At 68.6% G+C, this 55,959-nt stretch carries 58 protein-coding genes and 2 tRNA genes (2 of these 60 only partly in view); 20 read left to right on the top strand and 40 right to left on the bottom strand.

Features of this window, described 5'->3' with window-relative positions; translation table 11 throughout:
• The 4 genes from pepN to ACWA14_RS07165 all read left to right on the top strand — a co-directional run.
• A protein-coding gene (gene pepN / locus ACWA14_RS07180) for an aminopeptidase N (protein WP_463797168.1) crosses the window boundary here: on the top strand, positions 1-1,201 show its 3' end. 1,352 nt of this gene lie to the left of the window's left edge; the window shows 1,201 of its 2,553 coding nt (coding positions 1,353-2,553); the start codon falls outside the window, past its left edge; its stop codon occupies positions 1,199-1,201.
• Between the two features lie 97 nt (positions 1,202-1,298).
• The gene (locus ACWA14_RS07175) at positions 1,299-2,375 is read left to right on the top strand and encodes a mechanosensitive ion channel family protein (RefSeq protein ID WP_463797387.1); all 1,077 of its coding nucleotides are present in this window, start codon (positions 1,299-1,301) and stop codon (positions 2,373-2,375) included.
• Positions 2,372-2,821 carry a globin gene (locus ACWA14_RS07170; RefSeq protein WP_463797167.1) on the top strand — a complete coding sequence of 150 codons (450 nt, stop codon included), beginning with the start codon at positions 2,372-2,374 and terminating at the stop codon, positions 2,819-2,821. Before ACWA14_RS07175 ends, ACWA14_RS07170 begins: the two co-directional genes overlap by 4 nt.
• On the top strand, positions 2,818-4,476 hold the full coding sequence (locus ACWA14_RS07165; RefSeq protein ID WP_463797166.1) for an FAD-binding dehydrogenase: 1,659 nt from the start codon (positions 2,818-2,820) through the stop codon (positions 4,474-4,476). Before ACWA14_RS07170 ends, ACWA14_RS07165 begins: the two co-directional genes overlap by 4 nt.
• A 70-nt stretch (positions 4,477-4,546) precedes the next feature.
• Here ACWA14_RS07165 and ACWA14_RS07160 read toward each other — a convergent pair whose 3' ends face one another.
• Positions 4,547-5,212, bottom strand: coding sequence for a DUF8185 domain-containing protein (locus ACWA14_RS07160; RefSeq protein WP_463797164.1), 666 nt, complete (start codon positions 5,210-5,212; stop codon positions 4,547-4,549).
• A 50-nt stretch (positions 5,213-5,262) separates the two neighbouring features.
• Between ACWA14_RS07160 and ACWA14_RS07155 the strand changes: the two genes are divergently transcribed.
• The gene (locus tag ACWA14_RS07155; RefSeq protein ID WP_463797162.1) at positions 5,263-6,150 is read left to right on the top strand and encodes an acyl-CoA thioesterase; all 888 of its coding nucleotides are present in this window, start codon (positions 5,263-5,265) and stop codon (positions 6,148-6,150) included.
• 34 nt (positions 6,151-6,184) lie between these two features.
• On the opposite strand, the gene ACWA14_RS07150 is transcribed toward ACWA14_RS07155, so the two are convergent.
• From ACWA14_RS07150 to ssb, 4 genes are all read right to left on the bottom strand, one after another.
• On the bottom strand, positions 6,185-6,679 hold the full coding sequence (locus ACWA14_RS07150; RefSeq protein ID WP_463797160.1) for an acyl-CoA thioesterase: 495 nt from the start codon (positions 6,677-6,679) through the stop codon (positions 6,185-6,187).
• 28 nt (positions 6,680-6,707) lie between these two features.
• Positions 6,708-8,387 (bottom strand): energy-dependent translational throttle protein EttA, encoded by a 1,680-nt coding sequence (gene ettA, locus ACWA14_RS07145; RefSeq protein WP_463797158.1) that lies wholly within the window; start codon positions 8,385-8,387, stop codon positions 6,708-6,710.
• A 63-nt stretch (positions 8,388-8,450) separates the two neighbouring features.
• Entirely contained in the window at positions 8,451-8,948 is a 498-nt protein-coding gene (locus ACWA14_RS07140; protein ID WP_463797156.1) for a DUF6993 domain-containing protein, read from the bottom strand.
• Between the two features lie 72 nt (positions 8,949-9,020).
• Positions 9,021-9,533: a single-stranded DNA-binding protein gene (gene ssb / locus ACWA14_RS07135; protein ID WP_463797155.1), complete on the bottom strand. Its 513-nt coding sequence runs from the start codon at positions 9,531-9,533 to the stop codon at positions 9,021-9,023.
• 205 nt (positions 9,534-9,738) lie between these two features.
• Here ssb and ACWA14_RS07130 point away from each other — a divergent pair, with 205 nt between their 5' ends.
• Positions 9,739-10,008 carry a hypothetical protein gene (locus ACWA14_RS07130; protein WP_463797154.1) on the top strand — a complete coding sequence of 90 codons (270 nt, stop codon included), beginning with the start codon at positions 9,739-9,741 and terminating at the stop codon, positions 10,006-10,008.
• 15 nt (positions 10,009-10,023) lie between these two features.
• Here the strand turns inward: ACWA14_RS07130 and ACWA14_RS07125 are convergent.
• Positions 10,024-10,095 (bottom strand) — tRNA-Arg (locus ACWA14_RS07125).
• Between the two features lie 60 nt (positions 10,096-10,155).
• On the opposite strand from ACWA14_RS07125, the gene orn reads away from it, so the two are divergent.
• The 6 genes from orn to ACWA14_RS07095 all read left to right on the top strand — a co-directional run bounded on the left by orn (position 10,156) and on the right by ACWA14_RS07095 (position 12,801).
• A complete protein-coding gene (orn, locus tag ACWA14_RS07120) occupies positions 10,156-10,782 on the top strand; it encodes an oligoribonuclease (protein ID WP_463797152.1) in 627 nt (208 codons plus the stop codon).
• Between the two features lie 36 nt (positions 10,783-10,818).
• Positions 10,819-10,894 (top strand) — tRNA-His (locus ACWA14_RS07115).
• Positions 10,895-10,992: 98 nt separating this feature from the next.
• A complete protein-coding gene (locus ACWA14_RS07110) occupies positions 10,993-11,622 on the top strand; it encodes a LysE family transporter (RefSeq protein WP_463797150.1) in 630 nt (209 codons plus the stop codon).
• A 47-nt stretch (positions 11,623-11,669) separates the two neighbouring features.
• Positions 11,670-12,017, top strand: a complete 348-nt coding sequence (locus ACWA14_RS07105; RefSeq protein WP_463797148.1) for a metallopeptidase family protein — start codon at positions 11,670-11,672, stop codon at positions 12,015-12,017.
• Entirely contained in the window at positions 12,014-12,310 is a 297-nt protein-coding gene (gene clpS / locus ACWA14_RS07100; RefSeq protein ID WP_463797145.1) for an ATP-dependent Clp protease adapter ClpS, read from the top strand. Before ACWA14_RS07105 ends, clpS begins: the two co-directional genes overlap by 4 nt.
• Complete coding sequence (locus ACWA14_RS07095; protein WP_463797142.1) at positions 12,307-12,801, top strand: DUF2017 family protein; 495 nt, start codon at positions 12,307-12,309, stop codon at positions 12,799-12,801. Before clpS ends, ACWA14_RS07095 begins: the two co-directional genes overlap by 4 nt.
• A 7-nt stretch (positions 12,802-12,808) precedes the next feature.
• Here the strand turns inward: ACWA14_RS07095 and ACWA14_RS07090 are convergent, their stop codons facing one another.
• The 6 genes from ACWA14_RS07090 to gatC form a co-directional block, all read right to left on the bottom strand.
• Positions 12,809-13,390 (bottom strand): nucleoside/nucleotide kinase family protein, encoded by a 582-nt coding sequence (locus tag ACWA14_RS07090; RefSeq protein WP_463797141.1) that lies wholly within the window; start codon positions 13,388-13,390, stop codon positions 12,809-12,811.
• On the bottom strand, positions 13,374-13,691 hold the full coding sequence (locus tag ACWA14_RS07085; protein ID WP_463797139.1) for a hypothetical protein: 318 nt from the start codon (positions 13,689-13,691) through the stop codon (positions 13,374-13,376). Before ACWA14_RS07085 ends, ACWA14_RS07090 begins: the two co-directional genes overlap by 17 nt.
• 61 nt (positions 13,692-13,752) lie before the next feature.
• Positions 13,753-15,009 (bottom strand): DNA polymerase IV, encoded by a 1,257-nt coding sequence (gene dinB / locus ACWA14_RS07080; RefSeq protein ID WP_463797137.1) that lies wholly within the window; start codon positions 15,007-15,009, stop codon positions 13,753-13,755.
• A gap of 54 nt (positions 15,010-15,063) precedes the next feature.
• A complete protein-coding gene (gene gatB / locus ACWA14_RS07075) occupies positions 15,064-16,578 on the bottom strand; it encodes an Asp-tRNA(Asn)/Glu-tRNA(Gln) amidotransferase subunit GatB (protein ID WP_463797134.1) in 1,515 nt (504 codons plus the stop codon).
• Positions 16,578-18,095, bottom strand: coding sequence for an Asp-tRNA(Asn)/Glu-tRNA(Gln) amidotransferase subunit GatA (gatA, locus tag ACWA14_RS07070; RefSeq protein WP_463797132.1), 1,518 nt, complete (start codon positions 18,093-18,095; stop codon positions 16,578-16,580). The genes gatB and gatA overlap by 1 nt, the downstream gene beginning before the upstream one ends.
• Positions 18,092-18,391, bottom strand: coding sequence for an Asp-tRNA(Asn)/Glu-tRNA(Gln) amidotransferase subunit GatC (gene gatC, locus ACWA14_RS07065; protein WP_463797131.1), 300 nt, complete (start codon positions 18,389-18,391; stop codon positions 18,092-18,094). The genes gatA and gatC overlap by 4 nt, the downstream gene beginning before the upstream one ends.
• Positions 18,392-18,462: 71 nt before the next feature.
• Between gatC and ACWA14_RS07060 the strand changes: the two genes are divergently transcribed.
• Both ACWA14_RS07060 and ACWA14_RS07055 read left to right on the top strand, forming a co-directional pair.
• Positions 18,463-20,163, top strand: coding sequence for a long-chain-fatty-acid--CoA ligase (locus ACWA14_RS07060; RefSeq protein ID WP_463797130.1), 1,701 nt, complete (start codon positions 18,463-18,465; stop codon positions 20,161-20,163).
• Positions 20,164-20,210: 47 nt separating this feature from the next.
• Positions 20,211-22,049, top strand: coding sequence for a DEAD/DEAH box helicase (locus ACWA14_RS07055; RefSeq protein ID WP_463797129.1), 1,839 nt, complete (start codon positions 20,211-20,213; stop codon positions 22,047-22,049).
• A 73-nt stretch (positions 22,050-22,122) separates the two neighbouring features.
• Here ACWA14_RS07055 and ACWA14_RS07050 read toward each other — a convergent pair whose 3' ends face one another.
• The 4 genes from ACWA14_RS07050 to ACWA14_RS07035 all read right to left on the bottom strand — a co-directional run bounded on the left by ACWA14_RS07050 (position 22,123) and on the right by ACWA14_RS07035 (position 27,282).
• Positions 22,123-22,590 carry a hypothetical protein gene (locus ACWA14_RS07050; RefSeq protein ID WP_463797127.1) on the bottom strand — a complete coding sequence of 156 codons (468 nt, stop codon included), beginning with the start codon at positions 22,588-22,590 and terminating at the stop codon, positions 22,123-22,125.
• Positions 22,587-24,926: an NAD-dependent DNA ligase LigA gene (gene ligA / locus ACWA14_RS07045; protein WP_463797126.1), complete on the bottom strand. Its 2,340-nt coding sequence runs from the start codon at positions 24,924-24,926 to the stop codon at positions 22,587-22,589. The genes ACWA14_RS07050 and ligA overlap by 4 nt, the downstream gene beginning before the upstream one ends.
• Positions 24,927-24,999: 73 nt before the next feature.
• Positions 25,000-26,097, bottom strand: coding sequence for a tRNA 2-thiouridine(34) synthase MnmA (gene mnmA / locus ACWA14_RS07040; RefSeq protein ID WP_463797125.1), 1,098 nt, complete (start codon positions 26,095-26,097; stop codon positions 25,000-25,002).
• A 9-nt stretch (positions 26,098-26,106) separates the two neighbouring features.
• Positions 26,107-27,282 (bottom strand): cysteine desulfurase family protein, encoded by a 1,176-nt coding sequence (locus ACWA14_RS07035; RefSeq protein ID WP_463797385.1) that lies wholly within the window; start codon positions 27,280-27,282, stop codon positions 26,107-26,109.
• A gap of 94 nt (positions 27,283-27,376) precedes the next feature.
• Here ACWA14_RS07035 and glgX point away from each other — a divergent pair, with 94 nt between their 5' ends.
• The 3 genes from glgX (at position 27,377) to glgB (ending at position 33,787) form a co-directional block, all read left to right on the top strand.
• Entirely contained in the window at positions 27,377-29,449 is a 2,073-nt protein-coding gene (glgX, locus tag ACWA14_RS07030; protein ID WP_463797123.1) for a glycogen debranching protein GlgX, read from the top strand.
• 67 nt (positions 29,450-29,516) lie between these two features.
• Positions 29,517-31,589: an alpha-1,4-glucan--maltose-1-phosphate maltosyltransferase gene (locus tag ACWA14_RS07025; RefSeq protein WP_463797122.1), complete on the top strand. Its 2,073-nt coding sequence runs from the start codon at positions 29,517-29,519 to the stop codon at positions 31,587-31,589.
• The gene (glgB, locus tag ACWA14_RS07020; RefSeq protein ID WP_463797120.1) at positions 31,586-33,787 is read left to right on the top strand and encodes a 1,4-alpha-glucan branching protein GlgB; all 2,202 of its coding nucleotides are present in this window, start codon (positions 31,586-31,588) and stop codon (positions 33,785-33,787) included. The genes ACWA14_RS07025 and glgB overlap by 4 nt, the downstream gene beginning before the upstream one ends.
• 15 nt (positions 33,788-33,802) lie before the next feature.
• On the opposite strand, the gene ACWA14_RS07015 is transcribed toward glgB, so the two are convergent.
• A complete protein-coding gene (locus tag ACWA14_RS07015) occupies positions 33,803-34,741 on the bottom strand; it encodes a tetratricopeptide repeat protein (RefSeq protein ID WP_463797118.1) in 939 nt (312 codons plus the stop codon).
• The gene (locus tag ACWA14_RS07010; RefSeq protein WP_463797117.1) at positions 34,738-36,672 is read right to left on the bottom strand and encodes a DUF8094 domain-containing protein; all 1,935 of its coding nucleotides are present in this window, start codon (positions 36,670-36,672) and stop codon (positions 34,738-34,740) included. The genes ACWA14_RS07015 and ACWA14_RS07010 overlap by 4 nt, the downstream gene beginning before the upstream one ends.
• Positions 36,673-36,851: 179 nt before the next feature.
• Between ACWA14_RS07010 and ACWA14_RS07005 the strand changes: the two genes are divergently transcribed.
• On the top strand, positions 36,852-37,913 hold the full coding sequence (locus ACWA14_RS07005; protein WP_463797116.1) for an AI-2E family transporter: 1,062 nt from the start codon (positions 36,852-36,854) through the stop codon (positions 37,911-37,913).
• Positions 37,914-37,922: 9 nt separating this feature from the next.
• On the opposite strand, the gene ACWA14_RS07000 is transcribed toward ACWA14_RS07005, so the two are convergent.
• The 9 genes from ACWA14_RS07000 to rpsB all read right to left on the bottom strand — a co-directional run bounded on the left by ACWA14_RS07000 (position 37,923) and on the right by rpsB (position 44,659).
• Entirely contained in the window at positions 37,923-38,645 is a 723-nt protein-coding gene (locus ACWA14_RS07000) for an alpha/beta hydrolase (RefSeq protein WP_463797115.1), read from the bottom strand.
• A complete protein-coding gene (locus tag ACWA14_RS06995) occupies positions 38,642-38,929 on the bottom strand; it encodes a hypothetical protein (RefSeq protein ID WP_463797113.1) in 288 nt (95 codons plus the stop codon). Before ACWA14_RS06995 ends, ACWA14_RS07000 begins: the two co-directional genes overlap by 4 nt.
• Positions 38,930-38,938: 9 nt before the next feature.
• Positions 38,939-39,634: an aggregation-promoting factor C-terminal-like domain-containing protein gene (locus ACWA14_RS06990; RefSeq protein WP_463797111.1), complete on the bottom strand. Its 696-nt coding sequence runs from the start codon at positions 39,632-39,634 to the stop codon at positions 38,939-38,941.
• A 48-nt stretch (positions 39,635-39,682) separates the two neighbouring features.
• On the bottom strand, positions 39,683-40,267 hold the full coding sequence (locus ACWA14_RS06985; protein WP_463797110.1) for a DivIVA domain-containing protein: 585 nt from the start codon (positions 40,265-40,267) through the stop codon (positions 39,683-39,685).
• The gene (locus ACWA14_RS06980; protein WP_463797108.1) at positions 40,264-41,421 is read right to left on the bottom strand and encodes a phosphatidate cytidylyltransferase; all 1,158 of its coding nucleotides are present in this window, start codon (positions 41,419-41,421) and stop codon (positions 40,264-40,266) included. Before ACWA14_RS06980 ends, ACWA14_RS06985 begins: the two co-directional genes overlap by 4 nt.
• Positions 41,422-41,426: 5 nt before the next feature.
• Positions 41,427-41,981 (bottom strand): ribosome recycling factor, encoded by a 555-nt coding sequence (frr, locus tag ACWA14_RS06975; RefSeq protein WP_463797107.1) that lies wholly within the window; start codon positions 41,979-41,981, stop codon positions 41,427-41,429.
• 67 nt (positions 41,982-42,048) lie between these two features.
• Complete coding sequence (gene pyrH / locus ACWA14_RS06970) at positions 42,049-42,765, bottom strand: UMP kinase (protein WP_463797103.1); 717 nt, start codon at positions 42,763-42,765, stop codon at positions 42,049-42,051.
• A 92-nt stretch (positions 42,766-42,857) separates the two neighbouring features.
• Positions 42,858-43,685, bottom strand: a complete 828-nt coding sequence (tsf, locus tag ACWA14_RS06965; protein ID WP_463797101.1) for a translation elongation factor Ts — start codon at positions 43,683-43,685, stop codon at positions 42,858-42,860.
• 44 nt (positions 43,686-43,729) lie between these two features.
• Entirely contained in the window at positions 43,730-44,659 is a 930-nt protein-coding gene (rpsB, locus tag ACWA14_RS06960; RefSeq protein WP_463797099.1) for a 30S ribosomal protein S2, read from the bottom strand.
• Positions 44,660-44,962: 303 nt separating this feature from the next.
• On the opposite strand from rpsB, the gene ACWA14_RS06955 reads away from it, so the two are divergent.
• A complete protein-coding gene (locus tag ACWA14_RS06955) occupies positions 44,963-45,514 on the top strand; it encodes a murein hydrolase activator EnvC family protein (RefSeq protein WP_463797097.1) in 552 nt (183 codons plus the stop codon).
• 90 nt (positions 45,515-45,604) lie between these two features.
• Here the strand turns inward: ACWA14_RS06955 and ACWA14_RS06950 are convergent, their stop codons facing one another.
• The 9 genes from ACWA14_RS06950 to ACWA14_RS06910 form a co-directional block, all read right to left on the bottom strand.
• Positions 45,605-46,507, bottom strand: coding sequence for a tyrosine recombinase XerC (locus ACWA14_RS06950; RefSeq protein WP_463797384.1), 903 nt, complete (start codon positions 46,505-46,507; stop codon positions 45,605-45,607).
• A 76-nt stretch (positions 46,508-46,583) separates the two neighbouring features.
• Positions 46,584-47,795: a DNA-processing protein DprA gene (gene dprA / locus ACWA14_RS06945; RefSeq protein WP_463797095.1), complete on the bottom strand. Its 1,212-nt coding sequence runs from the start codon at positions 47,793-47,795 to the stop codon at positions 46,584-46,586.
• Positions 47,792-49,327 (bottom strand): YifB family Mg chelatase-like AAA ATPase, encoded by a 1,536-nt coding sequence (locus tag ACWA14_RS06940; protein WP_463797093.1) that lies wholly within the window; start codon positions 49,325-49,327, stop codon positions 47,792-47,794. Before ACWA14_RS06940 ends, dprA begins: the two co-directional genes overlap by 4 nt.
• On the bottom strand, positions 49,324-49,686 hold the full coding sequence (locus ACWA14_RS06935; protein ID WP_463797091.1) for a YraN family protein: 363 nt from the start codon (positions 49,684-49,686) through the stop codon (positions 49,324-49,326). The genes ACWA14_RS06940 and ACWA14_RS06935 overlap by 4 nt, the downstream gene beginning before the upstream one ends.
• A gap of 126 nt (positions 49,687-49,812) precedes the next feature.
• Positions 49,813-50,139: a DUF2469 family protein gene (locus ACWA14_RS06930; protein ID WP_017204525.1), complete on the bottom strand. Its 327-nt coding sequence runs from the start codon at positions 50,137-50,139 to the stop codon at positions 49,813-49,815.
• Positions 50,140-50,179: 40 nt separating this feature from the next.
• On the bottom strand, positions 50,180-50,839 hold the full coding sequence (locus ACWA14_RS06925) for a ribonuclease HII (protein ID WP_463797089.1): 660 nt from the start codon (positions 50,837-50,839) through the stop codon (positions 50,180-50,182).
• On the bottom strand, positions 50,836-51,564 hold the full coding sequence (gene lepB / locus ACWA14_RS06920; RefSeq protein WP_463797087.1) for a signal peptidase I: 729 nt from the start codon (positions 51,562-51,564) through the stop codon (positions 50,836-50,838). The genes ACWA14_RS06925 and lepB overlap by 4 nt, the downstream gene beginning before the upstream one ends.
• 118 nt (positions 51,565-51,682) lie before the next feature.
• The gene (gene rplS, locus ACWA14_RS06915) at positions 51,683-52,030 is read right to left on the bottom strand and encodes a 50S ribosomal protein L19 (protein ID WP_463797085.1); all 348 of its coding nucleotides are present in this window, start codon (positions 52,028-52,030) and stop codon (positions 51,683-51,685) included.
• 172 nt (positions 52,031-52,202) lie between these two features.
• A complete protein-coding gene (locus ACWA14_RS06910; protein ID WP_463797083.1) occupies positions 52,203-52,691 on the bottom strand; it encodes an MFS transporter permease in 489 nt (162 codons plus the stop codon).
• Positions 52,692-52,800: 109 nt separating this feature from the next.
• On the opposite strand from ACWA14_RS06910, the gene map reads away from it, so the two are divergent.
• Positions 52,801-53,583, top strand: a complete 783-nt coding sequence (map, locus tag ACWA14_RS06905; RefSeq protein WP_463797082.1) for a type I methionyl aminopeptidase — start codon at positions 52,801-52,803, stop codon at positions 53,581-53,583.
• 43 nt (positions 53,584-53,626) lie between these two features.
• Here map and ACWA14_RS06900 read toward each other — a convergent pair whose 3' ends face one another.
• The 4 genes in view from ACWA14_RS06900 to ACWA14_RS06885 are tightly spaced (at most 58 nt apart) and all read right to left on the bottom strand, a layout consistent with a single transcriptional unit that may run on beyond the window.
• Positions 53,627-54,361, bottom strand: a complete 735-nt coding sequence (locus ACWA14_RS06900; RefSeq protein WP_463797080.1) for a class I SAM-dependent methyltransferase — start codon at positions 54,359-54,361, stop codon at positions 53,627-53,629.
• Between the two features lie 58 nt (positions 54,362-54,419).
• Complete coding sequence (trmD, locus tag ACWA14_RS06895; protein WP_463797078.1) at positions 54,420-55,118, bottom strand: tRNA (guanosine(37)-N1)-methyltransferase TrmD; 699 nt, start codon at positions 55,116-55,118, stop codon at positions 54,420-54,422.
• A gap of 19 nt (positions 55,119-55,137) precedes the next feature.
• Positions 55,138-55,764 carry a ribosome maturation factor RimM gene (rimM, locus tag ACWA14_RS06890; protein ID WP_463797077.1) on the bottom strand — a complete coding sequence of 209 codons (627 nt, stop codon included), beginning with the start codon at positions 55,762-55,764 and terminating at the stop codon, positions 55,138-55,140.
• On the bottom strand, positions 55,748-55,959 hold the 3' portion of the coding sequence (locus tag ACWA14_RS06885; RefSeq protein ID WP_045280385.1) for an RNA-binding protein. Its footprint extends 19 nt past the window's final position; the window shows 212 of its 231 coding nt (coding positions 20-231); its start codon lies off the right edge, out of view; its stop codon occupies positions 55,748-55,750. Before ACWA14_RS06885 ends, rimM begins: the two co-directional genes overlap by 17 nt.

Here is a 55,959-nt window from a genome sequence, read left to right as displayed (position 1 = left end):
CGTCAACACGCTCGAGCCGGTCATCGCAGACGATGCGAACGGGATCATCTCGCGATTCGCCGTGACGCAGACGGCACCGGCGGACTACCCGACGATCCGACCGCACCGTCTGGGCATCGGCTTCTACACCCTCACGGGCGGCGCGCTCACCCGCACGCACTACGTCGAGGTCGACGTCGACGGTGACCGGACCGAGGTCCCCGAGCTCCAGGGTCTCCCGCGTCCCGACCTGATCCTCCTGAACGACAACGACCTCGCCTACGCCAAGATCCGGCTCGACGAGAAGTCGCTCGCCACGGCGATCGCGCACCTCGCCGACATCAGCGATCCCCTGGCCCGTTCCCTCGTGTGGGGCGCCGCCTGGGATCAGACGCGCGACGCCGAGACGCCCGCGACCGACTACATCGATCTCGTGCTCGGGAACATCGGCCGCGAGACCGAGTCCACGACCGTGCGCACCACGCTCGCCCAGCTGCGCACCGCCGCCACGCTGTACGTCGACCCCGCCCAGCGCGCCGAGGCACGTCTCCGCGTGGCCGACGGGCTGTGGGCGCTCGCCGAATCGGCCGAGGCGGGCAGCGACAGCCAGCTCCAGTTCGTCACCGCGTTCGCGACCTCGCTGGTCATGTCCGAGCACGCGGGGATCATCGGCCGACTGCGCGCGGGTGAGGAGACTCTCCCGGGTCTCGAGATCGATGCCGACCTGAGCTGGCAGCTGCTGGTCGGTCTGGCCACGATCGGAGCCACCGACGCGACCACCATCGACGGCGCGCTCGCCTCTGACAACACCGCGAAGGGCGCCGAGTTCGCCGCCCAGGCGCGGGCGGCTCTCCCTGACCAGGCCTCGAAGAAGGCAGCCTGGGCGTCGCTCATCGAGCGCGACGATGCACCGAACACGATCGTGCGTTCGGCGGCTCTCGGGTTCGTGCACCCGGCGGGAGTCGACGTGCTGGCGGACTTCGTGCCCGCCTACTTCGACATGCTGCTGCCCGTCTGGGAGTCCCGCAGCTACCAGATCGCCCAGTACCTGGTCGTCGGACTCTTCCCGACGGCTCTCGCGAACAACGAGCTCCGTGACGCGACGCGTGCCTGGCTGTCGGCGAACCCGGAGGCCGCGCCGGCCCTCCGTCGCCTCGTTCTCGAGAACCTCGCTGACGTCGAGCGGGCGCTCGCCGCGCAGTCCCGCGACTCCGACGACTGAGCGAGACCGCTGCCGCCGGATCCACCGGATCAGGATCGGGCCTCTGTCGCACGGCTTCCAGCCCGCGCAGAGGCCCGATCGCTAGGATCTGGAGGTGATGTTGATCCCCTCCGAAGTCGATCCCGACCCCGCTGTCCCCGCCGTTCCCGTGTGGTGGCAGCAGACGCTCGACGTGCTCGGACAGATCGGCGGTCGGGCTCTGACGGTCGCGATCATCATCGGAAGCTGCGTGCTGATCGCGCTCATCCTGCGCGTCGTGATCCGCCGGGTCGTGCATCGCATCGTCGACACCGCGAAGAACAAGGCGGCGGTCGACGACACCCAGGCGCTCGAGCGATCCCCGCTCGCCGACATGCGCCTCGTGCAGCGCACGCGCACGCTCGGCACGATCCTTCAGAACATCGTGAACGTCATGCTGGTCGTGATCGCACTCGTGCTGATCGTGAACGCGCTCGACAACAGCCTGCTCGGCTCTCTGACCCTGCTCACCGCGGCGGTCGGCGCCGGTCTCGGCTTCGGTGCGCAGAACATCGTGAAGGACGTGCTCAACGGCATCTTCCTGGTCGCGGAAGACCAGATCGGCATCGGCGACGTGGTCGATCTCGGACTCGCGAGCGGCGTCGTGGAGTACGTGAGCGTGCGCATCACCCAGGTCCGCGATGTCAACGGCACCCTCTGGTACGTGCGCAACGGCGAGGTGACGCGGATCGGCAACATGTCGCAGGGGTGGGCGCGGGCGATCATCGACATCGGAGTCACGCCGGACGCCGACCTCGACGAGGTCGAGAGAGTGCTGCTCGAGACGGCTCTCGGGCTGTCCAAGGACTCGAAGTGGCGCACGCGCATCGTCGAGAAGCCGGAGATCTGGGGGCTGGAATCGATCGACGGCGACGCCCTCGTCGTCCGCCTCGTGATCAAGGCCCGCGCCAACGCCAAGGATGACGTCGCTCAGGAGCTGCGCAAGCGACTGCGCGCCGCTCTGCTCGAGAAGGAGATCGCGATTCCGCGCATGTCGACGGTGGTGCCCACCGGTCTCGACGGGGCCCGGCGTGTGCGCGGCGCGAACCCTCCCAAGACGCGTCCGAACGCGGTCACCGGTGTGCGTGTCATCCCCGATCGCGGTATCTGGCGCCGTAAGAAGCCCAACACCGATGACGGGAGCACCACGACGTGACGTTCTACGAAGAGGTCGGCGGACGCGAGACGTTCGCGAAGATCGTGTCGGTGTTCTACCGCGAGGTGGCGCTCGATCCGGTCCTGAAGCCGATGTACCCGGAGGAAGACCTCGGACCGGCCGAGCAGCGCCTACTGCTGTTCCTCGAGCAGTACTGGGGCGGCCCGACCACCTACGGCGAGACGCGCGGCCACCCTCGGCTGCGCATGCGCCACATGCCGTTCGCCGTCAACCCGGACGCGCGCGATCGGTGGTTGAAGCACATGCGCACGGGCGTGGAGGAGGCGCAGCTGTCGCCCCTGCACGAAGCGACGCTCTGGGACTACCTCGAGCGCGCGGCGTATGCCATGGTGAACACATTCGAGCCGTCGGGCATCGGCACCGCTGCAGATGGACGCCCGACCCTCGAAGCCCGCTCACGTCAGGGATCAACGGAGAACACATGACGAACGCGCCCCTGTCCACAGATGTCCTGATCATCGGGTGGGGGCTGTCCGGGCTCGTCGCCGCGGCGGAGGCGCTGGCTGCCGGTCGCCGGGTCGTGTTGATCGATCAGGAACCCCGCACCAATCTCGGCGGACAGGCGTGGTGGTCCTTCGGCGGGTTGTTCTTCGTCGATTCGCCGGAGCAGCGTCGGATGGGGATCCGCGATTCCCTCGACCTCGCCACTCAGGACTGGTTCGGGAACGCGGGCTTCGATCGGCCGGAGGATGAATGGCCTCGCCGGTGGGCGGAGGCGTACCTGCAGTTCGCCTCCGGAGAGAAGCGCGCCTGGCTGCGTGAGCGCGGTGTCGGATTCTTCCCGGTGGTCGGCTGGGCGGAGCGAGGCGGGTACGGCGCGATCGGCCCCGGCAACTCGGTGCCGCGCTTCCACATCACCTGGGGCACCGGTCCGGGAATCGTCGCGCCCTTCGCCGCCGCCGTGGAGCAGGGCGAACGAGAGGGACGGCTCACTGTGCGCGGGCGCCACCGGGTTTCGGAGCTCCTCGTCACGGACGGCGTCGTGATCGGCGCGCGCGGCACGGTGCTGGCCTCGAGCGGCGCGGCACGAGGTGCGGAGTCGTCGCGCGAGGTCATCGGAGACTTCGAGATCCGAGCATCCGCGACGATCGTGGCGTCGGGCGGGATCGGCGGCAACCACGACCTCGTCCGCGCGGCCTGGCCGGAGCGCCTGGGTGCGCCGCCGGAGCACATGCTCGCCGGGGTGCCGGCGTACGTCGACGGATCGATGCACGGCGTCAGCGCCGCGGCCGGCGCTCGCCTGATCAACGGCGACCGGATGTGGCACTACGTCGAGGGCATCACCAACTGGGACCCGGTGTGGCCGCTGCACGGCATCCGCATCCTCCCCGGGCCCTCCTCGCTCTGGCTCGACGCGACCGGGGCGCGACTCCCCGTGCCGCTGTTCCCCGGCTTCGACACCCTGGGCACGCTCGCACACCTGCGCAGCACCGGGCACGATCATTCCTGGTTCGTCACCTCGCGGCGCATCGTCGAGAAGGAGTTCGCCCTGTCGGGTAGCGAGCAGAACCCCGATCTGACCGGCAGAGATGTGGGCCTCCTGCTCCGCTCCCGTCTCGCGAAGGGACCGACCGGACCGGTCCAGGCGTTCCTCGACGAGGGCGCCGACTTCCTGGTCGAGAACGACCTGGAGTCGCTCCTCGAGCAGATGCAGCGGCATCCTGGCGGGGAAGCACTCGACATCGACGCCGTGCGCCGCGAGGTCGTCGCCCGGGACCGTGAGATCGACAACGACTTCACGAAGGATGCGCAGATCGGCATGCTCCGGTCGATGCGCGGCTACCGGGGCGACCGGCTCATCCGCACGGCTCCCCCGCACCGTCTCCAGGATCCTGCGGCGGGACCGCTCATCGCGGTGAAGCTGCACGTCTTGACGAGAAAGTCGCTCGGCGGCATCAACACGGACCTCGACGGACGCGCACTCGATGCCGCCGGCGCCGTGGTCCCGGGTCTCTACGCGGCGGGCGAGGCCAGCGGATTCGGCGGCGGGGGCGTGCACGGATATCGCGCCCTGGAAGGGACCTTCCTCGGAGGTTGTCTGTTCTCGGGGAGGCAGGCCGGACGCGCAGCAGCGGGGTGACCTCGCGTCGTCCCCTCGGGACGTCGGTCTTCGAGGCCTCCCTCGCGCGGGGACTCCGTGTGTGCAGGCCTCAGTCCGAGGCGCCGGTGCCGCGGACTGCGGTCAGACCGGATGCGACGGGTCCGCGCGCGAGCACGTGTCCGCGGCGGAACGCCAGCCGCGTCCAGCGTCCGGACCGGGTGACCGGCACCTGCTCCTCGCCGGAGATGAACCCCAGCGCGTCGGCGGCGAAGGCGATCCCGCGTGGCAAGCCGGCGAGATCCTCATCCGGCTCGCCCCAGATAGCCGCCCTGAGCGCACGGACGGCCTCTTCTCCGGCCCCGGGGGTCGCGCCACGGGCAACGGCCGAGATGCCCCACTGAGCCCGCTGAGCGATCGTCGAGGCGTCGAGCGCCCCCGCGGGCTCCCAGCCGGAGCGCGGTGGTGCGATGCCCGCCCAGGCCGGTGAGAGGCCGGTGTCCGGGAGAGTCAGCGCCCGCTCCTCGTCGCCGCTGCGCAGCTCGGCGACGACGATGTCGCACTGCAGCTCGGGATCGGCGTGGACGATGCGCATCGCGAGGATCGTCGGGGTCTGATCGAACAGTCCGTGCGGTGCGAGAGCGGCGGTCGTCAGGGCGAGCACACCGCCGGCCGCTTGCAGCCGCACGCCCTCATCACTGATGCGTGCAGCTCTTCCGACGAAGGTCAGGACGTCGCGGGAGGTCTCGGCGTCGGCGAGGAGGAGCTGGTGTGTCACGCGTTCTAAACTAGCAACCGTGCCGTGCCCGCGGACGCAGAGAGGATGCCATGAGCGACCGGAACCATGCCGCTCGGACGGTCGAGCGGTTGCTCGACGTCCTCGATCTCGACACCACGCAGGCGCGCACCACGGAGGACATCTTCACCGGTCCGTCCCACCCCATGCCCTCGGGGCGCATCTACGGTGGGCAGGTGCTCGCGCAGAGCCTGATCGCGGCCGAGCGCACCCTCCCGGAGGATCGCGCTGCGCATTCGATGCACGGCTACTTCCTGCGCGCCGGCGACGCGAGCCAGGGCATCACGATCGCCGTCGACCGCATCCACGACGGTCGCTCCTTCTCGACCCGTCGCTCGCAGGCGTATCAGAACGGCGTGCCGATCTTCTCCATGATCGCCTCCTTCCAGGATGACGACCCGGGTGTCGAACACGCCGAGCCCATGCCGACGGGTGTCCCGCGGCCCGAGGACCTCACCCCGGACGAGGATCGCGTCGATGGTCTGCCTGACGGGGCCACGCGCATCCTGAGCGAGCGCGCCGCCGACATCCGTCACATCGATCACCCGCTCTACCTCCCGAGCGACGACGAGAAGGTTCCCCGTCAGGGCGTGTGGATGCGTATGCGTGCGCCGCTCCCCGACGATCCCCGGTTGCACCGCGCAGCGCTGGCATACCTGAGCGACATGACCATTCAGGAGTCCATCCTGCGCGCGCATGGCGTGCACTGGTCGCTTCCGGGCCTGAAGGTGGCCAGTCTCGATCACGCCATGTGGTGGCATCGCCCTGCGCGTGTCGACGAGTGGTTGCTCTACATGCAGGAGTCGCCGAATGCGCGCGGAGGTCGCGGCCTGGCCACCGGCCGCATCTACTCGCATGACGGGGAACTGGTCGCGAGCGTCGCCCAGGAGATCATGATCCGGGTACCCTCGGGCGCCTGAACCGCGCTCTGCGCTGCTGGCGGGAGCGGCCGGCCTAGCGGTGTGCGTACTCGATCGAGGGACCGGTGAACGGCTCCCAGGCGTCGCGCATCTCCTGCGTGAGCCGGGTGGGCCGACCACTCGCGGCATCGACCAGCACGATCACGGCCGTGGACCGCGCGTAGAGCGTGCGCGGCTCCGCATCGGGGTCGTTGTGGACCTCGTAGCAGACCTCGACGCTCGATCCGCCGAGCTTCCCGAACCACATCTGCACCTCGAGAGGCCGGCGCTGATACGGCACCGGGGCCAGATACTCGATCTCCTGACGCGCGATGAGCGTGAGGATGCCCTCCTCGATACCCGAATCGAGCACCGCCGTGGATGGCGCGACCTCGCCGGGGCCCGCGCGCCAGAACGCGCGGACCCGGGCCTCCTCGAGCAGTTTGAGCATCGAGGTGTTGTTGACGTGATTGAACGCGTCCAGATCGCCCCAACGGAGCTGGATCGGGATGTGCAGGCGGGAACCCGGCGTCGCACTCGACTCGGACATCAGTCGGCCTCCTGAGCGTGGCGCGGAGTCAGTCGCGGGTGAGCTTGCGGTGCGTCGAACGGTGCGGCTTCGCGGCATCGGGACCGAGGCGCTCGATCTTGTTCTCCTCGTAGGCCTCGAAGTTGCCCTCGTACCAGTACCAGTTGGCCGGGTTCTCGTCCGTTCCCTCGTAGGAGAGGATGTGGGTCGCGATGCGGTCGAGGAACCACCGGTCGTGGGTGATGACCACGGCGCATCCGGGGAACTCGAGCAACGCGTTCTCGAGTGAACTGAGGGTCTCGACGTCCAGGTCGTTGGTGGGCTCGTCGAGGAGGAGCAGGTTGCCGCCCTCCTTCAGCGTCAGCGCGAGGTTGAGGCGGTTGCGCTCTCCACCGGAGAGCACTCCGGCCTTCTTCTGCTGATCGGGACCCTTGAAGCCGAACTTCGACACGTAGGCGCGCGAAGGGATCTCGGTCTTGCCGACCGTGATGTAGTCGAGCCCGTCGGACACGACCTCCCAGAGCGTCTTGTCCGGGTCGATGTTCGCGCGCGACTGGTCGACGTAGCTGATCTTGACCGTCTCACCGATCTTGAGGTCACCGCCGTCGAGCGGCTCGAGACCGACGATCGTCTTGAACAGCGTGGTCTTACCCACACCGTTGGGGCCGATCACTCCGACGATGCCGTTCGGGGGCAGGTTGAAGCTCAGGCCGTCGATCAGCACGCGACCGTCGAAGCCCTTCTTGAGCTTCTTCGCGTCGATGACGATCCCGCCCAGTCGGGGGCCCGCCGGAATCTGGATCTCTTCGAAGTCGAGCTTCCGGGTCCGCTCGGCCTCCGACGCCATCTCCTCGTAGCGGGCGAGACGGGCCTTGGACTTGGTCTGACGCCCCTTCGCGCTGGAGCGCACCCACTCGAGCTCCTCCTTGAGACGCTTCGCGAGCTTCGCGTCCTTCTTGCCCTGGACCTCGAGGCGCTCGCCCTTCTTCTCCAGATAGGTCGAGTAGTTGCCCTCGTAGCCGATGAGGCGGCCACGATCGACCTCGGCGATCCACTCGGCGACGTGATCGAGGAAGTACCGGTCGTGGGTGATAGCGATGACCGCACCCTTGTACGCCTGCAGGTGCTGCTCGAGCCAGAGCACGCTCTCGGCGTCGAGGTGGTTGGTGGGCTCGTCGAGGAGCAGCAAATCGGGCTTCTGCAGGAGCAGCTTCGCGAGCGCAACGCGGCGCTTCTCACCGCCGGAGAGCGGGGCCACGGGGGCATCCGCCGGCGGGGTGCGGAGTGCGTCCATCGCCTGATCGAGTTGAGAGTCGAGGTCCCAGCCGTCAGCCGCCTCGATCTCTTCCTGCAGGGTGCCCATCTCGGCGAGCAGCGCGTCGAAGTCGGCGTCCGGATCCGCCATCAGGAGGGAGATCTCGTTGTAGCGGTCGACCTTCGCCTTGATGGCGATGCCGTCCTGGATGTTCTCCAGCACGGTCTTGGTCTCGTCGAGCTCGGGCTCCTGCATCAGGATCCCGACGCTGAAACCGGGCGAGAGCTTGGCTTCGCCGTTCGAGGGCTGGTCGAGACCCGCCATGATCTTGAGGATCGTCGACTTACCGGCACCGTTCGGGCCGACCATGCCGATCTTCGCCCCAGGGAGGAAGGCCATGGTGACGTCGTCGAGGATGAGCTTCTCACCCACCGCCTTGCGCGCACGAACCATCGAGTAGATGTACTCAGCCACCGAAAACCGCTCCTTCTGTTGGCGTCGAAGATCGACACTCCAGCCTACCGGCCCTGTCGGAGATCACCAGTCGATCGGGCGTGTGCTCCCGACGAGGCATCGCCCTTCCGCCAATTGGGGCATCACCGCGGTGACGACCTGACCGGTCGACGGACCGACCTGACCGATCAGACATTCTTCGTCGCCCCAGCGCACCGAGAACTGCAGGCTCTCGACAGGATTGCCGACCGTGGTCGCATCCGGAGTCACCTGCATCCCCCCACGATCGAAGCCGGCGGCGATGAGCCCGTCGATGTACGCCCGGCCCATGCCCCGCGACTCCGTCGCCCAGACGCTCTCGGCGACCGCGGTGAACAGCGGAAGGTTCTCCTCCGCGGTGCCGTCGGGCACCAGGACCGGCGACGTCGGCGCCGCAGACTGCGAGGGCGTCGGCGTCGGCGTCGCGTCTGCAGGCGGAGCCGGCGTCATCGGAGCGCACGCCACCAGTGAGATGCCCAGTACCACGGCGGACAGAGTGGCCGAGATCGCCTGCGAAGAACGTGAGGTGGGTCGTCGGATCACGAGCCGAGTCTACGTGGCGGGTCGCGGGCGCCGGCGACCGCGACCCTGCCCTGTCGGATTGTCGCGCTCGGCTCAGTACGGCGTGGAGGCAGGTTCGACGCCCGTGAGCGCCGGCGCCGACCACGCGGCGGGAACCGGCGGGGTCTCACGTCCCTGAGACCCGGCGTCGGATTCCTGATCACCGCGCTCCCCCGACACCGACCGACTTCCCCCGTCGACGCCCGCGGCCCGCGAGGCGCGCAGGAATGCCGTGGTCCCCCACCGCAGATCGTGACCGATCGCGTCGGCCTCGAGGTCGACGCTGGTGCCGCTCTTGCCGTTGCTCTCCCACGCGCGGATCTTGAGCCTGCCGGTGACGATCACGCTGTCCCCGCACCGGAGGGACGCCTTGGCGTGCTCACCGAGATGCCGGTATGCCGCCACTGAGTACCAGTTCGTGGCGCCGTCGACCCAGCTCTGGGTGTCGTTGTCGAACCGTCGATGCGTCGTCGCCATCCGGAAGTTGGTGACAGGGATTCCGCTCCCCGTCTGCCCCTGCGTGGGGTCGGTCGCGACCTTCCCGACGATCGTGAGTGTGTCTGACATTGTCTCTCCTCCCATGCCGGGACGAACGCCCGGATCGCCCCAGCATGCCCCGAGCATCCCCTTGTGGATCGAGCAGAAACCGCCCCCTGTGGAGGGAGCGATGCTCGGGGCACACGGTGCAGGGCGGCTGGAGTTGGAGCCACCCGACCCACCGTCGCGAATGTCGGTGGTCGGTCATATGTTCGAATCACGAGAGGAGAACCCCATGTCCGACATCCAGACCACATCACTTCCCGAGATCCCCTACGCCTCACCGGCGTTGACCTCCACGCGCGAGCATCTCGTCCGGGCGTCGGACCACCTGTGGCGCGTGCTGGACCGGTCTGATCGTGTGCTCGGCCATCTCCGCATCGTCGCCGACCCGTTGGGTCTTCGCTATCGGGCGGAGCGACTGCATCTCGCCACGGGTTCATTCCGCGTCGTCGGAGAGTTCTGGCGGGCCGACGATGCGGTGTCGGTGTTGCGCTACTCGTGAGGCGAGGTGATTCGGTGCCCCCGGCAGGATTCGAACCTGCGACCGGCGGATTAGAAGGCCGCTGCTCTTCCTCTGAGCTACGAAGGCGAGTACGTCTACCGTACCGCGTCACGAGGCCGATGTCGGCGGCGTCGATAGGATGACGGCATGGTGAATGCGTCGGAGAATGATCGGCTCGTCTGGATCGACTGCGAGATGACAGGGCTCGATCTCTCGGTCGATGAACTCGTCGAGATCGCTGTCGTCATCACGGATTTCGAGCTACGCCCCGTGGATCCCGGCTTCCAGGTCGTCATCCGCCCGAGCGACGCGGCGCTGACGAACATGGGCGACTTCGTCACGAAGATGCATGAGAAGTCCGGTCTGATCGAGGAGATCCCGCACGGCGTCTCCCTGGCGGAGGCCGAAGAGCAGACGCTCGCCTACATCAAGCGCTTCGTACCGCAGGAGCGCAGAGCGCCGCTCGCCGGCAACACGATCGGCACGGACCGCATGTTCCTCGCCAAGTACATGTCGAGCGTCGACACGTGGTTGCACTATCGCAACGTCGATGTCTCCAGCATCAAGGAGCTCTCGCGCCGCTGGTACCCCCGGGTCTTCTTCCAGGCACCGAGCAAGGACGGCGGTCACCGCGCTCTGGCCGACATCCTCGAGTCGATCCGCGAGCTCCGGTACTACCGCGCCGCCGTGTTCGTCGATGAGCCCGGTCCGTCGAGCGAAGACGCGAAGGACATCGCAGCGCTCACCGTGTCAGAGTTCAGTCCAAACCTGTAATAGACTCGTCTGGTTGCGAGGTTCGCCCCGCACATGGTGGGTATAGCTCAGCTGGTAGAGCGCCTGGTTGTGGTCCAGGAGGTCGCGGGTTCAAGCCCCGTTACTCACCCCAGTCAGGACGAGGTCCGAATCTCTCAGATTCGGACCTCGTCCTTTATCCACCGCCGGAGCCGCACGAGTCCATGGCCCCGCGAGCCTTAGACTGTCGGGGTGTCGCTCGCAGTCTGGTTCTCGCTCCTCACTGCGTCCGTGGTCATCAGCTTCACGCCGGGTGCGGGAGCGATCAACACGATGTCCAACGCGCTCAGCCAGGGATGGCGGAGAGCGATCTGGGGCATCATCGGCCAGCAGCTCGCTCTGGTCGTCCATGTCGCGGTCGTCGCGGCCGGTGTGGGCCTTCTGGTCTCCCGCTCCGAAGTCCTGTTCAACGGCATCCGCTACGCCGGCGCCGCCTACCTGGTCTTCCTCGGCATCAGGCTGATCCTGTCGAAGCCGACCGGGCTGGAGAGCGACGATCTGACGCTCGTCGACACGCGCGAGGGGCACTGGTCGATGATCCGCCGAGGCTTCTGGGTGAATCTGCTCAATCCCAAGGCCATCGTGTTCTTCCTCGCCTTCATCCCGCAGTTCATCCGACTCGACGAGCCCCCGCTCCCCCAGTACCTGATCCTGATGGCAACGGTGATCGTGATCGATGTCCTGGTCATGTGGGGATTCTTCGCGACGGCTGCGCGCCCGTTCCGGCGCCTGACCCGCTCACGGCGTGGACAGCGCACGCTCAACGCGGTCTTCGGTGCCCTGTTCATCGGCGTCGCCGCGCTGCTCGTGTTCCTGCACTGACGCGCGGCACCCCGACCACAGCCACCGCGCGTCTAGGCTGGTGAGCGATGGACATGGATGCCGCAACCTTCGAAGCGCTCGTGATCGACGAGCTCGACCGTCTGCCGGATGACATGGTGGAGGGCCTGGACAACATCGTCTTCGTCGTCGAGGATCGTTCGGAAGACGGCACCCTCGATCTGCTGGGCCTCTATGACGGCCTCGCGCTGACCGAGCGCACACAGTACGGCATGGGCGAGCTTCCGGATCGCATCGTGGTGTACCGCGAGGCGCATCTCGCGCAGTGCGAGTCGGAGGACGAGCTGCGCGACGAGATCCACACCACTCTCGTGCACGAGATCGCGCACTTCTACGGGATCGACGACGAACAGCTCCACGAGATGGGGTGGGCATGAACAGTCCGCTCGCGAACCCCGAGATCGACCAGGAGATCTCCCTCGACGCGGCCCCGCTCGAGCCCTGGCAGGTCGTCGTCTGGAACGACCCGGTGAACCTGATGAGCTATGTCACGCGTGTGTTCCGGACCTACTTCGGCTACTCCGTCGACCACGCGACCGCGCTCATGCTCGCGGTACACCACGATGGACACGCCATCGTGGCCACCGGGCCACGCGAGACGATGGAGGTGCACGCTCAAGCCATGCACGACTACGGACTCTGGGCCACGGTGCGGAGGGCTCCGCAGTGAACCCACGCCAGATCGTCTTCACGATGGCGCTGGTGGAGGGCATCCAGCTCGCACGACTCGTCGACGACTTCCGCGCACTCGTCGGACCCGATCGCGACGTCGCCGACCCCGCGCTCGTGCGCTTGACGCCGACCCCCTACCCCGAGGACGACGACGCCGCGCTCTCCTTCGCGGAGAGTACGCGCGACGAGCTTCTCGACCGACGGGTTCTCGACGCCGACACCGTGCGGCTCGCCCTGACGGCTTTCCCGGTCGACACCGACTCTCTGACCGAGGGCGAGGCCCTCGCGCCTCAGGACGTCACGGTCATCGAGGTCGATGTCGACGCCTGGCTCCGCACGCTGACCGCCATCAGACTCGTCATCGCCGAGCGACTCGGGATCGTCTCCGATGACGAACGCGACGAGCACGACGATCGCTTCGGTGTGTACGACTGGCTCGGCTATCGGCTGGAGATGCTGATCCAGGCAGCCGACGACCTCGACGGCTGACCCTGCTCTACGGGATGTCGATCACGCGGGTCGCGTGACTGCGTGGATCGTCTCGCCGGCTGTGCTCCCGCTCCTGCGCGGCCCAGCGGTCCCAGTGCGGCCGATAGGTGTCGCCGTCGCGCGCGAGTGCCCGGGACTTGCGTGCGTTCTCCGGGGCATCGAGCCAGATTCTCACGTCGGCCAGGCCCGCGGTGGACGGTCGGAGGATCCCGCTGCCCTCGAGGATGACGCCGAGCGCGGGATCGACGGCGTGAGTCTCGGCCTCCGTCTCCCGTGCCCAGTCCCACCGCTGCCAGCTGCCGAGGTATCCGCGACCATGCGGCTTCAGGATGCCGTCGATCGCCTTCTGCACTCCGGCATCCAGGCCGTCCCACCCCGGGTAGAGCGAATCCAGTGCGATCACCTGTACCCGTCCGGCGACGGGCCACCGCGCCGCGAGCATGCCCGCGAGCGTGGACTTCCCCGCCCCGCTGCCCCCGTCGATGAGCACGACGGGATTCGCTGCAGCCAGGGCGCGGATGTCCTGGTCGATCAGCGCCGCGGCTCGCCGCAGCGCGAGCGCGACCGGATCGTCACTTCTTGAGGGCACGGATGACGCGCGTGAGAGCCTTGCCGGTGACCCAGATGAACGGCACGGCCACCACCAGCAGCGTGACGATGTTCGGCTCGAAGCGGAGCCCCTCCTCGCGTCGCACGTACACGCCGACCGGGATCGACACGCCGCCGCCACCGCCGCCTTCGCCGCCCTCGCCGCTTCCCCCGCCGAATCCGGAGTACGTGAAGGCGACCGGAGTGATGCTCACCCCGTCGACATCCTGCGGCTCTCCGTATGCGCTCTTGACTCCGAGCGAGGCGACCTGATTTCCGAGTTCCAGTGCAATGTTCGGCATGGGTCCACGCTAGTCGACAGGCGAGCGTGCCGGGGGCGAACCGGCGCGGTCCTCGTGCGACTCACTCCACGCCGTGCGCGCGGGGATGCTGCGGCGCGCCTCGACCGTCCCCGCGTCCGAGGTGGCGCGCCCGGGTGATCGTCGCGCTCCCGAATCGGGCGACCGCGTCGTCCATCGCGCCTTCCACACGGCGCCAGTCCTCATCGTCGTCCCACAGCCCCAGGCCGCCACCGCCGGCGGGTCGCAGCTTCTCCGCCCTGACGCCGACGAGGCGCACCGGGTCGTGTCGTTCGATCTGCTCGAACAGCGTCTGCGCGGCCTCGCCGATGCGCTGCCCGACGGCGGTGGGCTCGACCAGGCTCTGAGACCGGTTCAGGGTGCGGAAGTCGTCGAAGCGGATCTTGATGGAGATCGTCCCCGCCTCCCACTGGGCTCGTCGCAAGCGTGCCGCCACGCGATCGGCCAACCGGAGGAGTTCCGCACGGAGGAACACGCGATCGGCGGTGTCGTGCTCGAACGTCTCCTCGTGTCCGATGCTCTTCTCGATGCGCTCGGTCTCGATGGCCCGCGCATCCTCTCCGCGAGCGAGTTGCCCCAGCCGCGCGCTGAGCGCAGACCCGACCGCCCGCTCGAGCATCTCCCGAGGTGCCTCCCGGATGTCGCGGACGGTGCGGATCCCGCGCGCCTCGAGCGCTTCGGCGGCTTTCGGGCCGACGCCCCACATCGCGCGCACCGGTCGCGGTGACAGGAAGTCGAGAGTGTCCGCGGCGGCCACCACCAGCATGCCGTCGGGCTTGGCGATCGTCGACGCCATCTTCGCGACGTGCTTCGTGGCGGCGACACCCACGCTGCAGCTGATGCCCACCTCGGTCTGCACACGGTCGCGGATGAGCTCCGCGATCTGCGCGGGGCTCCCCCACAGGCGGCGCACGCCCTGGACGTCGAGGAACGCCTCGTCGACCGACAGCGGTTCGACCAGCGGAGTGAACGATTCGAAGATCGCCATCACCTGGCGCGAGACCGCCTGGTACCGGGGGAAGTGCGGGGGGACGATGCGCGCCGTCGGGCAGAGCCGCAACGCTTGGGAGACCGGCATCGCGGCGCGGACCCCGTAGCGACGCGCTTCATAGGACGCGCTCGACACCACCGAGCGACCGTCGGGCGACCCGATGATCAGCGGCAGCCCACGCAGGCTCGGGTCATCGAGCACCTCGACCGCGGCGTAGAACGCATCCATGTCGACATGCAGGATGCGGGTCCCGGTGTCGTCGGCGCCGTCTGCGGAGACAAGTCTGCCCCTGCCGTCGCCGTGACCCATGTGACCATTCTCCCCCGGACCACCGACAAGACGGCGGTGGTCCGGGGCTCGGGATTACTGCGCGGCGCGCTCGAGGATCAGTTCGCGCACGCGAGCGGCGTCGGCCTGGCCCTTCATGGCCTTCATGACCGCGCCGATCACGGCGCCCGCGGCCTGGACCTTGCCGTCCTTGATCTTCGCCAGCACGTCCGGCTGCGCCGCGAACGCGTCATCGATCGCCGCAATCAGCGCGCCGTCATCCGACACCACGGCGAGACCGCGAGAGTCCACGACCTCCTGCGGTGTGCCCTCGCCGGCGATGACGCCCTCGAGGACCTGACGGGCGAGCTTGTCGGTGAGCGTTCCCGCCTCGACCAGCTTCTGCAGGGCGGCGACGTCGGCCGGCGCGATCAGCTCAGCCGCATCGCGCTCCTGGGCGTTGGCCAGTCGAGCGATCTCGCCGGTCCACCACTTGCGCGCAGAGGCCGGGGTCGCTCCGGCGGCGATCGTCGCCTCGACGGAATCGAGGATGCCGCCGTTGCGCACGTCCTGGAACTCCAGATCCGTGAAGCCCCACTCCGTCATCAGACGGCGGCGACGCGCGACGGGCTGCTCGGGAAGCGCGGCGCGCAGTTCCTCGATCAGCTCCTGCGCGGGCTCGACAGGGAGAAGATCGGGCTCCGGGAAGTACCGGTAGTCATCGGCATCGGACTTCGGGCGCCCGGGCGAGGTCGTGCCGGTGTCCTCATGCCAGTGCCGTGTCTCCTGCGTGATCGTGCCGCCGTCCGCGAGGATCTGCGCCTGGCGCTGGATCTCGTAGCGGACCGCGCGTTCGACCGACCGCATCGAGTTGACGTTCTTCGTCTCGGTACGGGTTCCCAGCTTCTCCGAGCCGCGCGGACGCAGCGAGACGTTCGCGTCGCACCGCAGGTTGCCGCGCTCGAGACGTGCCTCGGAGATGCCGAGGCCGCGGACGATGTCGCGGATGGTCGCGACGTACGCCTTGGCCACCTCCGGGGCCCGGTGCTCCGTGCCGTAGATGATCTTGGTGACGATCTCGACCAACGGCACACCGGCACGGTTGTAGTCGACGAGCGAGTACTCCGCGCCCTGGATGCGGCCCGTCGCGCCCCCCATGTGGGTGAGCTTGCCGGCGTCTTCCTCCATGTGCGCGCGCTCGATGGGGATCGTGACGACCGTCCCGTCCTCGAGCTCCACCTCGACGGAGCCCTCGAACGCGATCGGCTCGTCGAACTGGGAGATCTGATAGTTCTTGCCCAGATCCGGGTAGAAGTAGTTCTTCCGCGCGAAACGGCTGGACGGGGCGATCGAGCAGCCGAGCGCGAGGCCCAAGCTGATCGACGAGCGGATGGCGGTCTCGTTCACCACCGGCAGGGCGCCGGGGAGGCCGAGGTCGACCGGCGCGATCAGCGTGTTCGGCGCCGCGGCGTGGTACTTCTCGTTCGCCGGGTTCGGCGCGTCGGAGAACATCTTCGTGTTCGTGTTCAGCTCGACGTGCACCTCGAAACCGAGGACCGGTTCGTACAGCTCGAGCGCCTTGTCGAAGTCCATGAGCTTTGCGGCAGCCATCAGCGGTTCCCTCCTGCGAGCTGCGGTGCCCGGGTGAGCAGTGGCGCTCCCCAGGAGTCGACGAGAAGCGTCTCGAGGGCGGCTCCCACGCGGTACAGGCGTGCGTCCTCCCGCGCCGGGGCGAGGAACTGGATTCCGACGGGCAGCCCGTCCTCCGCCGCCAGACCGCTCGGAATGGAGATACCGGGCACCCCGGCGAGGTTGGCGGGAATCGTGGTGATGTCGTTGAGGTACATCTGCAGCGGGTCGTCGATCTTCTCGCCGATCTTGAAGGCCGTGGTGGGCGCGGTCGGCGTGGCGATCACGTCGACATCGGCGAAGGCCCGGGCGAAGTCCTGCTGGATCAGCGTGCGGACCTTCTGCGCGCTGCCGTAGTAGGCGTCGTAGTACCCCGCCGACAGCGCGTAGGTGCCGAGGATGATGCGGCGCTTGACCTCGTCGCCGAAGCCCGCGTCACGCGTCGCCGACATCACATCCTCGACCGTCGGGTTGCCGTCCGGCGTCACCCGCAGGCCGAAGCGGACCGAGTCGAACTTGGCGAGGTTGCTGGACGCCTCGGCCGGGAGGATCAGGTAGTACGCGGCGACGCCGTATTCGAAGTGCGGCGCATCGATCTCGACGATCTCGGCGCCCTGGGCCTGCATCAGGGCGAGGGAAGCCCGGAAGGATTCCGCGACGCCCGCCTGGAAGCCGCTGTCGGGCAGCTCGCGGATGACGCCGACCTTGAGGCCCTTCAGGACATCGCCGCGTGCGCCCTCGCGGGCGGCCTCGGCGAACGAGGGCCACTCATCGCGGAGCGACGTGGAGTCCTTCGGGTCGTGTCCGCCGATCGCGTCGTGCAGCAGCCCGGCATCGAGGACGGTGCGCGTGACGGGACCGACCTGGTCGAGGCTCGAGGCGAGGGCGATCGCTCCGTAGCGGCTGACGCCCCCGTAGGTCGGCTTCACGCCGACCGTGCCGGTCACGTGCGCGGGCTGACGGATCGATCCACCCGTGTCGGATCCGAGGGCCAGCGGCGCCTCGAACGCGGCGACGGCCGCGGCGGACCCCCCACCGGAGCCACCGGGGATGCGGTCGAGATCCCACGGGTTGCGCGTCGGACCGTAGGCGGAGTGCTCGGTCGAGGAGCCCATGGCGAACTCGTCCATGTTGGTCTTGCCGAGCGGGATCAGGCCGGCCGCCCGAGACCGTGCCACGACCGTGGCGTCGTACGGCGAGAGATAGCCCTCGAGGATGCGGGAGCCGCTGGTGGTGGGCTGGTCGTGGGTGACCAGCACGTCCTTGATCGCGAGCGGGACGCCGGCGATGGGGCCGAGCTCGTCTCCCGCCGCGCGCTGCGCGTCGACCGCCGCTGCGGCGTCGAGCGCACGTTCGTTGACGTGGAGGAACGCGTGCACGTCGCCGTCCACGGCGGCGATGCGGTCGAGGTGCGCCCTGGTCGCCTCGACGCTCGAGATCTCGCGGGACTCGAGCTTCGCGGCGAGTTCCGCCGCGGTCAGTCGGATGATGTCGCTCACTGCTCTTCTCCCAGGATCGCGGTCACGCGGAAACGCCCGTCGGCGGCATCCGGCGCGTTCTGGAGCACCTGCTCGTGCGTGAGGGTCTCGCCGACCTCGTCGGGGCGGAAGACGTTGCTCAGCGGGATCGGATGACTCGTCGCGACGATGTCGTCAGTGGCGACCTCGGACACCTTCGCGATGTTGTCGACGATGGCGTCGAGCTGGCCCGTGAGCCGCGACACCTCGTCGTCGTTCAGCTGGATGCGCGCGAGCACGCCGAGATGACGTACTAGATCAGGGGTGATTTCAGACACGCAGCAAGTCTAGTTGGAGCGCTCGGTCGCCCCGTCGTCCGCGCGGGAGGGCGCGGCCTATGCTGGGGCACGTGACCGCCTTCCAGCCTCCTCGTCCGTGGGTCGCCAGCTACGCCGCCGGTGTCCCGGAAGACCTCGCCCCCGTCTCCGGATCACTGATCGACATCGTCGCCGCTTCGGCCAGGGACTACCCGGATGCCCCTGCTCTTCAGTTCTTCGAATGGGAGACGACCTACGCCGAACTGCAGGAGGCGATCGAGCGCGCGGCTTCCGGACTCCGTGACCTGGGTGTGCGGGCGGGCGACCCCGTGGCGATCGTGCTGCCGAACTGCCCGCAGCACATCATCGCGTTCTACGCCGTGCTCCGGCTCGGTGCCGTGGTGGTCGAGCACAATCCGCTGTACACGCCGCGCGAGCTGCGCAAGCAGTTCGAGGACCACGGAGCGCAGCACGCGATCGTCTGGAACAAGGTCGTGCCGACCGTGCAGGAGTTCCCGGCGGATCTCACGGTCTCATCGCTCGTCTCGGTCGACATCACCCGCGCCATGCCGCTCCTCACGCGCGTGGCGCTGCGCCTGCCGGTGGCGAAGGCCCGTGCCTCCCGCGCCGCGCTCACCGAGAAGGTCCGCGGCACGGTCACCTGGGAAGCGCTGATGTCCTCGACTCCGCTTCCCGGCTCCCACCCCGCGCCGGCGACCGACGACCTCGCGATCATCCAGTACACCTCCGGTACGACGGGAACCCCGAAGGGGGCAGCCTTGACCCACCGGAACCTCCTGTCCAACGCCGCACAGGCGCAGGCGTGGGTGCCCTCGATCCGCCGCGGCGACGGCTGCGTCGTCTACGCCGTGCTACCGATGTTCCACGCCTACGGACTCACGCTGTGCCTCACCTTCGCGATGTCGATGGGCGCGCGCCTGGTGCTCTTCCCCAAATTCGATCCGGATCTCGTGCTCGCGGTGATGAAGAAGCACCCGGCGACGTTCCTGCCCCTCGTGCCGCCGATCGCCGACCGTCTGCTGTCCGCGGCGACCGCCCGCGGGATCTCGCTCGACGGCGTCGAGGTCGCGATCTCCGGCGCCATGGCGCTGCCGCACGAGCTCGTGGTGCCGTTCGAGGCCGCGACCCACGGCTACCTCGTCGAGGGATACGGGCTGAGCGAGTGCTCTCCCGTGCTGATGGCGAATCCGGTGGCCGAGAACCGGGTGCCCGGCACCGTCGGGCTGCCGATCCCGGGCACGGAATGCCGGGTGGTCGACCCGGAGAACCCCACACAGGACGTCCCCGAAGGCTCTCCGGGCGAGCTGCTCGTGCGCGGCCCCCAGGTGTTCGGCGGGTACTACGGCAAGCCGGAGGAGACCGAGGCGGTCTTCGTCGACGGCTGGTTCCGCACCGGAGACATCGTGACGATCGACGACGCCGGCTTCGTCCGCATCGTCGACCGCATCAAGGAGCTCATCATCACGGGCGGCTTCAACGTCGCCCCGACCGAGGTCGAGAGCGTGCTGCGCCAGCATCCCCAGGTGTCGGACGCCGCGGTCGTCGGACTGCCGAGCGGCCACTCCGGCGAAGAAGTCGTCGCGGCCGTCGTCGTCGACGGCACGGCCGACGTGGACGTGGAGGCGATCCGGGAGTTCGCCCGCAGCATCCTGACCCCGTACAAGGTGCCCCGACGCATCTTCGTCGTCGACGAGTTGCCGAAGTCCCTGATCGGGAAAGTGCTGCGAAGGCAGGTCAAGGAGAAGCTTCTCGCCCTCACGACCGGTTCGTGAGCGCGCCCTCACAGGCGCGGAGCAGGCCGGGGCGCTACCCTTGGTCAGTGACTCCTGAAGATGCAGTACTGACCGACGCCCCCGAGGACTCCCCCGCGACCCCCGGATTCGAGGAGCTCGGCATCACCGGGCCCGTCCTCAAGGCGATCCGCGATCTCGGATACGAGACCCCTTCCCCCATTCAAGCCGCCACGATCCCGACGTTGCTGGCCGGCCGCGATGTCGTCGGCATGGCGCAGACCGGAACCGGCAAGACCGCGGCCTTCGCTCTTCCTGTCCTCGAGCGCCTCGACGTGTCGCAGAAGTCGCCACAGGCACTCGTGCTGGCACCGACGCGCGAGCTCGCGCTCCAGGTCTGCGAGGCCTTCGAGTCGTACGCGTCGAAGATGAAGGGCGTGCATGTGCTCCCCGTCTACGGCGGCCAGGGCTACGGCGTGCAGCTGTCCGCCCTCCGTCGCGGCGTGCACGTGATCGTCGGAACCCCCGGCCGCATCATGGACCACCTCGCCAAGGGGACCCTCGACCTGTCGGAGCTGCAGTACCTCGTGCTCGACGAGGCTGACGAGATGCTGAAGATGGGCTTCGCGGAGGACGTGGAGCAGATCCTCGCGCAGACTCCTGCGGAGAAGCAGGTCGCCCTGTTCTCGGCGACCATGCCCCCGCAGATCCGCCGCCTCGCCCAGAAGTACCTGCGCGATCCCGAAGAGATCAGCATCAAGTCGAAGACCGCGACGGGCACCAACATCACCCAGCGCTATCTCGTGGTGTCGTATGCCCAGAAGGTCGACGCCCTGACGCGCATCCTCGAGGTCGAGAACTTCGACGGCATGATCGTGTTCGTCCGCACCAAGAACGAGACCGAGACGCTCGCCGAGAAGCTGCGTGCGCGCGGCTACTCGGCCACGGCGATCAACGGCGATGTCGCGCAGGTGCAGCGCGAGCGGAGCGTGAACCAGCTCAAGGCCGGCAAGCTCGACATCCTGGTCGCCACGGATGTCGCGGCTCGCGGCCTCGACGTCGAGCGCATCAGCCACGTCATCAACTTCGACATCCCGACCGACACCGAGTCGTACGTGCACCGCATCGGCCGCACGGGCCGCGCCGGCCGCACGGGTGACGCGATCAGCTTCATCACGCCGCGCGAGCGCTACCTGCTCAAGCACATCGAGAAGGCGACGCGTCAGCAGCCGACGCAGATGCAGCTTCCGAGCATGGACGACGTCAACACGACGCGGCTCGCCCGCTTCGACGACGCGATCACCGCAGCGCTGGGCGACACGGCACGGATCGAGAAGTTCCGCGACGTGATCTCCCACTACGTGCGCAATCACGATGTGCCCGAGGCCGACGTCGCCGCAGCACTCGCGATCGTCTCGCAGGGTGACACCCCGCTGCTGCTGGATGCGGCCGACGACCCGCTGCTCAAGGCCGTCGAAGCGGACAACCGCCCGCCGCGCGAACGCGGCACCGGCACGCGCGAGCCCCGCGAACCGCGGACCGAGCGTCGCAGCCGCGGCGACTACACCGCCTACCGCATCGAGGTGGGTCGCCGTCACCGGGTCGAGCCCCGCCAGATCGTGGGAGCACTCGCGAACGAAGGCGGCCTCGGCCGTGACGATTTCGGCGTGATCAACATCCGGCCCGACTTCTCGACCGTCGAGCTGCCGTCGAACCTCAGCCCGGCTGTGCTCGACAAGCTCCGCGACACCCGCATCTCCGGGCGTCTCATCGAGATCAAGCCGGACCGTGGACCCGCCGGGCGTCGTCCGAGCGGGCCGCGCGATGGTGGCCGCGATTCCGGCTACGAGCGTCGTGATCGCGACGAACGGCCGGCATACGCGGACCGCGACGACAAGCCCTTCCGGAAGCCCCGCCACAAGGGCTGAGCGCCGAAGAGCAGAAGAGCGGGCCACGTCGTACGACGTGGCCCGCTCTTCTGCGTACACGGCCTGACGCCGCCTAGGCTTCTCCGCGGGCGAGCTGCGCGGCGATGTCGATCAACGGCTCCGGATGAGCGAGCAGAGCGCGCTGACCGGGGTTCTCGATCAGGTGCGCGAGCAGCCGGTGGGCCCCGGTCACAGTCGGCGCCCAGTATCCGCCCACGTGGTGCCGACTCAACGGCAGCGTGAGCGACTCGCCGTCCACCGTCAGCGTCACGAAACCGTCTTCCGGGTCGACGCCCGGATCGGACAGCATGATCGCCGTCAGTGCCCCGAGAGCGACCGTGCCGACCAGACCGGGCAGCCGGAATCGTGTCGTCGGCACGTCGAGAACGATCGCTTCGAGCTCCTCCCAGGCCACCATCCCTCGGCTCTCGGCGCCATCACGCAGAATCACGACGTCCGGCGTGAGCCGCACATGGTTCCTGCCGGGATCACCCACCGCGAGGGCGTTCGGCACCGCGATCAGCGGACCGTACCGCTTCACGACTCGTCGGACGCGGCCGCGGGGTCGAGTGCACTCGGTCCCTCGGTCACGAGCGTGTGGAACTGCGCAGCGTCGAGGATCCGCACACCCAGTTCCTCCGCCTTCGCGAGCTTCGAGCCGGCGCCGGGGCCGGCGGCGACGAAATCCGTCTTCTTCGAGACGCTCGACGCGGCCTTCCCGCCGGCCCGGATGATCGCTTCCTGCGCTCCGTCTCGTGTGTACCCGTCGAGAGAACCGGTCGCGACGACGGTGATCCCGTCGAGGACACCGCCCTCGACGACAGCGGCGCCGGGTCCGGGATGCCCCGGCGTCGTCCACTGGACGCCGGCCTCCGCCCACGCCTGCACGATCTCCTGATGCCAGTCCACATCGAACCAGTCGAGCAGGGAGTCCGCGATGATCCCGCCGACGCCTTCGACCGCTGCCAACTCGTCACGCGACGCCGCCCTGATCGCGTCGAGCGACCCGAACCACTGGGCCAGGGCGCGAGCCGCGACCGGACCGACGTGGCGGATGTTCAGCGACACCAAGAGACGCCAGAGCTCCTTGGTCTTGGCCTTCTCGAGCTCGGCCACCAACGTCAGCGCCTGGGCCGACGGCTGCGGCCCCGTGAGCCCCTTCTTCTTCTCAGCGGCGGTCGGGTTGCGGCGGAACGGCGCCCGGGTCTTGACGAGCCCGTCCTCATCCTCCTTGGGAAGACCCGTCTCGGCATCGCGCACGACGAGCTCGATCGGCACCAGCTGCTCGATGGTCAGCGCGAACAGCTCGGCCTCGGTCACGAGCGGCGGCACCTCGGGCGTCGTCGGCTGCGTCAGTGCCGCTGCCGTGACCTCGCCGAGCGCCTCGACGTCGAGCGCGCCGCGCGAACCGATGTGCTCGACGCGTCCGCGCACCTGGGCCGGGCATGAGCGGGCGTTCGGGCAGCGGAGGTCGATGTCGCCCTCCTTCATCGACCGAAGCGGGGTTCCGCACTCAGGGCACTCGGCCGGCATCACGAACTCCCGCTCCGTGCCGTCACGACGTTCGACGACCGGGCCGAGCACCTCGGGGATGACATCCCCCGCCTTGCGGAGCACCACCGTGTCCCCGATCAGCACGCCCTTGGCCTTGACCACGTCCTTGTTGTGCAGGGTGGCCTGACGCACCACGGAGCCGGCGACCTGAGCGGGCGCCATCACGGCGAAGGGCGTGGCACGCCCGGTGCGGCCGACGGAGACGACGATGTCGAGCAGGGTGGTCTGCACCTCCTCGGGCGGGTACTTGTACGCGATGGCCCACCTCGGAGCGCGGCTCGTCGCACCCAGCTCATCGTGCAGGGCGAGTTCATCGACCTTCACCACGATGCCGTCGAGTTCGTGCTCCACATCGTGTCGGTGCTCGCCGTAGTGCTCCACGAACGCGGCGACCTCGTCGATGCCGTGACACACCCGGGTGTGCGGACTCGTGGGCAGGCCCCAGCGCGAGAGGAGGTCGTAGACCTCGCTCTGCGCCGCGACGGGAGGGTTCTCCCACGCCCCGACACCGTGCACATACAGGGCGAGCGATTCGATGCGCAGCAGCCCGGCCTCGAGTTCGAGGCCGTCCTTCTTGTCGATCTGTTGGCGAAGCCCACCGCTGGCGGCGTTGCGCGGGTTCGCGAACGAGGGGAAGCGTCGGGCGGCCGCCGTCCGCGCCTTGTCCTCGTCGAACGGCCGCTTGGCGCCGCGGCGCGCCTCCCATCGGGCGAGCGCGTCGGCGTACGCGCGCTCCCGGAACGCGGCCTGCGCGGCATTGAGTCGTTCGAAGGCGGCGACCGGGATGAACACCTCGCCGCGCACCTCGACGATCGCGGGATGCCCCTCGCCGTCGAGATGCTCGGGGATCTCGGGCAACCGCAGGGCGTTCTCGGTCACGATCTCGCCGACGCGCCCGTCTCCGCGCGTGGCCGCCGAGGTGAGCCGTCCGTTCTCGTAGCGGAGATTGATCGCGAGCCCGTCGATCTTGAGCTCGGTCAGCCAGGCCACGTCTCGGCCCGCGGAGGCGCGCGTCTTCGCGGCCCACTCCCGAAGCTCCTCGAGAGAGAACACGTTGTCGAGGCTCAGCATCCGCTCGGCGTGCTCGATCGTGTCGAGCCCGGTCGCTTCGGCAGCGCCGACCATCTGTGTGGGCGAGTCCTGCCCCTGCAGCTCGGGGTGCAGTCGCTCGATCTCCTCGAGCCGGTGCATCCACCCGTCGTACGTGGCGTCGTCGACGAGTGACGTGTCGCGACCGTAGTACGCGTCCTTCGCCTCGAGGATGCGCGTGGTCAGCGCCTCCGCTTCGCTTCGGGCGTCTTCCAACGAGATGTTCTCCGGCACCCGCCCAGTCTACGAGCGAGCGCCGACATCGTCAGGGCGCAGCCGACGCACGCGGGGCGTGGGCACGCATCGTTCAGACGCCGGCGGGAATCGCCGAGACGGTCCGATCGATCGTGAACTGACCGAGCACCCGCGTCGCGATGTAGAGCACGGCGGTCTGCCCGGGAGCGACGCCGTCGAGGGGCTGATCGGGCACCACGCGCACGCCGTCGGCGGACACGAACGCGGTCGCCGCCACGGGCTCGGCGTGCGCCCGGATCTGCACCTCGCAGGCGAACTCCTCGTCGGTCGGCGCGGCGCCCGCCCAGCTGAAGCGCGCACCGGAGATCTCGCCGATCGCGAGGGCCTCCTTGGGCCCGACGACCACCGTGTTGGAGATCGGGCGCACCTCCAGCACGAAACGGGGCTTGCCGTCGGCGGCCGGGACTCCGAGCTTGAGGCCACGTCGCTGGCCCACCGTGAAACCGTGCGCACCTTCGTGAGACCCGACGACCGCGCCCTCACGATCCACGATCTCGCCGGTGGCGCTCCCGACCTTGTCGGCCAACCAGCCGCGGGTGTCTCCGTCGGAGATGAAGCAGATGTCGTGGCTGTCCGGCTTCTGCGCCACGGTCAGTCCACGTTCCGCCGCCTCCGCCCGCACGACCGCCTTCGACGGGGTCGTGCCGAGGGGGAAGTAGGTGTGCGCGAGCTGCTCGGCCGTCAGCACACCGAGCACGTAGGACTGGTCCTTGGCGTTGTCCGCCGCACGGTGCAGCTCGAGGCCGCCCGGTCCGTCGACCAGCGTGGCGTAGTGGCCCGTGCACACGGCATCGAACCCGAGCTCGATCGCGCGCTCCAGCAGCGCGGCGAACTTGATCTTCTCGTTGCAGCGCATGCAGGGGTTGGGCGTGCGGCCGGCCTGGTACTCGGCCACGAAGTCGTCGATCACGTCGTCACGGAAGCGCTCCGAGAAGTCCCAGACGTAGAAGGGGATGCCGAGACGGTCGGAAGCCCGCCGGGCGTCCATCGCGTCCTCGATCGTGCAGCACCCGCGGCTTCCGGTGCGCAGGGTCCCTCCGGCCCGGGAGAGGGCGAGGTGCACGCCGACGACGTCATGACCCTCATCCACGGCTCTGGCGGCGGCGACGGCAGAGTCCACCCCACCACTCATCGCTGCCAGAATCCGCATGGACCCAGTCTACGAGCGCGAAGCTGTGCCGGGCCCGGACGCACGGCGATACGCCTCGGCGATCGCCGCGAGCACCGCGTCGACATCGGCCTCGGTCGAGGTGCGACCCAGGCTGAGGCGGAGCACGCTCCGCGCGTCGAGCTCGTCGCGTCCCATCGCCCGCACGACATGCGAGGGTTCCGCGACGCCCGCCTGACATGCCGACCCCGTCGATGCCGCGACGCCCGCGACGTCGAGCAGGAACAGCAGGCTCTCCCCCACCGCCCCGGGGAACAGCAGATGGGCGTTGCCGGGGAGCCTGTCCTCGGGGTCGCCGAGGAGCAGGGCGGCAGGGACCCGATCACGGATGCCGTCGACGAGCCGTCGCCGCAGCTGCGAGAGCCGTGCGTGCTCCGACTCCCGCTCGCTCTCGGCGAGCTCCAGCGCTGTCGCCAGCGCGACCGCTCCGGGGACATCCTGCGTGCCGGCGCGCAGACCCCGCTGCTGCGCCCCGCCGCGGAGGATGGCGTCGAGCCGAGCCGTGCGTGCGACCACGAGGGCGCCGATGCCGACGGGAGCCCCGATCTTGTGCCCCGCGATGCTGAGGGCGACGAGCCCCCGGCCCGCCGGCGCATCGGCGCGCAGCCTCCGGAACGACACCGGCACGTGCCCGAGCGCCGCGACGGCGTCCAGGTGCAGGGGGACGTCGGCGACAGCCGCGGCAGCCGCGAGAGCAGCCGCGTCGTTGATCGTCCCGACCTCGTTGTTCGCCATCAGTGCGGTCGCCAGCGCCGCCCCCGGGAGGTGCGCGGCGAACGTCGTCGGATCGATCCTCGCGTGCGCGGTGACCGGCACCGCCCGCACGACGGCTCCGTGGTCGGCGAGAGCGGCGACCGTGTCCATGGTCGCGTGATGCTCGGCATCCGGGAGCACGACCGCGTCGGTGCCCCCGCTCCTGGCACTCCACAGCCCCTGCAGTGCCAGGTTGATCGATTCGGTGCCGCCGGAGGTGAGCACCACCTCGATCGGATCGCATTCGAGCACCGCGGCCACGCGCTCCCGCGCCTCCTCCAGCACACGGCGGGCATCCTGGCCCGCGCCGTGCGTCGACGAGGCATTGCCGATCGTCTCGGACGCCGCGAGCCACGCGTCACGCGCTTCCGGGCGCAGCGGAGTCGTGGCCGCGTGATCGAGATAGTGCCGCATCCCTCCATGCTCCCTCATTTCCCACCCCTCGGGTCAGGGGTGGGCGGAGAGCCGCCGGTCGGGACGGGTGCGCGGCGCCCTCTAGTGTGTATTCATGCCCGAGACCCGAGACTTCACTGCGCCCGGCGGTCCCGCCCTCGACCACCTCGGCGTTCGTCTTCACGACGGCGTCGGCACCCTCCGCGTGTGGTCGCAGAACGCATCCTCCGTCGAACTCGTGATCTTCGACGCGACAGACCTCGACTGGGCGACCGACGAGGTCGACCTCGTCCGGCTCCCCGGCGGCATCTGGGAGGTCACCACTCCCCTGCTGCAGCCCGGCACGCGCTATGCGATCCGGGCGGGAGGACCACACGGTCCCGGCAACCTCTTCAATCCCGAGACCATGCTGCTCGACCCCTATGCCCGCGGCCTCGCGCAGGGAGACGGCTACGCGGAATGGCGCAGCGTCGTGATCGTCGACGGCTTCGACTGGGGGGAGTCGACCAAGCCACGCATCCCCCTCGACCGCACGGTGATCTACGAGGGCCACCTCAAGGGTCTGACGAAGCGGCACCCCGACGTCCCGCCCGCCCTGCACGGGACCTACGCGGGCCTCGCCCATCCCGCCATGATCGAGTACTTCCACTCCCTCGGCATCACCTCGATCGAACTCCTCCCGGTGCACGCGTTCGTCCCGGAACCTCGGCTCCTGGAGCGGGGGCTCACGAACTACTGGGGCTACAACACGCTCAACTTCTTCACGCCGCACACCGCCTATGCGACCGAGGATGCCCGAAAAGGGGGGCCGGAGACGGTCCTCGCCGAGTTCAAGGGCATGGTCCGGCTGTTGCACGAGGCCGGTCTGGAGGTGATCCTCGACGTCGTCTACAACCACACCTCGGAAGAGGGCATCGGCGGACCCCGCTCGAGCTTCCGGGGAATCGACAACGCGAGCTACTACCGCCAGGATGCCGCCGGCGTCTACATCGACACCACGGGCTGCGGGAACACGCTCGACACCTCCACCGACGCCGGAGCTCGACTCGTGCTGGATTCGCTGCGCTACTGGGCGCAGGAGATGCAGATCGACGGCTTCCGCTTCGACCTGGCGGCTGCCCTCGCCCGCGACGAGGCCCACACCTACACGCCGGAACATCCTCTGCTCACCGCGATCGCGAACGACCCGATCCTGCGCGACACGAAGCTCATCGCGGAGCCGTGGGACGTCGGCCTCGGCGGCTGGCAGACCGGAAACTTCCCCGCCGGCTGGCACGAGTGGAACGACCGCTACCGCGACCGCGTCCGCAACTTCTGGTTGAGCGACATCGACTACGCCCGTCGCGCCTCCGCCCCGGTGGGCATCGGCGGGTTCGCCACGCGACTCGCAGGGTCGTCGAACACGTTCGCCGATGAGCGCGGGCCGCTCGCGAGCGTCAACTTCGTCACCGCACACGACGGCTTCACCCTGCACGACCTCGTGTCGTACGACATCAAGCACAACGAGGCGAACGGCGAGCAGAACCGTGACGGAGCCGACACCAATCGTGCCTTCAACCACGGCGTCGAGGGCCCCACCGACGACCTCACGGTTCTCGCCGCGCGACGCAAGGCCATGCGCAATCTGCTGGGCACACTGCTGCTCTCCGCCGGGATCCCGATGCTCACGGCGGGTGACGAGGTCGGACGCACCCAGCGTGGCAACAACAACGCCTACGCGCAGGATTCGGCGTTGACGTGGCTCAGCTGGGAGTTCGAGCCATGGCAGGACGACCTCCGCGCCCACGTCACTCGCCTCATCCGTCTCCGCGCGGAGAATCCGGCGCTGCGCCCCAGCCGATACGCCCGCCTCGGCGAGCACATCCCCAACGCCTCGGTGATGGACTGGTACGACCAGAACGGCGAGACGATGGAGAGTGCCCAGTGGAACGACTCCAGCAGTCGGACGCTGCAGTATGTCGCCTCCTCGACACCGGAGAACGAGAGTTTCAATCGCATCCTCCTGATCGTCCACGGCACCGAGTCGCCGATCGATGTGCGACTGCCGATCGAGATCGAGGACGCGGCACGATTCGTACGCCTGTGGTCGAGCGCGGACGATCGGCCCTCCGACGAGCACGAGGTGTACGCACCGGGCGACGTGCTGCCGATCCCGGGGACGTCGATGCATCTCTTCCGCGTCGAATGACCTAGGGGTGCCGACGCACCCTGTCAAGACGTTTTCGGCATCCGCTCGCGACCGGTACATTCGGGGTGTGGCTGCACGTGGTGGTACCCGGTCCTCGGCTCTTCGGAGCTCCGCTCAGATCCCGACGCGCCCCCTGGGCGTCGAAACGGGGCGCTCCGATCTGCGAGCGGGCCGCATCCCGCTCCTGGACGGCACACCCGCCGTTCCCGGGGGCTACGATCCGAAGGCGTTCGTCGGCGAAGTCGTTCCGTTCAGCGTGGTGGCCTTCCGCGAAGGTCATGATGCTATCGGCGTGCAGCTTCGACTGACCTCGCCCGCCGGTGAGGAGTCGCTGCACCGCCTCACGGCGCGTGCCGACGGCACCGACCGCTGGGCGGTCGAGGTCGCACTCGATCAGCAGGGGTCGTGGGCCTATCGCTTCGAAGCGTTCGCCGACGACTTCGCGACGTGGGCGCACGCTGCCTCCCTCAAGGTCGCTGCGGGCGTCGACGTGCCGGTGATGGGCGCGCTCGGCGCCGAGGTGCTGACCCGCGCCGCCGCGGAGAAGGATCGACCGGTGGCCCAGCGCAAGCGCCTGCAGGCCGATGCCGCTGTGCTGCTGCGCGGCGACGCCGACGAGATCCTCGCGCTCTCGCTCGACCCGGAACTCGCCCGGATCTTCATCGAACGACCGGTCACCTCGCTGCGATCCGCGGACACGACGCGATCGCTTCTCGTCGAGAGGACGGCAGCCGGAGTCGCCGCCTGGTACGAGTTCTTCCCCCGGTCGGAGGGCGCCCGGCGCCTCAAGGACGGCAGCGTGAAGAGCGGGACTTTCCGCACCGCGGCGAAGCGCCTTCCCGGCGTCGCGGCGATGGGCTTCGATGTGCTCTACCTCGTGCCGATCCACCCGATCGGCTCCACCAACCGCAAGGGGCGCAACAACACCCTGACGACGGAACCCGGTGATCCGGGTTCTCCGTACGCCATCGGTTCCGCCGACGGCGGCCATGATGCCATCCACCCCGAGCTCGGCACGGCTCAGGACTTCCGCGCGTTCGTCCGCGCCGCGCAGAAGGAAGGACTCGAGGTCGCGCTGGACCTCGCGTTCCAGGCCTCTCCCGACCACCCCTGGGTCGCCGAGCATCCCGAATGGTTCACGACTCTCCCGGACGGATCGATCGCCTACGCGGAGAACCCGCCGAAGAAGTACCAGGACATCTATCCGATCAACTTCGACAACGATCCTGCCGGCATCTACGCCGAGATGTTGCGGATCGTCCAGCACTGGGTCGCCCAGGACGTGAAGATCTTCCGCGTCGACAACCCGCACACCAAGCCGCTGCAGTTCTGGGAGTGGCTCATCGCGACCGTGAACGCACAGGACCCCGACGTGATCTTCCTCGCTGAGGCATTCACCCGCCCTGCCGTGATGCGCTCCCTCGCCGCCGTGGGGTTCCAGCAGAGCTACAGCTACTTCACGTGGCGCAACACCAAGGCGGAGCTCGAGGAGTTCCTGACCTCGGTGTCGCAGGAGACCAGCGACTACATGCGGCCGAATCTCTTCGTGAACACACACGACATCCTCACGGAGTATCTCCAGTTCGGCGGGCGTGCGGCTTACCGCATCCGCGCCTGCATCGCGGCCACCGCCGCGCCGCTGTACGGCGTCTATGCCGGATACGAGTTGATCGAGAACGTCGCGCGTCCCGGATCAGAGGAGAACATCGACAACGAGAAGTACGAGTACAAGTTCCGCGACTGGGAGGGGGCGGAAGAACGCGGGGAGTCGCTCGCTCCCCTGCTGCGTCAGCTGAACACGATCCGGCGCGCGCATCCCGCGCTGCGCCAACTCCGGAACTTCCGGGCCCACTGGAGCGATGACGACGCCGTGCTCGTGTACAGCAAGCACCTGGATGCCGCGTTCACCGGCACCGGCCAGGCGGACACCATCATCGTGGTGGCGAACCTCGACCCGCATTCGGTGCGCGAGACGACCGTCCACCTCGACAGCACCGTGTGGGGTGTCGCGAACGGCACCCCGTTCCAGGTGGAGGACCTCCTCACCGGAGAGGTCTGGACCTGGGCGGATCACAACTACGTCCGACTCGACGCCTTCGCCGAGCCGGTGCACATCTTGAAGGTGAGGGAACGAGCATGAGCTCCATCGAAGACATCACCGCATCGGCCGACTGGGAAGCCGTGGCCGCCGGAACGCACCACGACCCACACTCGGTTCTGGGGGCCCACCCGTCGACGAATGCCGCCGGACGGACCGAGACCGTGATCCGTGCGCGTCGTCCACTCGCCGCCACCGTCGCCGCGCTCTTCCAGGACGGCACGCGCCTCGAGCTCGCGCATGCCGCGCACGGCATCTGGGAGGCTCGCCACGACGGCCCCCCCGTCGCCTACCGTCTGGCGACGGCCTACGGCGACGAGGAGGAGACGGTCACCGGCGATCCCTACCGTCACCTGCCGACCCTCGGCGACATCGACGTGCACCTGATCGCCGAGGGGCGCCACGAGCAGCTCTGGGAGGTCCTCGGCGCACACCCGCGCACCGTGGACGGAGACGAGGGCACCGCCTTCGCCGTCTGGGCGCCGAACGCGACCGCTGTGCGTGTCGTCGGCGATCACAACGGGTGGAACGGCGAATTCCACGCCATGCGCTCGATGGGCGTCAGCGGACTGTGGGAGTTGTTCATCCCCGGCGTCGCGCCGGGCACGCGCTACAAGTACCAGATCCGCACGCACGAGGGTGCGTGGATCATGAAGGCCGACCCGATGGCGCTCGGCGCCGAAGTGCCGCCGGACACCGCCTCTGTCGTCACCGCGGGTGCCCACGAGTGGGCGGACGGGGCCTGGATGACCCGTCGCGCCGCGACGCATGCGGTCGCTCAGCCGCTGTCCGTCTACGAGATCCACCTCGGCTCCTGGAAGAGCGGCCTGACGTATCGGGAAGCCGCGGACCCCCTGATCGCCCACGTCGTGGAGACCGGCTTCACGCACGTCGAGTTCATGCCGCTCGCCGAGCACCCCTTCGGAGGGTCCTGGGGCTACCAGGTGAGCGGCTACTACGCTCCCACCAGTCGTTACGGCAGTCCGGACGACCTCCGTTACCTGATCGACCGGCTCCACCAGGCCGGCATCGGCGTGATCATGGACTGGGTTCCCGGACACTTCCCCAAGGACGCCTTCGCTCTCGCCCGGTTCGACGGACAGCCGCTCTACGAGCACCCGGACCCCCGCCGGGGCGAGCACCAGGACTGGGGAACGCTGATCTTCGACTACGGACGCCCGGAGGTGCGCAACTTCCTGGTCGCCAACGCGTTGTACTGGTTCAGCGAGTTCCACGTCGACGGTCTGCGCGTCGACGCGGTCGCGTCGATGCTGTACCTCGACTACTCGCGCAATGCCGGCGAGTGGGAGCCGAACATCCACGGCGGGCGGGAGAACCTCGAGGCGATCCGCTTCCTCCAGGAGGTCAACGCCACGGCCTACCGCCTGCACCCGGGCATCATGATGATCGCCGAGGAGTCCACCAGCTTCCCCGGGGTCACCGCACCCACCAGCCATGCGGGCCTGGGCTTCGGCTTCAAGTGGAACATGGGCTGGATGAACGACTCGCTGCAGTACATCGAGCGCGACCCGATGTACCGCGCCCACCACGAAGGCGAGATGACGTTCTCATTCGTGTACGCCTTCGGCGAGAACTACCTGCTGCCCATCAGCCACGATGAGGTCGTGCACGGCAAGGGCAGTCTCATCAACAAGATGCCCGGCGACCACTGGCACAAGCTGGCCAACATGCGCGCCTACCTCGCCTACATGTGGGGGCATCCCGGCAAGAAGCTGCTCTTCATGGGCCAGGAGTTCGGCCAGCTCGCGGAATGGTCGGAAGGGCGCGAGATCGACTGGTGGCTGCTCGAGCAGCCCTCCCATCACCAGCTGCAGAGCTTTGTCGGTGCGCTCAACGAGACTTATCGCGCGCAGGCGCCGCTCTGGGAGCGGGACAACGACGGCGGGTCGTTCACGCGGCTCGGAGGGCCGAGCTGGGATCCGACCGTCGTCGCGTTCGAGCGTCGCGACGCACACGGAGGTCGTGTCGTCGTGATCAGCAATTTCGCCGGAATGGAGCACGCGGGCTACCGGCTCGCGCTCCCGCACGAGGGCGTCTGGCAGGAGATCCTGAACTCCGACGCCGGTGAGTACGGGGGCCGCGGCTCAGGCAACCTCGGGATGGTGTTCGCCCACGCCGAGGGAGACTCGGCGGTCGCCACCGTCACGCTGCCTGCGCTGTCCACGCTGTGGCTGCGGCATCAGCCCGAGCCGCACGTCCCGACGATCAGCCACGGCTGATCGTCGGGCGACGGGTCAGAACAGCAGGGAGGTGAGGCGGTTCCGCGCGGCGACGACGCGCGGATCCGTCGCACCGATCAGTCCGAAGAGCTCCACGAGACGTTCCCGGACGGGAGCACGGTCCTCCGTCGGCAGCTGCGGGAACAGGTCCAGCAGGCGGGCGAAGGCATCTTCGACATGCCCCCCGGCGAGGTCAAGATCGGCGACGTCGAACTGCGCCCCGACATCGAGCGGAGCCGACGCGGCTGCCGCCCGGGCCGCCTGGAGATCCAGTCCCTGGACGCGGTGCAGCAGACGCACCTGTCCGAGTCCCGCGATCGCATCCGCGTCGCGCGGGTTCTCCGCCAGCGCCTTCTCGTACGCCGAGATGGCAGTGGCGTAGTCGCCGTTCTCGATGGCCGCGAACGCTTCGGCGTGCAGCGGGGGCAGCTCCGGCTCTTCCGGGGCCTCCGTCGCCGTGCCGCCGTCTCCGGTCGGGAGCGTGCCGGTGACGCCGTTCTGCGCGGCCACCTGAAGCAGCTGCTCGAAGACCTGACGCACCTGTTCCTCCGGCACGGCGCCCGTGAACATCGGCACGGGCTGCCCGGCGATGAGAGCGACGACCATCGGGATGGACTGTGCCCGGAAGCTCTGGGCGAGCTGGGGGTTCGCGTCGACGTCGACCTTCGCCAGCAGCACCCGTCCGCCGTACTCGCGCGTCACCTTCTCGATGATGGGGCTGAGCTGCTTGCACGGCCCGCACCACTCGGCCCAGAGGTCGACGACCACGGGGACGGTGCGGGAGATCTCGAGGATCTGGCCGAACGACTCGTCCGTCGCGTCGACCACGACATCGCCGGCACGCGGAGCCGGTGCCTGCGCCGTGCCGGAGGCGGCACCTGTCGCGGAGGGGCGGTTGCGCAGACTCGAGAGGTCGACGGCTCCACGGAGAGCGGCGGGAGAGATATCGGTCACTTGATCACCTTCACGGAGACGAGGTCCTGTCGGACCGCAAGGAGCCTGATCTGCTCGGACGAGCCCTGAGCGGGCACCGAGAAGAACAGCTGGAACTCATACGTGGTCTCGACGCCCTTGGCGGATTCGGAGACTCCGGTCAGCGCCTTGGCCTGCGCGTTCTCGCCGAAGCGGATCACCGCATCATCCGAGGTCGGAGCGATCTTCTCCACGTCCGTGAGCGCCACGCTGACGATCGCCCCGCTGTCGAGCGTCGTGAGTGACACCGGCGCGTCGTCCGTCGGTGCCATGTCGAAGGTCGCGGTGGAGGTCTCGGCGGCGCCGTTGTCGGCGAGGGTCTGCACGACCGCCTGTCGGCTGTCCCGGATCGACGTGGCGAGACTGAGTGCCTGCTCGTCGAAGAGACCGATGGACGCGCTCTCCTCGCCGGTGTCGACGACATCCGCGAACGCGGTGGCGAGCTCCGCCGGCGGAACGGCCAGGAAGGCCGAGTCGGCAGGAACCAGCGAGGTGCCGAGCCAGGCCGCGGCAACATCGGGAAGCGCGACGTCCGCCGACATCTCGGCCATGTTGGTGACCTTGTACGTCGACCACGGATCCTGCTGGGTCGCGGTGAGGATCACGGGCGGAACGGTGTCGTCGCTCGTGCTCTTCGAGAGGAGCAGCACGGTGCGCGGCCAGCGGTCGGTCGCTTCGGGGAGCACGACCTCGACCTTGTCCGTGGGAATGGCTGCGGGCGGTGCGGTGTCCGGCAGGGCGGTGCGCAACGCGTATTCCGTGGTCCGGGCCGCCAGGGCCGGCCCGTCCAGACGGGTCGCCGCCAGATCGACGTCGAGGTTGGTGTCGGCCTCGACCAGCGTCGCCGAGATGTCGTTGAGGATGCGCATCGCCTGCGCTTCGGTCACGGCCGGCGGCTTCTGGTTATCGGGAGCGATCACGGTCGGTGTCGGCGAGGGAGTCGCCGTGGGGTCGGCGAGCTGCGGCCAGGAGTCGGCGGAGCACCCGGCGACGAGGAGCACCGCGAACCCCATCGCGGGAAGGGCGAGCAGCCGACGGCGTCGCGGTCGAGCGGCTCGGACCGATCGCTGGGTCCCCTGGTCCTTGTCTTCATCCACGATCTCCGCCTCCTCCGAGGGGCCTGCAGCGTCAGGGCTCGCCGCGCGTTCCGTCGCGGTGCTCTCTCCTGCTCCGATGGCGGCCCGCTCCGCCGGAGGCAGGGCGGCGAGATCGATCGGCTCGGTGACAGGCAGCGGACCCGGGCCCTTGCGTCGCGGCCCGCGCCCTCGGCGCTGATGGCGGATGCCCAGGACGTAGAGGATCAAGCCGATCAGGAGCATCACTCCGCCCGCGGCCAGAAGCGGCCCCGCCCAGGGGGTCGAGTTGTCGAGCGGCCAGGACACGACGACGTCATCCGGCGCGCTCTGTGACCCGTCGTAGGCGATGAGCACGCTCACGCCCTCGGGAAGCTGGATGTTGTCGGCTATCAGCGCATCGGTCTCGCTGAACGAGTCGAGCCAGAGATCAGAGCCGATGGGGTTGCGTGCGACGGGAGCCTCGGAGCCGGATTCCTCCGCCTCCGGGTCCGAAGAGCCGTCGGTCTCCGGCTCGGGCGCTGCGACGTGCTCCACGTCGAGAGCCCCGTCCTCACCGACGGTCACCTCGTTGTAGTCGGAATCCGAGAGCCACGCCTGCATGTCGGCGGTGCGTCCGTAGGCGGCGAAGATGTCGCCCTCTCCTCGGATCAGCAGCGTCTGCGCTCCCGGATTGCTCCGCAGCACATCGCCGTCCATGACCAGGAAGGGAGCGGGTTCCTCGACCTCGACGCGCGTCTGCTGAGTGGAAGGACCCATGAAGACGGTTCGCTGAGCGATCCCGGCTCCGATGAGTGCCGCGGCCAGGACGAAGGCCACCACGGCCCATACGAAACGCACGAATAGTCTCCTCACGCACCCGGGACTCCCGTCCCGGACACAACTCTCGACATTCCAGACTAGCGACATCATCTGTGTATTGCCCACGAGCGCCCTCGGCTCGCAGAGCGTCGGCACGTCGCGGGTCGAGCGGGCCGGCCGCTCGGTAGCCTGAAACCAGCCGTCCCGAGGAGCACACCATGAAGATCCACAACCCGTTCCGAACGGCCCTCGTGGCGACGCTCGGCGTCGGTCTGGGCATCCTGCTCATCGGCAGCATCCAGAGCCTGTCCACGGTGCTCCTCTACGTCGGAACCGCCCTGTTCCTCAGCCTCGGCCTCGATCCGCTCGTGTCGTTCCTCGAGGGGCGCAGACTCCCCCGGTGGCTGGCGGTTCTCGTGACCATCCTCGGCGTCCTGGCCATCTTCGTCGGGATCATCCTGATCGTGCTTCCGGTCCTGGTCCAGCAGATCTCGCAGCTGGTCAGCGAGATCACGACGATCGCCCTGCGTGGCACGCTCCTCGAAGACGTGCGTGAGTGGATGGTCGACGCGTTCCCCAATCTGCTGGTGGACGACGTCTTCGCCTACGTCGCCGACTGGCTCCGCACGAATCTCGCGACGATCGGCGGATCGATCGGCCAGGGTGTCCTCGCCGTCAGTGGCGCGGTCCTCGCAGGACTGTTCGGGGCGTTCATCGTGCTCATCCTCACGATCTACCTCACGGCGTCGACTCCCTCGCTCAAGCGGGCCGTGTATCAGCTCGCCCCCGCGTCCAAGCGCGCGCGCTTCATCGATCTCGCCGACCAGATCACGGATTCGGTGGGCTACTACGTGATGGGGCAGGTGTCCCTCGGTGTCATCAACGGCGTGCTCAGCGCCATCTACCTCTCGATCATCCAGGCGCCGTTCCCTGCGGTGCTGGCCGTCATCGCGTTCTTCTTCTCGTTGATCCCCCTGGTCGGGACGCTGACCGGGTCCACCCTGATCGTGCTCATCTGCCTGCTCCCCGGCCTCGGATCGCCGGAGACCGCCCTCGCGGCGGGCATCTACTACCTGATCTACATGCAGATCGAGGCGTACGTCATCTCACCCCGCATCATGAGCCGCGCCGTGGCGGTGCCGGCAGCCGTCGTCGTGGTGGCCGCTCTCGCCGGTGGCAGCCTGCTCGGGCTCCTGGGAGCGCTGATCGCCATCCCCGTCGCCGCCAGCATCCTCATCATCTACCGTCAGGTCGTGATCCCGCGCATGAACGAGCGGTGAGAGCACCGCTCACTCGGTCGGCGGCCAGTGCGTGGCAAGGGGAAGCGCCGCGGGGTTGACGGCCGCGACGATCTCGGTCAGCACTCTGCGGGTCTGCGTCTCCCCGACCCAGAGGTGCTTTCCCCCCTCGACCGCGACCAGCGTCGCGTGCGGGATGGTGGCGAATCTCTCCCGCGCCTCGGGCGGCCGCAGGTAGTCGTCGAACTCCGGCACCAGGACGACCACGGGGACCGAGGTGTCGCCCCAGGCGGCGACGTCCTGCGCCGTCGCGCGGTGCAGCGGAGGCGAGAGCAGGATCACTCCGGCGACGTCGTGTTCGCGACCGTACTTGAGCGCGAGTTCGGTGCCGAACGACCATCCGACGAGCCACGGGGCCGGCAGACCCCGCTCCCGCACGAAGTCCATGGCCGCCGCGACGTCGAACTGCTCGGAGGCTCCGCCGTCGAAGGCCCCCTCGCTCGTCCCCCGCGGCGATGTCGTCCCGCGCGTGTTGAATCGCAGCACGGCGAGATCCGCCAGGGCGGGCAGCCGAGCCGAGGCCTTGCGCAGGATGTGGGAGTCCATGAACCCGCCCGCAGTCGGCAGCGGATGCAGCGTCACGAGCGTCGCGACCGCTCGCCCGGACTCCGGTGCGGCGAGCTCGCCCACGAGTGTGAGGCCGTCGGCCGTCTCGAGCTCGATGTCCTCTCGGTGCGCCGGCAGTTCCAAGGGCCCACGGATCTCGATGCTCATGCCATCCTCCAACAGTGTGTGTGCCAGTGCCTGCGCGCGGCGAGGTCGGCCGCGTCTCCCAGCACGCCGTCCGCGCGCCAGATCACGAGATGGGCCGTTCCCGCCGAGACCTGTCGGCTGCAGCCCGGGCAGAGGTAGTCCTTCTGGGCCTGAGCCGCAGAGATCGGCTGGACAGTCCACTCGGCGCCGCGGCGTGTCTCCGTGCGCTTCCACCCGGCGATCAGCCGATGCAGGGACTCGTCGGCGTCAGGGCGCGCCTGGGGTCGTCGTCGTGAGCGAGGCATGGCACCTGCTCACCACCAGTGGTTGTTGATCCAGAAATCGTACGCGCCGGCCCAGCTGCCGTATCGTCCGGTCGCGTACCCGGTCGCCCAGCGGAGGTTGTCCACCGGGTCGTAACCGTTGCCCGGGACCTTGCTGCACGGCAGAGCCTGCACGAGGCCGCACGCGCCCGACGAGGAGTTCGTCGCGTTGGGGTTCCAGCCGCTCTCCCGCGACACGATGTAGTCCACGTAGCCCTGGTCACCCGCTGCGATGCCGGCAGCGGCCATCCACTCGGCCGGAGCGCCGCCGCCACTGTAGAAGAGAGGACCGCCTCCCCCGGAGTCGCCGCCGTCGGTCGTCTCGGATCCCGCCGATGTCGGCTCGGGCGTGGGCGTCGGCTTGGGGGTCACGTACACCTCGAAACTGCCGCGCGCCATGGGCGCGATCGCGGCCCCCTCGACGGAGACCGTCAGGTTCTGGGTGTCCTCGAGTGCCACGGCGTACGCCGAGTCCGGCGACTCCTCGGGGGCGGGATCGGCCAGCGCGATACCCGTCGGAGCGACGATCGCACCGGCGAGGGCGACGACCGCGAAGGAGGCGAAAACGCCCACCACGCCGCGGCGCCGGGACCACCGGCGGGTGCCACCGCGCGCGGGACGCAGCGCCTCCGCGGGGACCAGAGAGGCGTCGCGTCGTTCGGGAGTCTTGTCGATTCGGGAGTTCACGATGGACGACAGTCTACGCAATGCCACCTGGGACGGCCATGCGAGGCGTCAACGGACCGCGAGAATCACGTCGATCGTCGCATCCAGCAACGCATCGACCTGCTCTTCCCGGTAGCCCCCGCGCTGCATCCGGAAAGCTGCCGAACGCAGCTGCTCCACCGACAGCGGGTCGCCGTCGCGGAGATACTTCACGATCCTCGTCGCCACATGATCGACCTCATCGAGCCGATAGCCGAAGCTCAGCACCCCGGTCCGCGCGAACCGCTGACGCCGAGGTCGCGCCAGGTGATCGAGGATGGTCTGCGCATCATCCCGCGCTTTCTCCACCCAGGCCCCCGCACCCCGTGTCCTCACGACACGCTCCCGCTCGCGAGCGGCGAAGGCATCCTCCACGCGTCCGAGGGCCGCGTCGACGTCGGCGACGACGTACCCCCCTTTCACGAGGGGGAACGAGGCGACGCGCACGTCCGTCGCATCGAGCTGCTCGCCTCCGGTCTCGAACTCCCGCCGCGCCGAGGCGAGGAAGGTGTCGACCGCCGAGCGGTGGTAGCCGAGCGTCCGTCCCGTCGTGAGGGGGAACGCGGGCGGCGCCGATCCATCCGTCGTCTCGTCGATCGTCCGGTCGTCGCTCACAGCACCATCCAAGGGGAGAAGAGGAGATAGAGGGCCAGGGCAGGGATCGTCGAGGGAAGGATGCTGTCCAGCCGATCGAGAAGACCGCCGTGACCCGGGAGCCAGGAGCTCATGTCCTTGATGCCGATGTCGCGCTTGAGCATCGACTCGCCGAGATCACCCAGTGTCGCCGTCAGAAGGATCGAGGCCCCGAAGATGAGCCCTGTCCACCACGGCAGCTCGAGCAGGAAGAGCGCGAGCAGCACGCCGGCGGCGAGTGACGCGACGACGGCTCCCGCGAAACCTTCCCAGGTCTTCTTCGGGCTGATCTTGGGTGCCATCGGATGCTTGCCGAAGGCGAGACCGGCTGCGTACGCGCCCGTGTCGGCAGCAACGGCAACGGCGATGAAACCGAGAACCCACCATTGCCCGCCCTCCTGCTTCAGCAGGATCAGGGCGATGCCTGCCAGGAACGGGACGTAGATCTGGACGAAGCCGCCCACCAGGGCGTCGGCGAGGACATCGCCGTACGTGCGCCCGTCCTTCTCGATCATCTGCGCCATCAGGCGCCAGACGATCACGAAGGCGACAGCGAGGAACAGCATGACCCAGCACAGCCAGATCTCCGCGAAGAAGGCGGAGAGGACGAGCAGCGTGGCTGCCACCAATTGGGGAACCACGTCGACGCGACGGCCTGCCGAGCGCAGGGCGCGGGACAGTTCGTAGACGCCCAGGAGTGCCGCGGCGAGAGCGAAGGGAACGAAGAGGATCTTGATGAACAGCAACGATCCCAGCAGCGCTCCGCCGAAGGCCAGACCGATCAGGATCGCCAGGATGAGGTCGCGGCCGGTGCGCTCCTTGATGCGCTCGTTCGCCTGGTCGAGCTGGTCCCGCGCGTGCGACACGTGCGTCCCGAGTTCATCGCGGGCGGCGCGCCACTGCTCACGGATCGCATTGTGATCAGCGGTGTCGAGCACCTCCACGCCTGCCGCGCCGCTCACCGGCGCGTCGGTGGTGACACCGGTCGTGGCAGCGGGCAGAGGAGGACGCGGCGGGACGATAGCGGTGTCGAACGCCGGGAACGCGGCGTCGGCGAGCGGGACGCCGACCGAAGGCGGCGCGGCGGCATCGTCGGCCGGCACTCCCCCTTCGGAATCTCGCGTCTCGTCAGCCATCCCGATTACACCTCGAGGAGTTCGGCCTCTTTGCGCTTGAGAGCGTCGTCGATGAGGTCGACGTGCTGGCGGGTCAGAGCGTCGAGCTCCTTCTCACCGCGCGCGAGCTCGTCCTCGCCGATGTCGCTCTTGAGCGCGTCCAGCTCGTCCTTCGCCTTGCGGCGGATTCCGCGGACGTGCACCTTGGCGTCCTCCGCCTTGGTCTTGACGAGCTTCACGTACTCCTTGCGACGCTCGGCGGTGAGTTCCGGCATGGACACCCGGACGAGATTGCCGTCGTTCGTCGGATTCGCTCCGAGATTCGGCATGTCGCGGATGGCCTGCTCGATCGCCTTCAGCGCCGACTTGTCGTACGGCGTGATGATGAGGGTTCGAGCCTCCTGGTTCGCCAGGGAGGCGAGCTGCGCGAGCGGCGTCGGAGTGCCGTAGTAATCCACCAGGACCTTCTGGAAGAGCTGCGGGTTGGCGCGACCGGTGCGCACCGTGGAGAAGTCCTCCTTGGCGGCCTCGACCGCCCGTGCCATGCGGGAGGTGGTATCAGTGAGGACATCCGCGATCACGGTGACTCCTATCGTCGGGGTGTTCTGAAATTCTATCGGGCGCGCGCCGATGCGCCCACGCACACGCTCAGGCGGTGACGAGCGTGCCGATGGGCTCGCCGAGCAATGCGCGGGTCACGTTGCCTGCGGGCTCCATGCCGAAGACCCGCATGTCCATGTTGTTGTCCATGCAGAGGCTGAATGCGGTCGAGTCGACGACCTTGAGGCCGCGCTGGAGAGCATCTCGGTAGGTGACGCGCTCGATCCGCTCTGCGTCCGCATGCTTGTTGGGGTCGGCGGTGTAAATGGCATCCACGCCGTTCTTGGCCACCAGCACCTCGTGCGCGCCGATCTCGAGCGCGCGCTGCGCTGCCACGGTGTCTGTCGAGAAGTACGGAAGCCCGGCGCCGGCGCCGAAGATGACGACGCGGCCCTTCTCGAGGTGGCGCTCGGCACGGCGCGGGATGTAGGGCTCGGCGACCTGCGTCATGGAGATGGCCGACTGCACCCGGGTCGCCGCACCGGCCTGCTCGAGGAAGTCCTGCAGTGCGAGGGCGTTCATGACGGTGCCCAGCATGCCCATGTAGTCCGCCCGCCCGCGGTCCATGCCGCGTTGGCTGAGTTCGGCACCCCGGAAGAAGTTGCCACCACCGACGACGATCGCGACCTCGACCCGATCGACCGCTGCGGCGATGTCGCGCGCGATCTGTGAGACCACATCGGGGCTGACTCCCAGCTGCCCGGCTCCGAAAGCCTCGCCGGAGAGCTTGAGAAGGACGCGGCGGCGTCCTGATCGTTCAGTCATGTAGGGGTGTCCTCTCGTCCCGATTCAAGATAGTGCCTTGTGGGCATGAAGAAGGGGTTCGGATCTCGATGATCCGAACCCCTCCGACTCTGCTACGCGCCGACCTTGAAGCGCGCGAAGTCCGTCACGGTGATACCGGCGTCCTTCGCCACCTGGGCGACAGAGAGCTTGTTGTCCTTCGCGTAGTCCTGCTCGAGCAGGGCGACCTGCTTGATGAACGCGGAGACGCGTCCTTCGACGATCTTCGGGAGAGCCGCTTCCGGCTTCCCCTCGTTGCGCGAGATCTCGGTGACGATCTCACGCTCCTTCTCGACGTCGGCGGCCGGCACGTCTTCCCGCGAGAGGTACGACGGGTTGGCGAACGAGATGTGCTGGGCGATGCTTCGCGCCGTCTCGGCGTCGTCACCCGTGTAGGCGACGACGACACCGATCTGCGGCGGAAGGTCCTTGCTCGTGCGGTGCAGGTAGACCTCGACGTTGTCGCCGGAGATCGTGCGGGCACGACGCAGTTCGACCTTCTCACCGATGATGGCCGCCTCTTCCGAGATCAGCTGCTCGACGGTCAGGTCACCCGCGGTCGCGGCCAGCGCGGCTTCGACGGAGTCGGCCTTCACAGCGGAGACCGCGTCGGCGACCTTCTCTGCGAGCGTGATGAAGCGTGCGTTCTTGGCGACGAAGTCCGTCTCGCAGGCGAGCTCGATGAGCGTCACGGCGCCATCCTGCTCGCGAGCGACGACGAGGCCCTCGCTCGTGGAACGGTCAGCGCGCTTGGCGTTGCCCTTCGCACCCTTCAGGCGAAGGATCTCCGTGGCCTTCTGGACGTCGCCGTCGGCCTCCTCGAGCGCCTTCTTGGTGTCGACCATGCCGGTGCCGAGCTGTTCGCGCAGCGCCTTGAGGTCAGCGATGGTGAAGTTGGCCATGTGTGGTGGCTCCTTGCTTCGTGATGTGTGTGTGATCGAGGGGATTACTTGGCGTCTGCGTCGGCAGCCGGGGCCTCTTCGGCCTCAGCGGCGGGAGCCTCGGCCTCAGCGGCAGGAGCCTCCTCAGCGGGAGCCTCCGCAGCGTCAGCGGCAGGAGCCTCCTCAGCGGGGGCCTCCGCAGCGTCGGCGGCGGGCGCCTCCGCAGCGGGTGCGTCCTCGGCCGGAGCCTCGAGAAGCTCGCGCTCCCAGTCGGCCAGCGGCTCGGCGTCGCCGGTCTCGGGGTTGTGCTTCTGCTGCAGGCCCTCGGCGGCGGCGTCGGCGATGATGCGCGTCAGCAGCGAGACCGAGCGGATCGCGTCGTCGTTTCCGGGGATCGGGTACTGGAAGTCATCCGGGTCGGCGTTCGTGTCGAGGATGCCGATCACGGGGATGCCGAGCTTCTTGGCCTCGTCGATGGCGAGGTGCTCACGCTTGGCGTCGACGACCCAGATGGCCGACGGCGTCTTGGTGAGGTTGCGGATACCACCGAGCGACTTGTGCAGCTTGTCGAGCTCGCGCTTCTTGAGCAGCAGTTCCTTCTTGGTGAAGCCGCTGTTCGCGGGGACCTCGTAGTCGAGCTCCTCGAGCTCCTTCATGCGGGCGAGACGCTTGGAGATCGTCTGGAAGTTGGTGAGGAGTCCGCCCAGCCACCGCTGGTTCACGAAGGGCTGACCGACGCGCGTGGCCTGCTCGGCGAGGATCTCCTGCGCCTGCTTCTTGGTGCCGACGAAGAGGATGGTGCCGCCGTGCGCGACGGTCTCCTTGACGAAGTCGTACGCCTTGTCGATGTACCCCAGCGACTGCTGGAGGTCGATGATGTGGATGCCGCTGCGCTCGGTGAGGATGAAGCGCTTCACCTTCGGGTTCCACCGACGGGTCTGGTGTCCGAAGTGCACGCCGCTGTCGAGCAGCTGGCGGATGGTGACCACAGCCATGGTCGTCTCCTGGTTCTGGCGCATCGAGCGCCGTTGAGGTTGTCAAGCCGATCGGAGGATCGGACTTCCTGGTGCCCGGCGCACACCCGCCTTCGCGAGGAAGGACCTGAGGGAGTGGATGCCACGACCGGAGTCGCTGTGGGCACGCGTAGTCACCCCGAGATCGAGGTGCTCGTCCAGCATACAGGACGACGCGGAGGAGTGATCCTGCACGGGGCCGGTCTCTTCGGCGTTCTCCCCCGACTGCTGTGGACGCCGGGACGCGGCGCCCCGAGGGACCGCTCGCACGCGATGATCTGTCCCATGTCGCTCTCTCCTCGAACACGGCGCCTGCTCGTCGCGGTCGCCATCACGGCAGTGTGTGCCGCCGGTCTCCCCGCGGCCTCGGTCGCGGCACCCGAGAGCGTCGGGGTCGCGGCGGATGCCACCGACATCGGCGGGTCCTGGATCTGGCCGATCGCCGACCTCCGCCGGGTGGTCGCGCCCTTCCGAGCGCCCGCTCACGCCTACGGGGCCGGCCATCGCGGTATCGACATCGCGGCACCCGTCGGAACGCCGGTGGCCGCGCCCGCCGGTGGGGTCATCGCGTTCCGCGGGACGGTGGTCGATCGCCCCGTGCTCACGATCGCTCACTCCGACGGGCTCGTGACGACCTTCGAGCCCCTCGAGTCACCTCATGATCCGGGCGATGCCGTGACTCCCGGGGAGGTGATCGGTATCGTCGGCTCCGGCGGCCACACCGCACCCGGTGCGCTGCACGTCGGCGTGCGCCTCGACGGGGCGTACATCAACCCGCTGGTGCTGTTCGGAGAGGTTCCGAGAGCCGTGCTTCTCCCCTGCTGCGAGTCGCCGTGACGGCAGCCGATCAGCTCGTGCGCCTCGCCGGGTCCGGACGGAGACGGAACAGTGGCGTGGGGTGGGTGCACGCCCCGCACTCGCGGCCGGTCACGCCCGCGGATGCGCCAATCGGTAGGTCGCGGTGAGTCGTTCCGCCGACACGTGCGTGTATATCTGGGTCGTGCCCAGGCTCGCGTGGCCGAGGATCTCCTGCACCGCTCTCAGGTCCGCGCCGCCGTCGAGCAGATGCGTGGCTGCGGTGTGGCGGAGGGCATGCGGTCCTACCGTCTCCGCCCCGACGACGGGAGAGAGCACCGTGGCGACGAGGTCGTAGACCGCGCGCGGCCCGATCCGTGCGCCTCGGGCTCCCAGGAACACACCGGGACTGTGACTGCTCGCTCGCGCCGAGAGGACGGGGCGTCCACGTGTGAGCCAGGCGGAGACGGCCTCGCGCGCCGGCACGCCGAAGGGCACGACCCGCTCCTTCGATCCCTTGCCGAGGACTCGCGCCGTCGCGCGGTCGAGATCCAGGTCGTCGATGTCCAATCCGCACAGCTCGGAGACTCGGATCCCGGAGCCGTAGAGCAGCTCCAGCACCGCGTGGTCGCGGAGGGCGACGGGGTCCCCGGAGGCGGCGGCATCGTGCTGCGCGTCCAGGACCGCGCTCATGGCATCGAGCGAGGCCACAACGGGCAGCGTTCGCCCACGTTTGGGCGCGATGAGACGAAGACTGGGATCGTGCGTGATGAGGGCGTTCTCCTGAGCCCAGCTGAAGAAGGAGCGTGCGGCCGCGGCACGGCGAGCCAGGGTCGAGCGGGCATCACCGCGCTGGGTCGCATTCCAGAGCCAGTCCCGAAGCGTCTCGAGGTCGACCTCGTCGATCTCGGGATTGCCCGCCACGGCGATGAGGTCTCTCAGGTCCGACCGGTAGGCCCTTGCCGTGGCCGGGGAGAGCCGTCGCACCTTTTCGAGGTGCTCGACGAAGTCCCGCGCCGCCGTTCCGAGGTCCATGCCCTTCAGCATGCCGCTGATCCCTGCGATGACGTCGATGCCTCGCCGCCCTTCGCCCTCTGGTGCTGTAGCGACATCAGCGAGCAGGCGCGGCGCGCCTGCGGCGCCATCCGTCTCCGGAACGTTCGACGGTCGCTTCCAGATCGAGCAGGCCGAGGAGGGATGAGACGGTGGCCGGGTCGAGTCCGGACCGACGGGCAAGCTCAGGCACCGTGCTCGGCGTGCGACTGCTCAGCGCGTCGAGCAGCCGTGTGCGTCGCGGATCCACGACCTCCGGCGGCGTGCCACCCGTCGCCCTCGTCCCCCCGGCAGCGCCGCACAACTCCCGCACTTCGGCAGCCGAGGTCACGCAGACGGCGTCGTATTCGCGAAGCAACCGATGACAGCCCGCCGAGGCGGCCGACGTCACGGGTCCGGGGACCGCGCCCAACGGTCGGCCCAACGTCGCTGCGTGCCCCGCCGTGTTGAGGGAGCCACTCCGCCATCCGGCCTCGACGACGACGGTGGCGTCGCCGAGCGCGGCGATCAATCGGTTCCGCGCGAGGAACCTCCACTTCGTCGGCGCCGCCCCGCACGGCACCTCGCTGACCAGCGCTCCCACGTCGGCGATGCGCTGCAGCAGGGACGCGTGCCCGGCGGGATAGAGACGATCCACGCCTCCCGCCAGGAAGGCCACGGTTCGCCCGTCGACCCCGAGTGCGGCACGGTGGGCGGCGCCGTCGACACCGTACGCACCGCCTGACACGATCACCATCCCCGACCCCGCAAGGTCGCCCGCGATCTCCGCTGCCACGAAATCGCCGTAGCTGCTCGACGCCCGGGCCCCGACCATCGAGAGATGCCGATCTGCCACCAACAGGCTCGCGTCGCCCCGAACCCAGAGAGCGTTCGGGGCGTTCGCCCCCACAGCGTCGACAGATGACGGCCAGTCCGCGTCGCCGGGGATCACCAGTGCCGCACCCACCTGCGCTGCGCCATCCAACGCCTCCTGAACGGCGGAGACCGAGGCTCGCGGATGCCACCGCGCCCTCGCCTCTCGAAGCATGCGGTGTGCTCGGGCAGTCGCCGGAGTCGAGAGCTCACCGCGAGCCAGCCGGTCATCCATGGCCACCTGCAAGGCCTCAGCCGCGCCCATCTCCCCGATCAGAGCACCTGCGACACCGTCTCCTGGCTCGGCGATCACGCTCCAGGCGGCCCGGGCGACAGCCTCCGTCGCCGCGTCCTCCTGCGGTCGGACCGCGCGGACGGCACGCATGACCCGGCGGTCATCGAGCAGCTGATCGATCACGGTGTCCACCCCCGGCGGAGGTGGAGCGCGCGACCGATGTCGGCGAGTGCCGGTCGTTCCCGCTCCGCCAGGTCGGCCATCGTCCACGCGAGGCGCAGGACGCGGTCGTATCCGCGCAGGGTGAGCAGGCCGCGCTCGAGCGCACGATCCAGCGGGGCCCGGTCGCCGGCCCCGAGGCGGAAGGCACCTTGCCGAAGACATGCACCGGGGACCTCGGCGTTCCGTTGCCAGGGGGTGCCCCTCCAACGCTCCGTCGCCCGTGCCCTCGCCGCCTGCACGCGCGCCGCAGCCACCGCTGTCGAGGTGCGCGCCGGAGCTCCCGCCGTGGCTGTGCCCGCCGCCACACGCGCGACCTGCAGATCGATGTCGACGCGGTCCCGGAGCGGACCGGACAGTCGGGTCGCGTACCGTCGGATGGCCATCGGAGGACAGACGCACGCCGCGCCACGCACACCGTAGTTCCCGCACGGGCACGGATTCATGGCGAGCAGAAGCTGGAAGCGCGCAGGAAACCTCGCGGTGAAGCCGGCCCTGTGCACCTCGATGGAACCGTGCTCGAGCGGCTGCCGCAAGGCGTCCAGCGCGACGCGCGAGAACTCCGCGGCCTCGTCGAGGAAGAGCACACCGCGGTGCGCCCGAGCGATCGCCCCCGGCCGCGCGACGCGGGATCCGCCGCCGACCAGGGCGGCGACCGATGTGCTGTGGTGGGGAGACTCCAGCGGCGGACCCGAGTCGAGGCGCACCGGCGCTCCCCCGCTCAGGGAGCGCACCGCCGCGACCTCCAGCGCCTCCTCGTCCGTCAGTCGCGGCAGGATTCCCGGAAGCCGGCGCGCCAGCATGGTCTTCCCCGCGCCGGGCGGCCCGCTCAGCAACATGTGATGTCCGCCGGCGGCCGCGGCGATCAGCGCCTCCACCGCGTCCTCCTGGCCCACGACGTCCGCGAGATCGAGTGCCTCGAGCGCGGCTTCCGCGTCCCGCTTCCCGGACACGGCCACGGCCTCGACATCCGGGACCTCGACGTCCGCGCCGTGCCAGACGGCGACCTCGGCCAGGGACGCCGCAGCACGCACGTCCATCCCCGGGACGAGCTGCGCTTCCTCCTCATTCGCCCGCGGGACGATGACCCTCTCGAAGCCCGCGCGCGCGGCCGCGAACACCGCCGGCAGCACGCCCGGCACAGGTCGCAGCCGACCATCCAGCCCGAGTTCGCCGATGTGCACCGTGTCGCGAATGGCACGGACGCTGAGCGCTCCCCCGGCGGCGAGTGTCGACACGGCGATCGACAGGTCGAAACCGGACCCCTGCTTCGGCAGGCTCGCGGGAGAGAGGTTCACCGTCAGTCGCCGCCGCGGCAGGTCGAGCCCGGAGTTCTTGCAGGCGTTGTGCACGCGCTGCACCGCTTCTCCCAGTGATTTGTCGGGCAGACCGATGATGCGGAATTCGGGAGTCTGATTCGAGAGATCGGCCTCGACCTCCACCATGTGTCCGTCGACGCCGGTGAGGGCGACCGCCCATGTCCGCGCAGTGGTCATTCGAGGTCCTCGAGGTGCTCGATCACGGCCGAAGCGGGATTCGGCCCCGTGATACCGATCACCTCGACGCGGAGCACGCGGGTGCCCGCCAGCTCCCTGTGCGTGTCGCGCCAGGCGTATGCCAGGCCCCAGAGCCGTCGTCGCTTGCGTTCGTCGACGGCTTCGAAGGGGTGGCCGAAGGCCGCGCTCCGTCGTGTCTTGACCTCGATGATCGAGAGGTGGTCGCCGCGCGTGGCGACGATGTCGATCTCCCCCTGCCCGCATCGCCAGTTGCGATCGATCACCACGTAACCCCGTGATGTCAGATAGCGTGCCGCGCGCTCTTCTCCGGCGCGGCCGAGTCGGTCCTTTGCTGCCATGCCCTCAGCATCGCGGGAACGCCTGTCCGTCGTGATCCACGATCGGCGGCTCGCCCGCAGGATGCGGACAACCCGCTACAGCCGCGGCTTGTGGAGAGAAGTCGGGACCGAGAGGCGAGAGGTGGTTCACTCTCCGTCGAGGGAGAGCTCCTGCGGCAACTCGAACTCGCGGCGCTGCAGTTCCTCGACGTTGACGTCCTTGAAGGTCAGCACCCGGACGGCCTTGACGAAGCGATCGGCACGGTAGATGTCCCACACCCACACATCGCTCATCGAGATCTCGAAGTAGAAGTCGTGTTCGGTGTCGCGTCGCACGACGTTGACCTCGTTCGCGAGGTAGAACCGACGCTCGGTCTCGACGACGTACTGGAACTGCGACACCACGTCCCGATACTCCCGGAACAGTGCCAGTTCGAGCTCGCGGTCGTAGTCGTCGAAGGCTTCCTCATCCATGATGACTCCATCCTAGAGTCGCGGGACGGAGAAGCCGCATTCAGAAGAGCGTCGGCGCCTCGGCGATGGCCCAGGAGGCACGGTGGAATGGCGAGAGACCGCGCTCCCTGATCGCGGTCCGGTGCTCCAGACTGGCGTATCCCTTGTTCCTGTCCCACTGGTAGTCGGGGTGATCCGGGTGCAGCTCCGCCATGTGGGTGTCGCGCGCGACCTTCGCGATCACCGACGCGGCCGACACGGAGGCGCAGTCCCGATCCGCCTTCACGACGGGCCGTACGCGGAGGTCGCTCGGATGCACCGCCGAGAGATAGTCGTGGTTTCCGTCCAGGAGCACGACGGCGCCTGCCGTCGAGACTCCCTGTGCCACGACTGCCAGCACCGCACGCGAGGCGGCGAGACCGAGCGCGCGCATGATGCCGACCTCATCGACCTCCGCGGCGCTGGCCCACCCGACGGCGGATGACTGCACCCAGGCCGCTGCCCGCGCGGCCACGTCCGGGCGCCGCTTCTCGACGACCAGCTTGGAGTCGCGGAGCCCCTCGGGTACCCGGCGACGCGCTCCGGCGGAATCCATCACCGCTGCCCCCACCGCGACGGGGCCTGCCAGCGCGCCCCTCCCGACCTCGTCGAGCGAGATGATCAGGTCGCACTCCTTGAGCAGTCTGCGCTCGAGGACGAGTGTGGGGGTGATGACCGTCATTCCGGATCCGGTACTCCGTTGAAGCTCTGGTGGTGTCCGTCGATCGCGCCCAGCCTGTCGAGGGGCCAGGTCGTCAGGAACGCCTTCCCGACGATGTTCGTCTCGGGCACGAAACCGCCGCCGGGCAGGTCCTGATGCGCCCGCGCGTCTCGCGACCGATCGCGATTGTCGCCGAGGAGCCAGACCGACCCCTCCGGCACCACGACGTCGAAGGGTTCGTTGGACGCCGCCGTGTCGCCGTCCGGCAGATTCAGGTAGCCGAGCTCATCGATCGGTGCGCCGTTGATCGTGATCTGTCCGAGCGCATTGCAGCAGACCACATGATCGCCCGGCAGCCCGATCACGCGCTTGACGAGGTGGTCCTGGGTGTCGGACGCCGAGATCCCGACGAAGGTGAGCACCCAATCGACAGCTTCCGCGAGCGGAGGACCGGCCGGCTTCTGCGGGACCGCGTCGAGCCAGCCACCGGGATCCTTGAACACCACGACGTCGCCGCGCTCGTACCCGGTCCACCGCGGAGTGAGCTCGTCGACCAGGATCCGGTCGTCGATGAGCAGGGTGCGCTCCATGGAGGCGGAGGGGATGTAGAACGACCGCACGACGAACGTCTTCACCACGAAGGAGACCACGGCTGCGATCAGGACGATCACGAGCACATCCCGGAGGAAGACGAGGATTCCGCGGCGCCGCCTGGAGGTGGGGGCCGCCGGAGTGTCAGTCGTCATCAGGTTCCTTCGAGAATGGTGCTCCGCGCGTGGGCGGCAATAACAAGGTTCGCACACCGGTGGGAAAACACAGCACCCCGGGACATCGTGTCCCGGGGTGCTGTGGAGATGCCACGACTCAGCGGTCGCGCTTCTCCTTGATCTTCGCCTTCTTGCCACGCAGCTGGCGGAGGTAGTAGAGCTTCGCGCGACGCACGTCGCCTCGCGTGACGACCTCGATGTGGTCGATCACCGGGGAGTGCACGGGGAAGGTGCGCTCGACGCCCACCTGGAAGCTGATCTTGCGGACCGTGAAGGTCTCACGGACGCTGTCGCCCTGGCGGCCGATGACGACGCCCTGGAAGACCTGGATACGAGAGCGGCTGCCCTCGGTGATGTTGACGTGCACCTTGACGGTGTCGCCGGGGAAGAACTCGGGGATGTCCGAGCGGAGGGAAGCCGCGTCAACGGCGTCGAGGATCTGCATGATCGTCTCTCTCTGCACTCGCCTCAGGTCGGATGCATGATGATGGAAGGAACAAGAAAGGGTGTGTGCCGTACGGCGCTGATGCGTCCGCGGGCTCCCCTGAGGCAGAACCGGTCACGGCACAAAGACCCATTCTGCCATGGATCCGACTCCCCCGCCAAAACGCTCCGGGTCAGTCGCGGGGGTCGACCTCGCGCAGGACGATGACCTCGTGCGGGCGTGCGGGCGGAGCCTGCTCGTCAGCGGTGGGGATGGTCTGCCATGCGATCGTCTCGCGCAGACGTATGCCGCTCCCCTTCGCCTCGCTCCACAGCTGCCACAGCTGCAGCCAGAAGAGAGCGATGCCGGCCACGATGGCGCCGGTCAACAGCCATCCGAAGGCGCCGTCGATGAAGAATCCGACGGCGATCGTGAGGCCGTGCCACAGGGTGAAGCCCCCGACGTCCCACCAGGACACCGCGCGCTCGGCGCGCACGGAAGGGCGCGACCGCGTCAGCAGCGTCAGCAGCAGCTGCCCGACGAGCACGGAGGGGATCGCGATGAACAGCACCCAGAGGATCGCCCAGCCGCCCTGGAACACGCCCCAGCCGACGAGCAGCCACAGCGGCAGCAGGAACGCCGCGGGAAGAAGCCAGCGGAAGAACGCCTGTCGGAGCCACATGATCAGATCGTACGACGCGATCCTCGGCGTCGTCCCGGTGTTCGCTGTGAGCGCGCGACACGGAGCGCTCGGCGCATCGGGGAGAATGGAGAGGACGAGAGGACACCCGATGATCGAACTGCGCACCCCCGCCGAGATCGACGAGATGCGCGCCGCCGGGCGCTTCGTGGCCGAGACGCTGGCGACCCTGCGGGACGACACCAACGTCGGCACCAATCTGCTGACCATCGACCGCCGCGCTCATGAGATGATCCGCAAGGCCGGCGCGGAGTCGTGCTACATCGACTACCACCCGTCGTTCGGCGCGAGCCCCTTCGGCAAGGTGATCTGCACCTCGGTCAACGATGCCGTCCTGCACGGCCTCCCCCACGATTACACCCTCCGGGACGGCGACCTGGTCTCGCTCGACTTCGCCGTATCCGTCGACGGATGGGTGGCTGATTCGGCCGTGTCGTTCGTCGTCGGGACCGCCCGCGACGAGGACCTCCGTCTCATCGACACGACGCAGCGGGCTCTGGATGCCGCGATCGCCGCTGCCGTCGTCGGCAACAAGATCGGCGACATCTCGGCCTCCGTCGCCGAGATCGCCCATGGTCAGGGCTACGCCATCAACACCGACTTCGGTGGGCATGGCGTCGGACGCACCATGCACGGCGATCCGCACGTACCCAACGACGGACGCGCGGGTCGAGGATTCCCGCTTCGCGCCGGCCTCGTACTCGCGTTGGAGCCGTGGTTCCTCGCGACCACGGACGAGCTGATCACCGATCCCGACGGCTGGACTCTGCGCAGTGCCGACGGGTCGCGCGGCGCACACTCCGAGCACACCGTGGCGATCACGGCGGAGGGACCGATCATCCTCACCGACCGCTCGTTCCTCGGAGTGGACTGACGCGCTGACACTCCCGTCGTTCTGCGTCCGCGGCGGAGCTGCCTCAGCAGCGCTGGTACACGAAGACGTCGGTCACCTGCGGCAGATCGAGCTCAGCACGATCGTGCGTCTCGGGAGACTCATCCAGGACACGTTCGATCGAAGCGACCATCTCGGCCCGCCGCGTCGGCGTGGCCACGAGGAAGCTGCTGACGGTGGCCCAGCGGCGCAGATAGCGCTCGCGCGAGATCCTCTCTCGCCATCGGATCTCCTCCTGGCGGACGAACGCGAAGCCGGGAAGCTCATCGGCCGTGGCGGTCGTGGCGTCGGTCTCCCCCACGGCGGGGTGCGCGATGCGGTGACAGGCCCGATCCCAGGCGCAGGCCGGGTCGGAGTGGTTCCACAGCAGACCGAGGACACCACCCGTGCGGAGGACGCGGGAGATCTCACGGCAGGCCGGGTCGCGGTCGAACCAGTGGAAGGCCTGAGCGACCGTCACGGCATCGAGCGCGCCGTCGTCCAGCGGGATGCTCTCCGCCGTCCCGACCGCGGCGTGCACACCAGGCAGCTTCCGGCGCAGGATCGCGAGCATCGACTCCGACGGCTCGACCGCCATGACGCGCTCGGCGCGACCGAGCAGAAGCTCGGTGAACTTGCCAGTCCCCGCACCGAGATCCAACACCACTCGGACCGGGGTCGGCAGCACCACGTCGGCGGCGCCCGTGGGAAATCCCGGGCGATACCTGTCGTACTCCTCCCCGATCTTCTCGAAGGAGCGAGCCAATGCCTCATCCACCACGCATCGACGCTATCAGCGGTGCCGGACGATCAGTCGCCGCAGGCATCGAGACGATCGACTAGGAGGGGTGATCCTCGGGAGGCAGCAGGTCGGGCCGACGACGACGGGTGCGCTCGATCTGCTGCTCTCGCCGCCAGGCCGCGATCCGCGCGTGGTTCCCGCTGAGCAGCACCTCGGGTACGGCATGATCGCGCCACACCGACGGCTTCGTGTAGGAGGGGTACTCCAGCAGACCGTCCTCGTGCGACTCCTCGACCAGGCTCTCGGGGTTGCCGACCACGCCGGGGATCAACCGTGCGATGGCTTCGATCATCGCCATCGCGGCGACTTCTCCCCCGTTGAGCACATAGTCGCCGAGGCTGATCAGGCGCACCTCGCCGATGGAGGCCGCGTAGTCGAAGACGCGCTCATCGATGCCCTCGTACCGACCGCAGCCGAAGACGAGATGCTCCCGCTCGGAGAGCTCATGAGCTGTCGCCTGAGTGAAGACCTCACCCGCGGGAGACGGGAAGACGATCGTCGGGCGCGAGCCCGCGCTGACCTCATCCAGAGCAAGACCCCAGGGTTCGGGCTTCATGACCATGCCGGCACCCCCACCGTAGGGAGTGTCGTCGACGGTCCGATGTCGGTCGGTGGTCCACTCGCGCAGATCACGCACGCGCAGATCGAGGATGCCCGCGCTCTGCGCCTTCCCGAGGAGAGAGAGCGTCAGCCCGTCGAAGTAGGACGGGAAGATGGAGACGACATCGATGCGCACGAGGGAAAGCTACCAGCGGTCACTCGGCGTCGTCGGCGTCCGCGTCAGCGTCGGCGGAACCGTCGCTCGCGGCATCCGCCGCATCCGGGAGCTCCTCGAAGAGCCCCGCGGGAGGCGTGACGATGAGTCGTCCGGCAACGACGTCGACACTCGGGACGATGGCCTGCACGAACGGCACCATGATCTCGCGCTCGCCCGACTTCACGATCAGCAGATCCTGCGCCGGGAAGTGGTCGACGCGCATGACTCGTCCGACGACGATGTCGTCACGGACGACGTCGAGCCCGACCAGCTGGTGATCGAACCACGCGTTCTCCTCGACTTCATCGTTGTCCTGGTCGATCCACAGGATCGCCCGCACGAGGGTTTCTGCGCCTTCACGGTCGTCCACGTCCTCGAAGAAGACGACGGGATTGCCGTTCATCACCCGGTACTCGCGGACGGTGACGTTCTTGCCGTGCCAGGGAGATGCCTCGGGCACCTGGAGCGTGAAGGTGGCGCCGGTGAAGAAGCGACGCTCAGGGTTGTCGGTGTAGAGCTCCAGCTTGAGCGCACCCTTCAGGCCGTGGGCCTTCACGAGGCGACCGACCCGCAGCTGGTTCTTGCTGGTGCTGTCCTTCTGCACCACGTCAGTCGTCCGCGACATCGACGCGCACACGGCGTCCGTCGGCCAGAGCGGTGACGAGGGTGCGAAGAGCCTTCGCTGTGCGGCCGCCGCGCCCGATCACGCGTCCACGATCGTCGGGGTGCACGCGCACCTCGAGGAGATCGCCTCTCGGCGACGTGGATTCGTTGATGCTGACATCCTCCGGGTGATCGACGATCCCCTTGACGATGTGTT

This window comes from Microbacterium sp. TW_SC_2 (assembly GCF_055361165.1).
Note: the sequence above shows the minus strand (reverse complement) of the source record. Positions and strands in the feature narration are given on the sequence as shown.

Excerpts from the sequence above, each read along its gene's own strand:
- ACWA14_RS07175 (WP_463797387.1), top strand. The coding sequence starts at position 1,299 with ATGTTGATCCCCTCCGAAGTCGATCCCGACCCCGCTGTCCCCGCCGTT.
- ACWA14_RS07165 (WP_463797166.1), top strand. The coding sequence starts at position 2,818 with ATGACGAACGCGCCCCTGTCCACAGATGTCCTGATCATCGGGTGGGGG.
- ACWA14_RS07155 (WP_463797162.1), top strand. The coding sequence starts at position 5,263 with ATGAGCGACCGGAACCATGCCGCTCGGACGGTCGAGCGGTTGCTCGAC.
- ACWA14_RS07150 (WP_463797160.1), bottom strand. The coding sequence starts at position 6,679 with ATGTCCGAGTCGAGTGCGACGCCGGGTTCCCGCCTGCACATCCCGATC.
- ssb (WP_463797155.1), bottom strand. The coding sequence starts at position 9,533 with ATGTCAGACACACTCACGATCGTCGGGAAGGTCGCGACCGACCCCACG.
- ACWA14_RS07130 (WP_463797154.1), top strand. The coding sequence starts at position 9,739 with ATGTCCGACATCCAGACCACATCACTTCCCGAGATCCCCTACGCCTCA.
- orn (WP_463797152.1), top strand. The coding sequence starts at position 10,156 with ATGGTGAATGCGTCGGAGAATGATCGGCTCGTCTGGATCGACTGCGAG.
- ACWA14_RS07105 (WP_463797148.1), top strand. The coding sequence starts at position 11,670 with ATGGACATGGATGCCGCAACCTTCGAAGCGCTCGTGATCGACGAGCTC.
- clpS (WP_463797145.1), top strand. The coding sequence starts at position 12,014 with ATGAACAGTCCGCTCGCGAACCCCGAGATCGACCAGGAGATCTCCCTC.
- ACWA14_RS07085 (WP_463797139.1), bottom strand. The coding sequence starts at position 13,691 with ATGCCGAACATTGCACTGGAACTCGGAAATCAGGTCGCCTCGCTCGGA.
- dinB (WP_463797137.1), bottom strand. The coding sequence starts at position 15,009 with ATGGGTCACGGCGACGGCAGGGGCAGACTTGTCTCCGCAGACGGCGCC.
- gatB (WP_463797134.1), bottom strand. The coding sequence starts at position 16,578 with ATGGCTGCCGCAAAGCTCATGGACTTCGACAAGGCGCTCGAGCTGTAC.
- mnmA (WP_463797125.1), bottom strand. The coding sequence starts at position 26,097 with ATGCGGATTCTGGCAGCGATGAGTGGTGGGGTGGACTCTGCCGTCGCC.
- ACWA14_RS07035 (WP_463797385.1), bottom strand. The coding sequence starts at position 27,282 with ATGCGGCACTATCTCGATCACGCGGCCACGACTCCGCTGCGCCCGGAA.
- glgX (WP_463797123.1), top strand. The coding sequence starts at position 27,377 with ATGCCCGAGACCCGAGACTTCACTGCGCCCGGCGGTCCCGCCCTCGAC.
- glgB (WP_463797120.1), top strand. The coding sequence starts at position 31,586 with ATGAGCTCCATCGAAGACATCACCGCATCGGCCGACTGGGAAGCCGTG.
- ACWA14_RS07005 (WP_463797116.1), top strand. The coding sequence starts at position 36,852 with ATGAAGATCCACAACCCGTTCCGAACGGCCCTCGTGGCGACGCTCGGC.
- ACWA14_RS07000 (WP_463797115.1), bottom strand. The coding sequence starts at position 38,645 with ATGAGCATCGAGATCCGTGGGCCCTTGGAACTGCCGGCGCACCGAGAG.
- ACWA14_RS06995 (WP_463797113.1), bottom strand. The coding sequence starts at position 38,929 with ATGCCTCGCTCACGACGACGACCCCAGGCGCGCCCTGACGCCGACGAG.
- ACWA14_RS06980 (WP_463797108.1), bottom strand. The coding sequence starts at position 41,421 with ATGGCTGACGAGACGCGAGATTCCGAAGGGGGAGTGCCGGCCGACGAT.
- pyrH (WP_463797103.1), bottom strand. The coding sequence starts at position 42,765 with ATGACTGAACGATCAGGACGCCGCCGCGTCCTTCTCAAGCTCTCCGGC.
- tsf (WP_463797101.1), bottom strand. The coding sequence starts at position 43,685 with ATGGCCAACTTCACCATCGCTGACCTCAAGGCGCTGCGCGAACAGCTC.
- rpsB (WP_463797099.1), bottom strand. The coding sequence starts at position 44,659 with ATGGCTGTGGTCACCATCCGCCAGCTGCTCGACAGCGGCGTGCACTTC.
- ACWA14_RS06955 (WP_463797097.1), top strand. The coding sequence starts at position 44,963 with ATGTCGCTCTCTCCTCGAACACGGCGCCTGCTCGTCGCGGTCGCCATC.
- ACWA14_RS06950 (WP_463797384.1), bottom strand. The coding sequence starts at position 46,507 with ATGGACCTCGGAACGGCGGCGCGGGACTTCGTCGAGCACCTCGAAAAG.
- ACWA14_RS06940 (WP_463797093.1), bottom strand. The coding sequence starts at position 49,327 with ATGACCACTGCGCGGACATGGGCGGTCGCCCTCACCGGCGTCGACGGA.
- ACWA14_RS06935 (WP_463797091.1), bottom strand. The coding sequence starts at position 49,686 with ATGGCAGCAAAGGACCGACTCGGCCGCGCCGGAGAAGAGCGCGCGGCA.
- ACWA14_RS06930 (WP_017204525.1), bottom strand. The coding sequence starts at position 50,139 with ATGGATGAGGAAGCCTTCGACGACTACGACCGCGAGCTCGAACTGGCA.
- ACWA14_RS06925 (WP_463797089.1), bottom strand. The coding sequence starts at position 50,839 with ATGACGGTCATCACCCCCACACTCGTCCTCGAGCGCAGACTGCTCAAG.
- lepB (WP_463797087.1), bottom strand. The coding sequence starts at position 51,564 with ATGACGACTGACACTCCGGCGGCCCCCACCTCCAGGCGGCGCCGCGGA.
- rplS (WP_463797085.1), bottom strand. The coding sequence starts at position 52,030 with ATGCAGATCCTCGACGCCGTTGACGCGGCTTCCCTCCGCTCGGACATC.
- ACWA14_RS06910 (WP_463797083.1), bottom strand. The coding sequence starts at position 52,691 with ATGTGGCTCCGACAGGCGTTCTTCCGCTGGCTTCTTCCCGCGGCGTTC.
- map (WP_463797082.1), top strand. The coding sequence starts at position 52,801 with ATGATCGAACTGCGCACCCCCGCCGAGATCGACGAGATGCGCGCCGCC.
- rimM (WP_463797077.1), bottom strand. The coding sequence starts at position 55,764 with ATGTCGCGGACGACTGACGTGGTGCAGAAGGACAGCACCAGCAAGAAC.